Annotated in this window: 55 protein-coding genes, 1 tRNA gene and 1 pseudogene (2 of these 57 running past the window's edge); 35 read left to right on the plus strand and 22 right to left on the minus strand. The window is 58.7% G+C overall.

All coding sequences use genetic code 11. The features are described 5' to 3' along the window. The 6 genes and pseudogenes from H4I92_RS17215 to H4I92_RS02100 all read left to right on the plus strand — a co-directional run. Positions 1 to 725, plus strand: partial view of an ATP-binding cassette domain-containing protein gene (locus tag H4I92_RS17215; protein ID WP_077528985.1) — the 3' portion only. 640 nt of this gene lie to the left of the window's left edge; only the last 725 of its 1,365 coding nucleotides appear in the window; the start codon falls outside the window, past its left edge; its stop codon occupies positions 723 to 725. 339 nt (positions 726 to 1,064) lie between these two features. After that, complete coding sequence (gene tnpA, locus H4I92_RS02085; RefSeq protein ID WP_077528986.1) at positions 1,065 to 1,355, plus strand: IS66 family insertion sequence element accessory protein TnpA; 291 nt, start codon at positions 1,065 to 1,067, stop codon at positions 1,353 to 1,355. Beyond that, complete coding sequence (gene tnpB, locus H4I92_RS02090; RefSeq protein ID WP_077528987.1) at positions 1,352 to 1,696, plus strand: IS66 family insertion sequence element accessory protein TnpB; 345 nt, start codon at positions 1,352 to 1,354, stop codon at positions 1,694 to 1,696. The genes tnpA and tnpB overlap by 4 nt, the downstream gene beginning before the upstream one ends. A 121-nt stretch (positions 1,697 to 1,817) precedes the next feature. Next, positions 1,818 to 3,114 (plus strand): annotated as a pseudogene (gene tnpC / locus H4I92_RS02095) (IS66 family transposase); the annotation flags it as partial. Between the two features lie 39 nt (positions 3,115 to 3,153). Further along, positions 3,154 to 3,312: a hypothetical protein gene (locus tag H4I92_RS16790; RefSeq protein ID WP_245800836.1), complete on the plus strand. Its 159-nt coding sequence runs from the start codon at positions 3,154 to 3,156 to the stop codon at positions 3,310 to 3,312. Continuing rightward, complete coding sequence (locus H4I92_RS02100; protein ID WP_077528988.1) at positions 3,302 to 3,571, plus strand: hypothetical protein; 270 nt, start codon at positions 3,302 to 3,304, stop codon at positions 3,569 to 3,571. The genes H4I92_RS16790 and H4I92_RS02100 overlap by 11 nt, the downstream gene beginning before the upstream one ends. 43 nt (positions 3,572 to 3,614) lie before the next feature. On the opposite strand, the gene paaX is transcribed toward H4I92_RS02100, so the two are convergent. Together paaX and H4I92_RS02110 are read right to left on the minus strand one after the other, a co-directional pair. Next, entirely contained in the window at positions 3,615 to 4,580 is a 966-nt protein-coding gene (paaX, locus tag H4I92_RS02105; RefSeq protein WP_077528989.1) for a phenylacetic acid degradation operon negative regulatory protein PaaX, read from the minus strand. 377 nt (positions 4,581 to 4,957) lie between these two features. Then, positions 4,958 to 5,551, minus strand: coding sequence for a phenylacetic acid degradation protein PaaY (locus tag H4I92_RS02110; RefSeq protein ID WP_077528990.1), 594 nt, complete (start codon positions 5,549 to 5,551; stop codon positions 4,958 to 4,960). A gap of 360 nt (positions 5,552 to 5,911) precedes the next feature. On the opposite strand from H4I92_RS02110, the gene paaF reads away from it, so the two are divergent. The 8 genes from paaF (at position 5,912) to H4I92_RS02150 (ending at position 15,163) form a co-directional block, all read left to right on the plus strand. After that, on the plus strand, positions 5,912 to 6,685 hold the full coding sequence (gene paaF / locus H4I92_RS02115; RefSeq protein ID WP_077528991.1) for a 2,3-dehydroadipyl-CoA hydratase PaaF: 774 nt from the start codon (positions 5,912 to 5,914) through the stop codon (positions 6,683 to 6,685). A gap of 53 nt (positions 6,686 to 6,738) precedes the next feature. Beyond that, positions 6,739 to 7,530: a 2-(1,2-epoxy-1,2-dihydrophenyl)acetyl-CoA isomerase PaaG gene (paaG, locus tag H4I92_RS02120; protein ID WP_077528992.1), complete on the plus strand. Its 792-nt coding sequence runs from the start codon at positions 6,739 to 6,741 to the stop codon at positions 7,528 to 7,530. Positions 7,531 to 7,533: 3 nt separating this feature from the next. Then, on the plus strand, positions 7,534 to 9,054 hold the full coding sequence (gene paaH, locus H4I92_RS02125) for a 3-hydroxyacyl-CoA dehydrogenase PaaH (protein ID WP_077528993.1): 1,521 nt from the start codon (positions 7,534 to 7,536) through the stop codon (positions 9,052 to 9,054). Further along, on the plus strand, positions 9,051 to 9,497 hold the full coding sequence (gene paaI / locus H4I92_RS02130) for a hydroxyphenylacetyl-CoA thioesterase PaaI (protein ID WP_077528994.1): 447 nt from the start codon (positions 9,051 to 9,053) through the stop codon (positions 9,495 to 9,497). The genes paaH and paaI overlap by 4 nt, the downstream gene beginning before the upstream one ends. Then, on the plus strand, positions 9,494 to 10,738 hold the full coding sequence (gene pcaF / locus H4I92_RS02135; protein ID WP_077528995.1) for a 3-oxoadipyl-CoA thiolase: 1,245 nt from the start codon (positions 9,494 to 9,496) through the stop codon (positions 10,736 to 10,738). The genes paaI and pcaF overlap by 4 nt, the downstream gene beginning before the upstream one ends. A gap of 58 nt (positions 10,739 to 10,796) precedes the next feature. Then, positions 10,797 to 12,098 carry a phenylacetate--CoA ligase PaaK gene (gene paaK, locus H4I92_RS02140; RefSeq protein WP_077528996.1) on the plus strand — a complete coding sequence of 434 codons (1,302 nt, stop codon included), beginning with the start codon at positions 10,797 to 10,799 and terminating at the stop codon, positions 12,096 to 12,098. Between the two features lie 257 nt (positions 12,099 to 12,355). Then, on the plus strand, positions 12,356 to 13,579 hold the full coding sequence (locus H4I92_RS02145; RefSeq protein ID WP_077528997.1) for a DcaP family trimeric outer membrane transporter: 1,224 nt from the start codon (positions 12,356 to 12,358) through the stop codon (positions 13,577 to 13,579). A 534-nt stretch (positions 13,580 to 14,113) separates the two neighbouring features. Further along, on the plus strand, positions 14,114 to 15,163 hold the full coding sequence (locus H4I92_RS02150) for a hypothetical protein (protein WP_143512572.1): 1,050 nt from the start codon (positions 14,114 to 14,116) through the stop codon (positions 15,161 to 15,163). Positions 15,164 to 15,189: 26 nt separating this feature from the next. Here H4I92_RS02150 and H4I92_RS02155 read toward each other — a convergent pair whose 3' ends face one another. Genes H4I92_RS02155 through exaC form a run of 3 tightly spaced genes read right to left on the minus strand, consistent with a single transcriptional unit; the run spans position 15,190 to position 18,203 of the window. Then, positions 15,190 to 15,537: a DUF779 domain-containing protein gene (locus H4I92_RS02155; RefSeq protein WP_077528999.1), complete on the minus strand. Its 348-nt coding sequence runs from the start codon at positions 15,535 to 15,537 to the stop codon at positions 15,190 to 15,192. 56 nt (positions 15,538 to 15,593) lie between these two features. Further along, positions 15,594 to 16,622, minus strand: coding sequence for an alcohol dehydrogenase AdhP (gene adhP, locus H4I92_RS02160; RefSeq protein ID WP_077529000.1), 1,029 nt, complete (start codon positions 16,620 to 16,622; stop codon positions 15,594 to 15,596). Between the two features lie 60 nt (positions 16,623 to 16,682). After that, positions 16,683 to 18,203, minus strand: a complete 1,521-nt coding sequence (gene exaC, locus H4I92_RS02165) for an acetaldehyde dehydrogenase ExaC (protein WP_077529001.1) — start codon at positions 18,201 to 18,203, stop codon at positions 16,683 to 16,685. A 377-nt stretch (positions 18,204 to 18,580) separates the two neighbouring features. On the opposite strand from exaC, the gene H4I92_RS02170 reads away from it, so the two are divergent. Continuing rightward, entirely contained in the window at positions 18,581 to 20,302 is a 1,722-nt protein-coding gene (locus H4I92_RS02170; protein WP_179105594.1) for a sigma-54-dependent Fis family transcriptional regulator, read from the plus strand. An 86-nt stretch (positions 20,303 to 20,388) separates the two neighbouring features. On the opposite strand, the gene H4I92_RS02175 is transcribed toward H4I92_RS02170, so the two are convergent. Then, positions 20,389 to 20,928: a hypothetical protein gene (locus H4I92_RS02175; protein WP_077529003.1), complete on the minus strand. Its 540-nt coding sequence runs from the start codon at positions 20,926 to 20,928 to the stop codon at positions 20,389 to 20,391. A gap of 131 nt (positions 20,929 to 21,059) precedes the next feature. On the opposite strand from H4I92_RS02175, the gene H4I92_RS02180 reads away from it, so the two are divergent. Next, positions 21,060 to 21,884, plus strand: a complete 825-nt coding sequence (locus tag H4I92_RS02180) for a hypothetical protein (RefSeq protein WP_143512573.1) — start codon at positions 21,060 to 21,062, stop codon at positions 21,882 to 21,884. A 4-nt stretch (positions 21,885 to 21,888) separates the two neighbouring features. Next, complete coding sequence (locus H4I92_RS02185; RefSeq protein WP_077529005.1) at positions 21,889 to 22,992, plus strand: hypothetical protein; 1,104 nt, start codon at positions 21,889 to 21,891, stop codon at positions 22,990 to 22,992. A gap of 25 nt (positions 22,993 to 23,017) precedes the next feature. Here H4I92_RS02185 and H4I92_RS02190 read toward each other — a convergent pair whose 3' ends face one another. Then, on the minus strand, positions 23,018 to 24,217 hold the full coding sequence (locus H4I92_RS02190) for a DcaP family trimeric outer membrane transporter (RefSeq protein ID WP_077529006.1): 1,200 nt from the start codon (positions 24,215 to 24,217) through the stop codon (positions 23,018 to 23,020). 186 nt (positions 24,218 to 24,403) lie between these two features. Between H4I92_RS02190 and H4I92_RS02195 the strand changes: the two genes are divergently transcribed. Further along, positions 24,404 to 25,075 (plus strand): glutathione S-transferase, encoded by a 672-nt coding sequence (locus tag H4I92_RS02195; RefSeq protein WP_077529007.1) that lies wholly within the window; start codon positions 24,404 to 24,406, stop codon positions 25,073 to 25,075. Here the strand turns inward: H4I92_RS02195 and nudE are convergent. Then, positions 25,063 to 25,626, minus strand: coding sequence for an ADP compounds hydrolase NudE (gene nudE / locus H4I92_RS02200; protein WP_077529008.1), 564 nt, complete (start codon positions 25,624 to 25,626; stop codon positions 25,063 to 25,065). The two genes, H4I92_RS02195 and nudE, sit on opposite strands and share 13 nt — an antisense overlap. 74 nt (positions 25,627 to 25,700) lie before the next feature. Between nudE and H4I92_RS02205 the strand changes: the two genes are divergently transcribed. Together H4I92_RS02205 and eda are read left to right on the plus strand one after the other, a co-directional pair. Continuing rightward, positions 25,701 to 26,378, plus strand: coding sequence for a 6-phosphogluconolactonase (locus H4I92_RS02205; RefSeq protein WP_077529009.1), 678 nt, complete (start codon positions 25,701 to 25,703; stop codon positions 26,376 to 26,378). Between the two features lies 1 nt (position 26,379). Continuing rightward, entirely contained in the window at positions 26,380 to 27,033 is a 654-nt protein-coding gene (gene eda / locus H4I92_RS02210) for a bifunctional 4-hydroxy-2-oxoglutarate aldolase/2-dehydro-3-deoxy-phosphogluconate aldolase (RefSeq protein ID WP_077529010.1), read from the plus strand. On the opposite strand, the gene H4I92_RS02215 is transcribed toward eda, so the two are convergent. The 3 genes from H4I92_RS02215 to H4I92_RS02225 all read right to left on the minus strand — a co-directional run bounded on the left by H4I92_RS02215 (position 27,034) and on the right by H4I92_RS02225 (position 28,535). After that, on the minus strand, positions 27,034 to 27,474 hold the full coding sequence (locus tag H4I92_RS02215) for a VOC family protein (RefSeq protein ID WP_077529011.1): 441 nt from the start codon (positions 27,472 to 27,474) through the stop codon (positions 27,034 to 27,036). A 35-nt stretch (positions 27,475 to 27,509) separates the two neighbouring features. Further along, positions 27,510 to 27,860: a hypothetical protein gene (locus H4I92_RS02220; protein ID WP_218668109.1), complete on the minus strand. Its 351-nt coding sequence runs from the start codon at positions 27,858 to 27,860 to the stop codon at positions 27,510 to 27,512. 186 nt (positions 27,861 to 28,046) lie between these two features. Further along, entirely contained in the window at positions 28,047 to 28,535 is a 489-nt protein-coding gene (locus H4I92_RS02225) for a GNAT family N-acetyltransferase (protein ID WP_077529013.1), read from the minus strand. A gap of 277 nt (positions 28,536 to 28,812) precedes the next feature. Here H4I92_RS02225 and H4I92_RS02230 point away from each other — a divergent pair, with 277 nt between their 5' ends. Beyond that, positions 28,813 to 29,088, plus strand: a complete 276-nt coding sequence (locus H4I92_RS02230; protein ID WP_077529014.1) for a fibronectin type III domain-containing protein — start codon at positions 28,813 to 28,815, stop codon at positions 29,086 to 29,088. Between the two features lie 6 nt (positions 29,089 to 29,094). On the opposite strand, the gene H4I92_RS02235 is transcribed toward H4I92_RS02230, so the two are convergent. From H4I92_RS02235 to H4I92_RS02250, 4 genes are all read right to left on the minus strand, one after another. Next, positions 29,095 to 31,686 (minus strand): CHASE2 domain-containing protein, encoded by a 2,592-nt coding sequence (locus tag H4I92_RS02235; RefSeq protein WP_077529090.1) that lies wholly within the window; start codon positions 31,684 to 31,686, stop codon positions 29,095 to 29,097. A gap of 29 nt (positions 31,687 to 31,715) precedes the next feature. Further along, positions 31,716 to 33,314: a FecR domain-containing protein gene (locus tag H4I92_RS02240; protein ID WP_179105595.1), complete on the minus strand. Its 1,599-nt coding sequence runs from the start codon at positions 33,312 to 33,314 to the stop codon at positions 31,716 to 31,718. Between the two features lie 83 nt (positions 33,315 to 33,397). Beyond that, positions 33,398 to 34,099 (minus strand): response regulator transcription factor, encoded by a 702-nt coding sequence (locus tag H4I92_RS02245; protein ID WP_077529016.1) that lies wholly within the window; start codon positions 34,097 to 34,099, stop codon positions 33,398 to 33,400. A 133-nt stretch (positions 34,100 to 34,232) separates the two neighbouring features. Then, positions 34,233 to 36,422 (minus strand): DNA topoisomerase III, encoded by a 2,190-nt coding sequence (locus tag H4I92_RS02250; protein WP_077529017.1) that lies wholly within the window; start codon positions 36,420 to 36,422, stop codon positions 34,233 to 34,235. 71 nt (positions 36,423 to 36,493) lie between these two features. On the opposite strand from H4I92_RS02250, the gene H4I92_RS02255 reads away from it, so the two are divergent. Together H4I92_RS02255 and H4I92_RS02260 are read left to right on the plus strand one after the other, a co-directional pair. Beyond that, positions 36,494 to 36,811 carry a BolA family protein gene (locus H4I92_RS02255; protein WP_077529018.1) on the plus strand — a complete coding sequence of 106 codons (318 nt, stop codon included), beginning with the start codon at positions 36,494 to 36,496 and terminating at the stop codon, positions 36,809 to 36,811. Between the two features lie 10 nt (positions 36,812 to 36,821). Continuing rightward, a complete protein-coding gene (locus H4I92_RS02260; protein WP_077529019.1) occupies positions 36,822 to 37,448 on the plus strand; it encodes an L-threonylcarbamoyladenylate synthase in 627 nt (208 codons plus the stop codon). 6 nt (positions 37,449 to 37,454) lie between these two features. Here H4I92_RS02260 and H4I92_RS02265 read toward each other — a convergent pair whose 3' ends face one another. Next, positions 37,455 to 38,111 carry a hypothetical protein gene (locus tag H4I92_RS02265; RefSeq protein ID WP_077529020.1) on the minus strand — a complete coding sequence of 219 codons (657 nt, stop codon included), beginning with the start codon at positions 38,109 to 38,111 and terminating at the stop codon, positions 37,455 to 37,457. Positions 38,112 to 38,360: 249 nt separating this feature from the next. On the opposite strand from H4I92_RS02265, the gene H4I92_RS02270 reads away from it, so the two are divergent. From H4I92_RS02270 to H4I92_RS02280, 3 genes are read left to right on the plus strand one after another with little or no spacing between them, the layout of a single operon-like run. Beyond that, complete coding sequence (locus H4I92_RS02270) at positions 38,361 to 38,522, plus strand: hypothetical protein (protein WP_179105596.1); 162 nt, start codon at positions 38,361 to 38,363, stop codon at positions 38,520 to 38,522. A 31-nt stretch (positions 38,523 to 38,553) separates the two neighbouring features. Next, a complete protein-coding gene (locus H4I92_RS02275; RefSeq protein ID WP_077529022.1) occupies positions 38,554 to 38,736 on the plus strand; it encodes a hypothetical protein in 183 nt (60 codons plus the stop codon). Next, positions 38,733 to 38,879 (plus strand): hypothetical protein, encoded by a 147-nt coding sequence (locus tag H4I92_RS02280; protein ID WP_179105597.1) that lies wholly within the window; start codon positions 38,733 to 38,735, stop codon positions 38,877 to 38,879. Before H4I92_RS02275 ends, H4I92_RS02280 begins: the two co-directional genes overlap by 4 nt. 34 nt (positions 38,880 to 38,913) lie before the next feature. On the opposite strand, the gene H4I92_RS02285 is transcribed toward H4I92_RS02280, so the two are convergent. Next, a tRNA-Arg gene (locus H4I92_RS02285) sits at positions 38,914 to 38,990 on the minus strand. A 112-nt stretch (positions 38,991 to 39,102) separates the two neighbouring features. Here H4I92_RS02285 and H4I92_RS02290 point away from each other — a divergent pair. Together H4I92_RS02290 and H4I92_RS02295 are read left to right on the plus strand one after the other, a co-directional pair. After that, positions 39,103 to 39,777: a TIGR04283 family arsenosugar biosynthesis glycosyltransferase gene (locus tag H4I92_RS02290; RefSeq protein WP_245800831.1), complete on the plus strand. Its 675-nt coding sequence runs from the start codon at positions 39,103 to 39,105 to the stop codon at positions 39,775 to 39,777. 27 nt (positions 39,778 to 39,804) lie between these two features. Then, a complete protein-coding gene (locus H4I92_RS02295) occupies positions 39,805 to 40,425 on the plus strand; it encodes a TIGR04282 family arsenosugar biosynthesis glycosyltransferase (RefSeq protein ID WP_077529023.1) in 621 nt (206 codons plus the stop codon). Here H4I92_RS02295 and H4I92_RS02300 read toward each other — a convergent pair. Both H4I92_RS02300 and H4I92_RS02305 read right to left on the minus strand, forming a co-directional pair. Further along, entirely contained in the window at positions 40,410 to 42,413 is a 2,004-nt protein-coding gene (locus H4I92_RS02300; RefSeq protein WP_143512575.1) for a class I SAM-dependent methyltransferase, read from the minus strand. The two genes, H4I92_RS02295 and H4I92_RS02300, sit on opposite strands and share 16 nt — an antisense overlap. A gap of 36 nt (positions 42,414 to 42,449) precedes the next feature. Then, the gene (locus tag H4I92_RS02305) at positions 42,450 to 44,651 is read right to left on the minus strand and encodes a flagellin N-terminal helical domain-containing protein (RefSeq protein WP_077529025.1); all 2,202 of its coding nucleotides are present in this window, start codon (positions 44,649 to 44,651) and stop codon (positions 42,450 to 42,452) included. Between the two features lie 301 nt (positions 44,652 to 44,952). Here H4I92_RS02305 and H4I92_RS02310 point away from each other — a divergent pair, with 301 nt between their 5' ends. Further along, the gene (locus H4I92_RS02310) at positions 44,953 to 46,080 is read left to right on the plus strand and encodes an HD-GYP domain-containing protein (protein ID WP_179105598.1); all 1,128 of its coding nucleotides are present in this window, start codon (positions 44,953 to 44,955) and stop codon (positions 46,078 to 46,080) included. Positions 46,081 to 46,086: 6 nt separating this feature from the next. Here H4I92_RS02310 and H4I92_RS02315 read toward each other — a convergent pair whose 3' ends face one another. The 3 genes from H4I92_RS02315 to H4I92_RS02325 form a co-directional block, all read right to left on the minus strand. Continuing rightward, positions 46,087 to 46,995 (minus strand): methionyl-tRNA formyltransferase, encoded by a 909-nt coding sequence (locus H4I92_RS02315; protein ID WP_077529027.1) that lies wholly within the window; start codon positions 46,993 to 46,995, stop codon positions 46,087 to 46,089. Positions 46,996 to 47,437: 442 nt separating this feature from the next. Beyond that, positions 47,438 to 48,981, minus strand: a protein-coding gene (locus tag H4I92_RS02320) for an IS3 family transposase (protein WP_143512552.1) whose coding sequence is annotated in 2 segments (ribosomal slippage) — positions 47,438 to 48,510 and positions 48,510 to 48,981 — 1,545 coding nt in all. Because the reading frame shifts where the segments join, the coding sequence is not laid out codon by codon here. A 284-nt stretch (positions 48,982 to 49,265) separates the two neighbouring features. Then, entirely contained in the window at positions 49,266 to 49,709 is a 444-nt protein-coding gene (locus tag H4I92_RS02325; RefSeq protein ID WP_143512576.1) for a hypothetical protein, read from the minus strand. A gap of 186 nt (positions 49,710 to 49,895) precedes the next feature. On the opposite strand from H4I92_RS02325, the gene rfbB reads away from it, so the two are divergent. The 6 genes from rfbB to H4I92_RS02355 all read left to right on the plus strand — a co-directional run. Then, a complete protein-coding gene (gene rfbB / locus H4I92_RS02330; protein WP_077529029.1) occupies positions 49,896 to 50,954 on the plus strand; it encodes a dTDP-glucose 4,6-dehydratase in 1,059 nt (352 codons plus the stop codon). After that, positions 50,951 to 51,820, plus strand: a complete 870-nt coding sequence (gene rfbA / locus H4I92_RS02335; RefSeq protein ID WP_077529030.1) for a glucose-1-phosphate thymidylyltransferase RfbA — start codon at positions 50,951 to 50,953, stop codon at positions 51,818 to 51,820. The genes rfbB and rfbA overlap by 4 nt, the downstream gene beginning before the upstream one ends. Then, positions 51,817 to 52,890, plus strand: coding sequence for a DegT/DnrJ/EryC1/StrS family aminotransferase (locus tag H4I92_RS02340; RefSeq protein WP_077529031.1), 1,074 nt, complete (start codon positions 51,817 to 51,819; stop codon positions 52,888 to 52,890). The genes rfbA and H4I92_RS02340 overlap by 4 nt, the downstream gene beginning before the upstream one ends. 232 nt (positions 52,891 to 53,122) lie before the next feature. Next, complete coding sequence (locus tag H4I92_RS02345; RefSeq protein ID WP_179105599.1) at positions 53,123 to 54,058, plus strand: DegT/DnrJ/EryC1/StrS family aminotransferase; 936 nt, start codon at positions 53,123 to 53,125, stop codon at positions 54,056 to 54,058. After that, positions 54,055 to 55,023, plus strand: a complete 969-nt coding sequence (locus H4I92_RS02350; RefSeq protein WP_143512577.1) for a hypothetical protein — start codon at positions 54,055 to 54,057, stop codon at positions 55,021 to 55,023. Before H4I92_RS02345 ends, H4I92_RS02350 begins: the two co-directional genes overlap by 4 nt. Continuing rightward, positions 55,017 to 55,335: the beginning of a class I SAM-dependent methyltransferase gene (locus tag H4I92_RS02355; RefSeq protein WP_077529034.1), read on the plus strand. It continues 377 nt past the right edge of the window; 319 of the gene's 696 nt are visible here — the first part of the coding sequence; it begins with the start codon at positions 55,017 to 55,019; its stop codon lies beyond the right edge, outside the window. The genes H4I92_RS02350 and H4I92_RS02355 overlap by 7 nt, the downstream gene beginning before the upstream one ends.

Genomic DNA, 55,335 nt, shown 5'->3' on the forward strand with positions numbered 1-55,335 from the left:
CACCTGATGCCTCCCAAGAAATACTGTCCATCAAGGGTCTTGTTTCGTCCTATGGTCAGATTGAGGTTCTCCATGATCTGGATATTCGTGTCAATAGCGGTGAAATTGTCTCCCTCGTGGGAGCCAATGGTGCTGGCAAATCAACCCTGCTTATGACGATCTCCGGATTACAGCCGGCTGATAGGGGGGATATGACCTACCAGGGTAAGGATTTGCTCAAGGTGTCCGCTGACCAGCGTGTCGTCGACGGAATTGTGCAAGTGCCAGAAGGGCGTCAGGTCTTCAGCGATCTGAGCGTTTACGACAATCTGTTACTGGGGGCCTATACTCGTGGCCGTACCCCCGAAGTGATGGATGATCTGGAGCGTATGTTCACGAAGTTCCCGATTCTGAGTCAGAAACGCCACAACCTGGCGGGCGAGCTCTCTGGTGGCCAACAACAGATGCTGGCTATTGGTCGGGCGCTGATGGCCAAACCGCGACTGCTGCTTCTGGATGAGCCCAGTATGGGGCTTGCTCCGTTGGTCATCGAAGAAATCTTCAGCATCATAAAAGGTCTCAAGGATGAGGGCATAACCATTTTGCTGGTCGAACAGAATGCGTCCGACGCGCTGGCGTTGGCGGACCGTGGGTACGTGCTTGAAACCGGTAATGTGGTGGTAGAGGGGACTGGCGACGAATTGCTCAGCAATGAGAAGGTGCGTGAAGCGTACTTGGGCATGTGATCTGGCAGGCCCAGATATTCTAAATACCTAAGGGCTCCTCAAAATACTTTCTCTCGAAAATCATCGGCGATAGGTCATCATTGATGGCCTGTCGCCTGACGAGGTAATAGAACATCTCAGTGTAACCGAAGACGTCATATCGAGCCGTTTTCCGGGGGATTACCTAAACAGTGCTTGTTCTGTTCGTTTTTGAGCAGTGAGAACAGCTTGAGGACACTGCATTGTGGTGACCTTTGCCACAGCCTATTCCTGCTGTAAGCGTTCATTCTAAGACACCCTGCCACTCCAGCGAATAGCGCCCTAAAGTAGCCTCAGATTCTCCAATATGAGGTTACTCCCATGAGCAAACGCCGCACTCCTGAACAATGGCGGGATCTGGTTGATCAGCAGCGCGACAGCGGCCTGTCCGCTATGCAGTTCTGTAAGCAACAGGACATCGGTTATGCCAGCTTCTGCAACTGGCGCAAGCGTCTGTCCGAGGACCCGGTCTCTGACTCGACGGGTTCCGATGAGGCGGGTTTTGTGGATCTATCATCGCTGATGGGCACATCGTCATCTTCCGGATCGGGCTGGAACATCGTGCTGAGCCTGGGCAATGGCGTTGAACTGCGGCTGAGCCAGAACGGATGATCGGGCTCGATAGCCAAGCCCGGATCTGGCTGTGCACCGAGCCCACCGACATGCGCAAGTCCTTCCGGGGGCTGAGCGCGCTGGTGCGTAATCAACTCAACCACGATCCATTGAGCGGCCAGTACTTTGTCTTCATCAACCGGCGCAAGATCCAGATGAAGATGCTGTACTTCAGTCGCACCGGCTATTGCCTGTGGGCCAAGCGCCTGGAGCAGGGACAGTTCCGGGTGGCGTCTACCGCCTCAGGCCAGCGGTCTCTGACCCTGGCGGATCTGCAGCTGCTGATCGACGGCATCGAGGTGGAAAAAGCTCGTCGATTCAAGCGTTTTTCAGCAGCGTAAGCGGCCGGAGTTCGGTATAATTGCGCTCATGAAATCAACCGCTTGCACGCCTGACTCCAACCCGCTGTCTCACTCGGCCCAGGCCGAGGAGAACGCGCTGCTGCGCGAGCAGGTTCAGGGGATGCAGCGCCAGCTGGATTGGTTCAAGAAGCAGCTTTTCGGCCCCAAATCCGAGAAGCAGGTCTACGACCTTCCCGGGCAGGATAGCCTGTTCCAGCAGGAGGAGGCGCCCGTCCCCGAGAAGGGGCCGCAAGAGGACAAGCGAACGGTCCGGGCTTACCAACGCGGCACCGCCAAAAAGCAGCGCGACGATGACTGCCTCAACGACACCGGGCTGCGCTTTAGTGCCGATGTGCCGGTGGAAGTCGTTGAGCACCTGCCACCGGAGCTGACCGGCCCGGACGCCGTAAGACCACTTATCGGCTGGCCCAGCGATGTGGTGCTCAAGTGCGAACGCCCGGTGTTCCGTTGCAAAGGCACCGAGAAGCCGGTGACCGCCCCGGCGCCGCCCAACGTGCTCGATAACAGCCTGGCCGATGTCAGCCTGCTGGCCGGGCTGCTGGTGGACAAGTTCCAGTTCCACCTGCCGCTGTACCGCCGGCACCAGCGCATCCAGCAGGCCGGGGTCATCGTCAGCCGCAGCGCTGACCAACCTGGTCAAGCGCGCCATCGATCTGCTGCGCCCCATCGTGGATACCCAGACCGATAATGTGCTGCGCAGCCGGGTGCTGGCCATGGACGAGACGCCGATCAAGGCCGGCCACCAGGGCCGGGCTGGCTCGCAAAAAGGCAAAATGAAATCCGGCTGGTTCTGGCCGCTGTACGGCGATGCCGATGAGATGGTGTTCACCTACTCGAACAGTCGCGGGCGCGGCCACATCGAACAGGTGCTGACCGAGCAGTTCACCGGCACGCTGATCAGCGACGGTTACGCCGCCTACGCCCGCTACACCGCAGCACAGGAAGGCGTCACCCATGCCCAGTGCTGGGTACACGCCCGGCGTTACTTCATCGACGCCCGGAAAGAGCATCCGGAGAAGGCAACCGAGGCGCTGCAGCGGATCGCCCGACTGTATCACCACGAAGGCACGATCCGCGCTGAACAGTTCTCTGGCGAGAAGAAGCGCCAGTACCGACTGGCGCACTCAAAACCCGCAGTCCACGCGTTCTTCCAGTGGTGCCGGGACCAGCTGGAGCAAGGCGGCCTGTTACCGAGTGATGCGTTGACCAAAGCCGTGAACTACGTCATCAACCGCGAAGCAAGCCTCACCGTGTTCCTGGAAGATCCAGACGTACAACCGGACACCAACCACCTGGAGCGGGCGCTGCGTCCCATTCCCATGGGCAAGAAGAAATGGATGTTCTGCTGGACGGAACTCGGCGCCGAACACCTGGGGATCATCCAGAGCCTGATCAGCACCTGCAAGCTGCACGAGATCAATCCGTACACCTATCTGGTGGACGTGCTGCAGCGCATCAGCCAGCATCCGGCCCGTGAGGTGGCCGATCTGACGCCCCGCCTCTGGAAAGAGCGCTTCGCCGCGAACCCGCTACGCTCGCTGATCGACCCACGCCACCTGCACAGACAACCGGAGCCTGTCGCCGATGCGCATTGATGAGATGACCCTCGATCAGTTGCTGGAACTTAACGAGGCTATCTGCCAGCGTATCGATGAACTCAAAGAGCAGGAGAACCTGCAGGCGCTGAGTCAGCTGCGCGTCGGGCTCAAGGTGACCTTCGAGACTCGCGAGGGACCGGCGTTCGGCATCGTCACCAAGATCAACCGCAAGAGCGTGATCGTGCTCGCCGAAGACGGCACCAAACAGTACAAGGTCTCGCCGGAATTACTGAAGCCGCTTAATGAGGTGAAGTGATCAGCTTGCCTGGGAGGCGTCTACCACGTCTTGGAATGACCGCTTACTCTGTATCTGTCACGACAGCATTACTGAACGTGCCTGAATCCCTCAGTCCCCCAAACCGTTTGTAGAACTTTTCTTCGGGACCCGGTAGTGGTCCGGAGGCATTCTCCAGGGTTTCATCGAGCCACCGCTCGGCGCGTGCATAGATCTTACGGTAAAGGTTTCGGCAGAGCTGTTTTGCACTCCTGCCTTCCCAGTCTCCCGGTAGCAATTCTTCGGGGAGTAGCGGGTCCCGAAGGAGAATCTTACGATATTCGTGGATCATCAGGATCCGCAGTATTAAGCAGTCCTCGGGGCTGAGGGTATCTTCGGACTGTAGCTCCTGCCAGATGGGTCTGAACTGGTCCAGAAAACGACGGTACCTGCCGCCAAGTTCATCGAGATTCCAGCTCTCATGGACCTGTAGGCGTAGAGCCCTAGAGCTTTTCTGCTCCATGGGCATGGTCTGCATGACGATGGTGTCTTCCAATACACCCCATTCCTGAAGTAGAGGTTTGAGCTCTTCACGGGTAAAGCGGGGATGCTCCATCAATCCTGGAGCCATACTTCCGAAACTCAGCCACTTCAGCTCTTCTCTGACTCGTTGACGGGTCTCCGCAGGTAGTTGGTTCAGGTAGACGAGACACCAACTGCCGCTCCACTCTTCCGTCTCCAGGTTATACACGTGCTGAAAGGCATGCTTGAACCGTCGCAGGCCGGGCCCCGTAAGGCTGTAATAGCTGCAGCGACCGACTTTTTCTGCCTGTAGCCAAGACTCCTGTACCAGTCGGTACACGGAGGTGCGCACCAGCCGTTGGTTAATACCGATTGGAGTCAACAGTTTCATAAGGCTACCCAGCCAGACCTGGCCCCCGCGTGGGACGATGGCATCCCCGTAGGTCGTTATGATCAGCGACCCCGCACGCAGCGGTCGCTTGTTCTGGAAGTTATTGACGAGTTGATCGAGTTGGCTTTTTGCAGTCATAACCCTGAGGGCAGATTGAAAGTCATTGAAACGAATGGGCCAAACCCTTGGCGTGACAGCGTCAGCTTATACCTCGTCTTCTTAAGGATCTGACGGGGCGCTGGCGTATTCTTCTACATCGCCAATGCGAATGGTCCGTGGTCTGTGTCTGATTCTGTCGTTATGATACAGAAGATGTGATCAATGTCGCTATTAAGTATTGTATTTGTCCGTGACAGCAATCAGGCGTCGACGTACTTCTCGATGGTTATAGACAGGCAGGAGTAGGTGATCCACCCCGCATGCGTGACCCGGATGGGCTTCAGTCATGCTCCGTGCCTGGTGTGGCACAAGTCTCCAGGCTCTGGATCGCGTGCAGGGGTTACCAGTACGCGTGATCACGAGTCCCGCTTTGGCTGATAGTCACTACTGAGCAATCGTGGTCGTTGTGGATCGGCCTCGGCCAGAGGCAGACACTCTTGCATGCTGTTGAGACAGCGTACGGTAAGGTTCTGGTATTCTTCAGTCCCCTTGCGCTTCCACGCGATTTCTTCCTCATCCAAGGCTCTCACGATTTTGGCAGGCGCGCCAACAATCAGTGATCCGGGTTCACACGAGAATCCCGCTTTCACAAAGGCGCAGGCACCCAGGATCGATCGCGGAGCAACCATTGCATCATCCATGACCACCGCATTCATACCCACCATTGCGTCCTTGCCGACGGTACATCCATGGATGATGGCACCGTGACCGACATGGCCGTTCTCTTCCACGATTACATCCTTGCCGGGGAATGCGTGAGCGACACAGCTGTCCTGGACGTTGGAACCAGCTTTCAAAACGATACGCCCAAAGTCTCCACGCAATGACGCTGATGGCCCCACATAACAGCCTGGGCCAACCCAGACATCGCCGATCAGGGTGGCGGTGGGGTGGACGTATGCACTTGGGTCTACCACTGGTTTGACCCCATCGATGCTGTAACTGGGCATCTGGTTCTCCAGGTTGGGTCAGTTCAAAATCTGTTTGCCAATCATGATTCATGATTGTGCTTGGAAACAGAAATTACGATACATCATCACGCCTAAGTCAATCCAGAATACGTCCTTAAAATTGCATTTTGGGGCTAAGTTTTGTCATCAAGCCCCCAGAATTCGCCAAAAATGACGAATTAGCACCATCGTGAATAGGTCTTTTGATGTGACACAAAAACAGTCATTGTGATCCATTGACGAGTATCAATAGTTGGATATACTGAGTTGAGATCGGTTAAGTCAGTGCGGCCGCTTGGTCACCTGAACCCCGGTCGGCTCGTTTTCATTGCAAACAACACAAGACAAACCGAACTGCTTATGCCAAATAACCTGCTCATCGAGGGGCGCGACAGCGGGGTTCAGGTTCTGACACTGAACCGTCCTGAGGCACTGAACGCTTTGAACACAGAGCTTCTGGGGGAGTTGTCCGAGGCGCTGGACAATGCCGAGGCGGATCCAGAAATTCGGGCGATGGTGCTCACCGGGAGCCAAAAGGCGTTTGCGGCTGGTGCCGATGTGGATGAAATGGCTTCCAGAGATCTCGTCGGTATTCTCGAAGATCCGCGCGTTGCGCACTGGGAACGAATTGCTCGTTTTACGAAACCCATGATCGCTGCCATCAATGGGTTCGCGCTTGGTGGTGGCTGCGAATTGGCCATGCACGCTGACATCATGATTGCAGGCGAAAATGCCCGATTCGGCCAACCAGAGATCAACCTCGGCATCATGCCCGGAGCCGGCGGTACCCAGAGGCTGGTACGCAAAGTTGGTGAATCCCTTGCCATGCATATGGCTCTCACTGGCGAGCCCATTGATGCAAAACGCGCCCTTCAGGCTGGCCTGATCAGCGAAATCTGTCAGCCGGAGCTGACTCTCGAGAGAGCTATCCAGATTGGACACTCCATAGCCAGTAAGGCGCCTATCGCTGTGCGTCTGACCAAAGAATCGGTGCGCAAGGCGAATGATATGAGTCTTGCCGATGGTCAGCGATTTGAGCGACACGCCTTCACGATCCTTGCCGGCACGGCGGATCGTCAGGAGGGACTTGCGGCATTCCGGGAGAAACGCAAACCGCGATTCACGGGGCAATAGGCCTAGGCCAGCCGCCCGGAACTCATCCTTTATTTTATCGATAGGACAACGCCATGACTCAGCCGAGTATTCTTCTAGAAATCGATCAGGGCGTGGCTCTGCTTACCCTTAACCGCCCGGACAGTCTGAACAGCTTCAATACAGAGATGCACCAGCAGATGCGCGAGGCCATCAGCCAGGTGCGTAAAGACAGCAAAGTGCGTGTATTGGTTATCACTGGGGCGGGGCGCGGTTTCTGCGCTGGTCAGGACCTTGGTGACCGAGCTGTGGCACCCGGGCAGGAAACGCCTGATCTGGGGGAATCCCTGGAGAACAACTACAACCCGCTGGTACGCAGCCTGCGCGACCTTCCGATGCCAGTTGTGTGTGCGGTGAATGGCGTGGCCGCCGGGGCGGGAGCGAACATCGCGTTGGCCTGTGACATCACTCTGGCAGCGCGTTCAGCGAGCTTTGTGGAGGTATTTTGCAAGTTGGGCCTTGTTCCAGATTCCGGCGGTACCTGGACCTTACCCCGGGTTGTTGGGATGGCGCGCGCTAAAGGCATAGCTATGCTGGGCGACAAGATCAGCGCAAAGCAGGCTGAGGACTGGGGCATGATCTGGCGCTGTGTTGATGACGAAGCGCTGATGGATGAAACCCATGAAATGGCACGCCATTTCGCCAGCCAACCTACCAAGGGCCTCGCCCTGATCAAACGCGCCCTGCACGCCAGTGCCGACAATTCGTTTGAGCAGCACCTGAACCTCGAGCGTGACCTCCAGCGCATAGCGGGCCGTTCTGAGGACTACCAGGAGGGTGCTGCCGCCTTCATGGAAAAACGTACGCCTTCGTTCAAGGGGAAATAACCGATGCAGGCACTCGATACCCAAATTACGGTCGGTGTCATTGGTGCTGGTGCCATGGGTGCCGGCATCGCCCAGGTAGCGGCCCAAGCGGGCCATAGGGTCCACCTTCATGATCAGCGTGAAGGGGCTGCTGCTGCCGGGCGCGACGGCGTCGCGAAACAGCTCCAGCGGCGGGTGGATAAGGGCAAAATGGAGCAGCAGGCGGTTGACGCCATCGTTGATCGGATTCAGCCGGTTAGCACGCTTTCGCAACTGTCAAACAGCGGCATGGTCATTGAGGCCATTATTGAGGACCTTGAGATCAAGCACATGTTGCTGTGTGAACTGGAGCAGCTATGCGGCGACGACACCATTCTTGCTACCAACACCTCCTCTATCTCAGTGACCGCGCTGGGTTCGAAACTAGACCACCCTGAGCGGCTTGTTGGGATGCACTTCTTCAACCCTGCGCCTTTGATGGCATTGGTTGAGGTGGTTAAAGGCCTGGCGACGGATGATGGCGTGGCGGACACAGTGCATGCTACGGCGGCCAAATGGGGGAAGAAGCCTGTATTCGCGACATCCACACCGGGTTTCATTGTCAATCGGGTGGCGCGGCCGTTCTATGCCGAAAGCTTCCGTTTGCTTCAGGAGCAGGCCGCTGACCCGGCAACCCTTGATGCCATTATCCGGGAAGCGGGCGGCTTCCGTATGGGCCCGTTTGAACTGACGGACTTGATAGGGCACGACGTCAACTACGCGGTGACAACCTCGGTTTTTGACGCCTACTACCAGGATACCCGCTTTCTGCCTTCGCTGATTCAGAAAGAACTCGTTGAGGCAGGTCGTTTCGGGCGCAAAAGTGGTCTGGGATTCTACTGTTATGACGACAACAGCAAGCCTTCGGAACCCAACACCGAACCTGCCCACGAAAGCGATGAAACCCAGCTGATTGTTGAAGGTCTGCTGGGGCCGGCAGCCGCGTTGGTTGAGCGCCTTCGTGATGCCGGCGTTGACGTCATCGAGCGCGATGGGCCGGGTCAGCTTCGCTTTGGGGACGCGGTTCTGGCACTTACTGACGGGCGTATGGCAACAGAGCGCGCCAATTCTGAAGGCACTCCGAATCTGGTGCTGTTCGATCTGGCCTTCGATTTCACCAACACAACCAGACTCGCCGTGGGTATCGCCGATCAGGCCCACGATAAAGCGCGAACCGATGCCTGTGCATTGCTTCAGAAGGCGGGTATTGCGGTGAGTGTAATTGAGGATCGTCCTGGGCTTGTAGTTATGCGCACAGTCGCGATGCTGGCAAGCCAGGCTGCGGATGCGTCACTTCATGGCGTTGCGACCAAGGAAGACATCGATCTGGCAATGAAGGCGGGACTGAATTACCCGGACGGACCGCTGAGCTGGAGTGACCGTCTTGGCAACAGCTTGGTCTTTGAGGTGCTCACCAACGTCCAGAACAGTTACGGGGAAGATCGCTACCGACCAGCACTGTTCCTGCGACAAAACCATTACGCGGAAAAGGGCTTTTACACATGAGTGAAATCGACCCACAACAACTCGCTGAGCGCTGCGCGCAAGCGATGTTTGAGCAAGATCAAGCTAGCCAGAAGCTGGGCATGAAGATCGAATCTGTAGCGCCGGGTCGGGCGGAGCTAAGTATGACGGTTACCGAAGATATGATTCAAGGGCACGGCTCTTGTCACGGAGGCTACCTGTTCACTTTGGCCGACTCAGCGTTCGCTTTCAGTTGCAACACCTATGACAAGAGAACCGTCGCTTCTGGTTGCAGCATTGACTATGTGTATGGGGCCAGCCTCGGCGACAGGTTGATCGCGACAGCTGAGGAGCGATCGCGCGGCGGAAGAACCGGTGTCTATGACATCACTCTGACTAACCAGGATGGTGGAACGGTGGCCCTTTTCCGCGGCAAATCCTACCAGGTGCGTGGCTCAGTTATTGATTCGGAGGAACAGTCATGAGTGCGACTCTTCTCAAGGACGCTTATATCGTTGACGCCATCCGCACACCTGTTGGTCGTTATGGTGGTGCGCTTTCCGGCGTGCGTGCCGACGATCTGGCGGCTACCCCGATCAGGGTGTTGACCGAGCGCCACCCGGAACTGGATTGGTCTTCGATCGATGATGCGCTCTATGGCTGTGCCAACCAGGCAGGTGAAGACAATCGGAATGTTGCCCGAATGTCGTTGCTGCTGGCAGGGCTGCCGGCGGATGTTCCCGGGAGCACCATCAACCGCCTTTGCGGTTCCGGGATGGATGCTATTGGTAGCGCTGCACGAGCCATCCGCACTGGCGAGGCTCAGCTGATGATAGCCGGCGGTGTCGAGTCCATGTCACGGGCTCCGTTCGTTATGGGCAAGGCTGAGTCAGCGTTCAGTCGCAGTGCGGAGCTGTATGACACAACCATCGGCTGGCGTTTTGTAAATCCGGTCCTGAAAGAGCAGTACGGAATCGATTCGATGCCTGAGACGGCGGAGAATGTAGCCGCTGATTTTGGCATTTCCCGCGAGGATCAGGATGCTTTTGCGCTGCGCAGCCAGCAGCGTGCTGCTGCCGCCCAGAAAGACGGTCGGCTGGCCGCCGAAATCACACCGGTGAGCGTCCCCCGTCGTAAACAGGATCCACTGATCGTCGATTCTGACGAGCATCCCCGGGAAACCAGTCTTGAAAAGCTGGGGGCGCTGCCAACCCCTTTCCGGGAAAACGGGACTGTGACCGCAGGCAATGCCTCTGGCGTGAACGATGGTGCATGCGCACTCCTGATGGCTGGGGCTGATGCTCTAAGGCAACAGAACCTGACTCCCCGCGCCCGGGTTGTGGCAATGGCTACCGCCGGCGTTGAGCCGAGGATAATGGGCTTTGGACCTGCTCCAGCTACGCGCAAAGTGCTCGCGACCGCCGGACTTTCGTTAGCCGATATGGACGTCGTTGAACTGAATGAGGCGTTCGCTGCCCAGGCTCTAGCGGTAACCCGTGACCTTGGGTTGGCAGATGATGCTGAGCACGTAAACCCTAACGGTGGCGCGATTGCGTTCGGACACCCCTTGGGAATGAGCGGTGCTCGCCTGGTCACGACGGCTCTGTACGAACTGGAGCGTCGCCACAGAAGTGGGGTTAGCGCTCGTTATGCTCTATGCACCATGTGTATCGGCGTTGGTCAGGGTATCGCGATGATTATTGAACGTACAGACCCGGTAACCTGAGGTTGCCGCCAAGTCTGTAGACAAAACAACACAATACAAGAAAGCGCAGGACAGACTCATGAGCTTACCACTCAGCAAGATCGGCAAACTCGACCGGATGGAGACCGCTTCCATCGATGAGCTCCGGCATGAACAGATTCAACGCCTCCGTTGGAGTCTAATGCATGCCTATACCAACGTACCATTTTACCGCAAGGCCTTTGACGAAATCGGGCTTAAGCCGATGGATGTCAACTGTCTCGATGATCTGGCCAAGGTGCCTTTTACAACCAAATCGGACCTGCGGGATAACTACCCGTACGGCATGTTTGCAACGTCCATGTCTGACGTGGTGCGAATCCACGCCTCAAGTGGCACTACCGGCAAGCCGACAGTTGTTGGTTATACCCAAGGCGACATCAACATGTGGGCGGACGTTGTTGCACGTTCCATCCGTGCCGGAGGCGGCCACGCAGGCGATAAAGCTCATATATCCTATGGTTATGGGCTGTTCACAGGCGGTCTCGGTGCTCACTACGGCGCTGAACGTCTGGGGTGCACCGTCATTCCAATGTCCGGTGGCCAGACGGAAAGGCAGGTCCAGCTGATTCAGGATTTCGAACCCGACATCATCATGGTTACGCCTTCCTATATGCTGAACATTGCCGATGAGCTTGATCGTCAGGGCGTCGACCCACACAAGCTCCCGCTGCGTCTTGGCATCTTCGGAGCCGAGCCCTGGACAAATTCCATGCGTACCGAGATTGAAGAGCGCCTCGGCATCCAGGTTCTCGATATCTACGGTCTGTCTGAGGTTATGGGCCCAGGTGTCGGCATGGAGTGTATTGAAACGAAAGACGGTCCAACCATCTGGGAAGATCATTTTTATCCGGAAATCATCAATCCGGAAACTGGTGAAGTATTGCCCGATGGGGAATATGGCGAACTGGTGTTCACCTCGTTGACCAAGGTCGCACTGCCTGTTCTGCGGTACAGGACCCGTGATCTGACCCGTCTGCTGCCGGGTACAGCAAGGCCAATGCGTCGAATCGACAAGATTACGGGGCGTAGTGATGACATGTTGATTATCCGTGGAGTCAACGTTTTCCCTAGCCAGATCGAGGAGCAGGTGCTCAAGTGCGAGCCACTTGCCCCTCACTACGAAATTGAGGTCTACAAGGAAGGCAACCTCGATTGCGTTGATGTCCGCGCGGAACTCCGGTTCAACGCTTCGGGGGAAGATCTGCGAGATAACGCCGCCCGTGAGCTGGCCCATCACATCAAGTCCTATATCGGTATCAGCACTCGTGTCGAGGTGCAGGATGCCGGTTCCCTGGCCCGCTCTGAAGGTAAGGCGAAGCACGTGTTTGACCGCCGCTAGGAAACGAGGCACAACCGGCCATCTGTTGCGCGAGCCAAGGTGAGTTCAAGCGGTTGGATGAAAGGGCAAATGATAATGAACAACAAAATGTTCAACTGGGAAGGAGGCTTTTAAAAGTCGGCCGACGGCCGATTGCTTTCAAAGATATAAAAAAGATTCGGTGCTGTTTGGTTCAGTAACAAAGGCCACGTCTTGGAGCATATTCTTATGCTGTTCTTTGCGTGGCAGTTTCCAAATAATCGTAGAAGGAAAGAATCATGTATAAGAAAACAAAAATCTCCACGAGCATTTTCGCCATGACATTTGGTTTTGGCGCATTGCTGCCACTGCAAGCAGCTGGACAAGATGAAGGCTTTCAGGTTGGTAATACCAACTTTACCATCGGTGGCTACATAAAACTCGATACAATCGCTACCCGAACCAGTGATGGTAAACTAGCTGCTGATTCACTGCGTGATTTCTATGTGCCGTCCACAACCCCAGTGGGGGGCGGCGACAGTAACGAAAGCCTCACAATGCATGCCAGACAATCCCGATTCTCTATCAATACAGTGACTGACCTAGGAACGGGTACCGATCTTACTGGCTTTGTGGAGATGGATTTCGGTCCTGCAAGAGAACTCCTGAATGGGACGTCGACGACGAATCGCGCGGCGGTCAATCTTCGCCACGCTTATTTTGAGTATGGAAATTGGGGCTTTGGACAGACATGGAGTAATGCGCTATTTGGCCCGGCTATGCTTGAGACGCTGAACTTTTTCTCCGTCTCGGAGGGCGTTCCAACACCGAGGCAACCGCAGATTCGTTACGAGAATGGCCCCTGGGCGGTTAGTCTGGAGAATCCTACGACAACGGCTCAAGTAGAAGGGGCTAACACCTCGGTTATAAGCTCCAACGTAGAAGTAACCGACAGTATCCTGCCGGATGTGGTTGTACGCTATTCCATGATGGGACAGGATTCGCAACTCGCGCTGGTTGGTATTGTTCGTCAATTGAAAGTGGATGGAACGATTAACAACGAGCCGTTTACACAGAGCACGCCGACGTTGGATGAAACCGAGAGTGGGTATGGTCTGGGAGTCTCAGGCAATGTTCAGCTGAGCGAGGCAACGGATTTCAAGTTCATGGCATTGGGGGGCAGTGGTGTCGGGCGTTACAGCGGCTTGGCTTTTGCACCTGATGTGGTCGTTGCAAGTGACGGCTCTGGAATGGAGGCTGTTGATCATGTTGGCTTCAACCTCGGTATTGCGCATCGAATTAACAAGCATTGGCGCACCAATGTTGGGTTCGGCATGGAAGACGCTGACGTTGAGGGGCAGAAAATGTCTGAGACATCCTGGAGTGGTACCGCCAATATAATGTACTCGCCAGCTCCTGCTTTGACGTTTGGTGCCGAAGTTAAACATGGTGAGCGTACACTTGTTGATGACACCGATGGAAGTCAGTCTCGACTGCAATTCTCAGCCAAATACAGTTTCTGAGAAGTCTGAGGCGGTGGAGGTCTTACCGACCTCCACCCGCTCCGTTCCGGTTTATCGATCGATTTTGCTCACCTGCCAGACCCTCCTGGCATCTCAGTTGTTGCACGCCTAAAATGTCGCATTCTAAGGATAGAATGCCCGTGATATTTTAATGCATCGGCCGTCTTCCAGTAGTACGAGCACTTCTTGTATTCCCTACGACTCCCTCTTGCGACAACTCTCCTCCTGACCGCCTGCGTCTGTGCGCTTTTACGAGAAGCGGGAGCGAGCTTAGCCTGGAGCATTCTGTCCGCTTTCAGCCTGGTCGGTTTCGTGGGGCTGCAGTGGAGTGGCATCACTCGAGTCTATCGTGGGTTCTTTTTTCTTGCGTGTGGGCTGGGGGGCGGCCTCTGGGGCAGTGAGCGCCTGGCGGTTCCGGAGCTGGTCGAGGCCATTGATCGAGCAGCGTTTTTCGCTCTTTTCCTGACATCCCTGGCGGTCCTGCGTGAGTCCGCCAGCACCTCTCGTTTGGTGCGAGAGTGCGGGGAGGTGTTGGTGGATCAGCCGCCGGGCCGGCGGTACCTGCTTATGTCCGTTGGGGCGCAGCTGTTTGGTGTAATGTTGAACGTTGGTTCACTGAATGTGCTGGGTAACATGGTGCGTCGCGGTATTAAACCGGGGCTCACGGAAGAGGCGCAGCGAATAGCCGGCATCCGGCTCAAACGGATGCTGACCGCGACCCTCCGGGGGTTCAGCAGTGCCCTTATCTGGACCCCGACATCCGTCACTATGCTGCTGGTGCTCTCCGGGATTCCGGAGCTGACCTGGGAGGAATACGCGCCATTGGGACTGCTGTGGTCAGCGCTCTTTATCCTGCTGGGTGCGGTACTGGACAGGTTTTCATATCCGCGTCGCAACCTGGGCTACGGCCAGGGTGGGTCGCTCAGGCGTCTGATTCCACTGGTTGCCCTTGTCGCCCTGTTTCCGATCATTGCCTTCGTCGTTTCTAGGGGGACAGGGTTTGACCTGTTTGCGGCCCTTCTGATCTGCGCGCCTGTGATCGGAACAACTTGGATCGGTCTCCAGTATCGCCGGGCTGGCTTCTGGACCGCCTGCCGCCTTGTAGTGCGACGGCTGTTGAGGTCCTTTCCGCGTACGTTCACGGGGCAGCGCAATGAGGTGACCCTGTTTGCATCCTCGGGCTTTATTGGCGTAGTTCTGATCCCATTGATTGACCCGGAACATGTAAGCCAGTGGTTGAACATGCTGCATATTGGCGGGGCCGGACTGATGGTCCTGGTCTCGCTGCTCATCCTGGCTTTTTCATTCGTAGGCATCAGCGCGATCGTGACGGTGACCGTTCTGCTGGGGGTTATCCAGAACATGCCAGAGATCGCTATCCCACCCATGGTCCAGGCCTCCGTAATTGCCATCACCTGGTCTCTTTTTGCGGGCGTTTCGCCGTTCACCGCCTCTCTTCGCTTCATTTCAGGGTACGCAGGCACCGAGCCTTTACGGTTTGGGATCATCTGGAATGGTGTCTTTACGGTGCTTGTCCTGTCGGTGATGTACGCTGCGCTCTTTTTATATCTGGGAGCTGGCTAGGAAACGGCTCACGTCGGCGCCGGTAGTCAGTCTGGTGCTACATGCACCTCGGAGCGCGTGATAAAGCGCTTACCCTCTGGCGCCTCCAGTGAAAAACCGGCACCACGGCCTTCTACAACATCGATGATGAGGTTGGTGTGCGCCCACCGTTTGTACTGCTCACCGCCGATGTAGAAAGGCTCGCCAGCGATAGTGCCGAGGTAAACGTCGTGAACACCGACGCGGAACTCCTCATGCGGGTAGCACATCGGGGCGCTGCCGTCACAGCAACCGCCCGACTGGTGGAAGATAAGTGGACCGTGCCGGTTGTGCAGCTCATGGATAAGGGACTCAGCTTCAGGGGTAGCTGAGACCCTGATTGTGGCTTCCGTCATGACTGTTCTCCAATTGGTGGGCGGCCAGCGCAAGGCTGGCCGCAATGACTGCAGAGTCAGCACCCCATGTCGAGCACCATGCGCCCCTCGATCTGGCCCTGGCGCATCTCATCGAAGATTGTGTTGATTTCATCAATGCTGCGCTTGGTCACCGTAGGCATGACCAGACCTTCACCGGCAAACGCCAGTGACTCCTGGAGATCCAGCCTTGTTCCGACAATGGAGCCCCGTACGGTGATGCCGTTGAGCACCAGGTCGAAGATGGGCAGCGGAAAGTCCCCCGGAGGCAGGCCGTTGAGCGCCACCGTGCCGCCCCGCCGGACCATGCCCAGAGCCTGGCTGAACGCCGCATTCGAGACGGCGGTGACCAGTACGCCGTGAGCACCTCCTATTTCCGACTTGAGGCGCTGCCCTGGATCCTCTTCTTTTGCATTGATTGTGATCTCGGCGCCAAGCTGGCGGGCGAGCTCCAGCTTCTCGGGTGCTATATCGACTGCCGCAACGTGCATTCCCATAGCTTTTGCATACTGCACCGCAACGTGGCCTAGACCACCGATACCCGAAATGGCAACCCATTGCCCGGGCCGGGTATCGGTCACCTTTAGGCCCTTATAGGTGGTAACCCCTGCGCACAGGATGGGCGCCGCCTCAAGGAAGCCGAGCTTGTCCGGCAGGTGGCCCACGTACTCGGCATCGGCAATTACATAGTCAGCGTAGCCGCCCTGAACCGAGTAGCCGGTATTGTTCTGTGACTCACACAGAGTTTCCCAGCCTCCGAGACAGTGCTCGCAGTGACCGCAGGCATCGTAAAGCCAAGGTACGCCGACCCGATCACCTTCACGCACATGATTGACACCGCCGCCAATCGCGGCGACATGGCCGACGGCCTCATGGCCTGGAATCAGCGGCAGTATCGGTTTCACGGGCCAGTCGCCTTCAGCGGCATGCAGGTCAGTGTGGCAGACACCGGAGGCGGCCACCTTCACCAGCACTTCACCTTGCCCGGGGCGTGGTACAGGCGTTTCGTCAATCACGAGGGGCTGACCGAAATCGCGTACGAGTGCGGCCTTCATCATCTCTGTCATTGTTCTCTCCTCATTTCGTATGGGACGTGTAAGGCGACACGAACGCCGCCTGGAGTGAGATCAGAATAAGCCCATGGGAGTTTGGCTGTAGCTCACGAGCAGGTTCTTCGTCTGCTGGTAATGTGCCAGCATCATCTGATGGTTCTCGCGACCGATGCCCGATTGCTTGTAGCCACCGAAGGCCGCATGCGCGGGGTACAGATGGTAGCAGTTGGTCCAGACTCGGCCCGCCTGGATGCCGCGTCCCATCCGGTAGGTGGTATGGGCACTGCGTGACCAGACGCCAGCGCCCAAGCCGTAAAGCGTGTCATTGGCAATATCGAGAGCGTTATCCATGTCGGTGAAATCTGTGACCGAAACGACGGGGCCAAAGATCTCTTCCTGGAATATCCGCATGCTGTTTCTGCCTTCAAACACTGTTGGCTGGATATAGAAGCCGCCGGCAAGGTCGCCTTCTGGCTGCAGCTGTTCACCACCAGTAAGTACTTTGGCACCCTCTTGGCGACCAATATCAAGGTAGGCGAGGATTTTTTCGAGCTGATCGCGCGAGGCCTGAGCACCGACCATGGTTTCGGTGTCGAGTGGATTGCCGGTTTTTATCCGTCCGACTCGGTCCAGGGCAGCATCCATAAAGTCGCCATAGAACGACTTCTGGACAAGCGCACGTGACGGGCAGGTGCAGACCTCGCCCTGGTTGAGGGCGAACATGGAGAAGCCCTCAAGAGATTTCTCGCGGAATCCATCGTCCTCGGCAAAGCAGTCCTCGAAAAAGACATTGGGAGACTTGCCGCCCAGCTCCAGAGTAACCGGGATGATATTCTCCGAGGCGTACTGCATGATCAGCCGCCCTGTCGTCGTTTCACCCGTGAAGGCGATCTTGGCGATACGAGGGTTGGACGCAAGAGCCTTGCCGGCCTCTGCGCCAAAGCCGTTGACCACGTTGAGAACGCCGGCCGGCAGCAGATCCGCGATCATCTCGAGCAATACCAAAATGCTCGCCGGTGTCTGCTCTGCAGGCTTGAGCACGATGCAGTTACCCGCTGCAAGTGCCGGCGCGATCTTCCAAGTGGCCATTAAGATCGGGAAATTCCAAGGAATAATCTGACCAACGACTCCAAGAGGTTCGTGAAAGTGGTAGGCCACCGTGTCGTTGTCGAGCTCACCGATGGTCCCTTCCTGCGCACGGATGACTCCAGCGAAGTAGCGGAAATGATCAATCGCCAGCGGGATATCTGCGGCCAGCGTCTCTCGTACTGGTTTGCCGTTGTCCCAGCTTTCCGCAACGGCGATCTTTTCTAGGTTTTGCTCCATGCAATCGGCAATGCGGTTGAGTATTACGGCGCGCTCAGCGACTGGCCTTGAGCCCCAGGTTTCCTTGGCGGCATGGGCCGCGTCCAGAGCCAGCTCGATATCGGCTGCTTTGGAGCGTGGAACGCGACAGAACGTCTGTCCAGTGACGGGCGTAGGGTTATCGAAATACTCGCCATCGACGGGAGCCTTCCAGTCGCCCCCAATGAAGTTTTCGTACTGATCTTGATAATTGATGATTGCATCGGAGCTGCCAGGTGCGGCATAGATCATGATCTGTCCTCCTGCCTTTTTGTTGGTGTCATGCAGTACCTCGTACTGCACAACAGTCGTGGCAAGAATCGGACCAGAGTCCTTCTTTATGGTTAGATTTCTGATTTCAGGGCTTTTATAGGGAAGGAGATTTTGACGGCGAAAAGTCGCATTGGGTGGTTGCAACGTGGCAAACTGCAACAGTACGCTGCAAGGTGCAACACAGGAAGAGTGCGATGGGTCGCCGTCGTTATATGGACCAGTGGAGCTCCGATCAGTTGCGAACCCGTTTGCTTGAGGGTGCTGATCCGCCGGCCGGTGTCGCCGACGGCGTGGGGCGCTCATGGCAGCGCTGTCGTGCGCTCGGGTTGAGGCCCGGGCGCTCTGGTACAGATGCGATGCTTGAGCAATCTGCGCTTGAGCGCATCCGGCAGCGCAACGAGCGGCTGATCGCCTTCGCGCAGCCAGAACTTGCTAACCTGCACCAGCAGATTGCCGGTACCAACAGTGCCGTTCTGCTCACCGATGCCGAGGGGATCATCCTGCAACGCCAAGGTGATCCGGCCTTCAACCGACGTAGCCAGCGCGTTGCTCTGCAACCGGGCGCCTGCTGGGGCGAGGCCGCGCGTGGGACCAACGCCATCGGTGTCGCGCTTGCCGAAGGCCATGCCAGCTCTGTTCACGGGGCTGAGCATTTTCTCGAAAGCAACACCTTCCTCACCTGTGCGGCAACGCCGATTCGCGATGCGGCAGGCAGGATCATTGGGTTACTCGACGTCTCGGGTGATCAGCCCGCGCGTCAGCTCCATGGACTGGGGCTGGTTCGGATGGGCGCGCGGATGATCGAGAACCGGATTCTTGAGGCTGAATACCCGGAAGCGGTATACCTCCATTTCCATGCGCGGCCCGAGTTGATCGGCACCCTGGGTGAGGCCATCCTTGTGCTTGATGAGAATGGCCGGGCACTCGCTGCGAACGAGGTCGCAAAAGCTCATTTTCCCCAGCTAGTACCCGGTGATGCCTTTGAGTCGCTCTTTGATGCAACATTGGATCGCATCACCACGTTCAACAATGACAGAGTCGTACTGCACACCTTCCAGGGCATCAATGTCACCGCCATCATCCGCTGGCCTGGGCCTACGACCCGAGTATCCCGGAGTGTTGCGACGCAGGCCAGCAACCCGCCCTCGGATGACCCGTGCCCAACCCTGCATGCAGGGGATCCGGATTTTGTTGCTCGCATGCAGCGGGCGAGCCGTGTCTTTAACAGTGGGATCCCGGTGCTGCTCAAAGGTGAAACCGGCACGGGCAAAGAGCAGGTGGCACGGATGCTTCACGAACGCAGCGACCGTGGCGATGGACCTCTGGTGAGCGTCAACTGTGCTGCCATTCCCGAATCACTGGCGGAAGCGGAGTTGTTTGGCTACCGGCCGGGAGCATTCACCGGGGCCAGTCCAGAAGGGGCTTCGGGCTATGTGCTGAACGCCGATGGCGGTACGCTCTTTCTCGACGAAATCGGCGACATGCCGATCGCTCTGCAGAGTCGGCTGCTGCGTGTGCTCCAGGATCGTTGTGTCGTTCCCGTGGGCAGTACCAGGCCCATCCCGGTGGACTTTGCGTTGGTGAGCGCCACTCACCAGGATCTACGGGGCGAGATGGCGGAGGGGCTGTTCCGGGCTGATCTTTACTATCGCCTATGCGGTCTGGAGGTGGTACTGCCGGCGCTTCGCGAACGCGCCGACCTTGACGGGCTTATTGATCGTTTCATTACTGGCACAGATCCAACAGCGGCTCTCTCGCCGACCGCCAGGGAATGCCTGCTTGCCCATGACTGGCCTGGCAATCTTCGTGAACTGCATAATGTGTTGCGCACAGCCATAGCGCTGCGCGAGCCAGGTAGGCCAATCAATGCAGGCGATCTTCCGCCAAGCCTGCATTCTGAGGCCAATACGAATCCCGAAACGCAGAACTCAGCGAAAGGTGAGCTGCGCGAAACGGAAGAGCGCTGCATGATCGAGGCTATTGAGGCCCACCAGGGCAACTACGCCGCCGCAGCCCGGGCTCTTGGAATCAGTCGCAGCACGCTCTATCGGCGCCTTAATAAGCGCTGCCGGGGCTGATTCGAGCGATTGTCCCGTTGTCGCGGTCAATAGTGATTGAAATGCCCCGGCATACGCGACCCTTCCTGAATCGTTTCATCCCTTAGTCAGAACAGATGGGGTTTCCCATCTTCTTCCACGAATGGATTGTTGAAGGACGATGTCTCTCTCTGGAGACGTGCTTCCGGATGCCTCTGGGCCATGAGTTCCTTCATGCGCTGCTCATCCTTTTTCCGGACATCGACCATGACCAGGTGTTCGCCATTCTCGATGGCATCGTGAAACCGGCGGATCCGGTAATTCTCCGCGCCGATTCCGCCGAAACCCGCGAGAAAGGCGCCTGCGGCCACCATGAAAAGGAACAAGGCAATCCAGGCGGCAGTGGGCATGGCGAATGCCTGGGTCCACTGTGCGGTTGTAATGAAAGCCAGGGCAAACAGGCCGCCGGCTATGGCGCCACGTTCGGTATAACGGGGCAGATCGGTACGGTCAAAGAGGCTTGCGCTGTGCAGCTTCCGGGTGAACAGACCCGCCTCATCACGGCTCAGGATATGGAATCGCCAGTCCGTGATGCCCTCCTGGTGCAGGTCCTCGGATATGGCTTCCACGCTGTCCATCCGGTCGACGAGATAGAATAGACGTTTCATAGGTCACCTCCTGCTCATTCAGGGTTGAACAGGCTCCGAGACCGCTGTGCTTCGGGGTCTGTTATTACAATGTACGACCTGATCAGAAAGTGTTCAAGCAGTATGTCTGGATGCTGTGCCAGAATAACCCCATGACAATGACCTCACCCGTACGCCTGCACACGCCGCCCGAGCAGCACCGCATCGCCAGGCATGCGGCTCTTCTGCTGATCTGTGTTGCCGCGCTCTGGTTGTTCATGTTGCAGGGGCGGGTGCTGGCAGCCGGTTGGGTGGTGCTGATCTGGATGGTTGTGACACTGGTTATGCTCCGGGGGCTGTTCCTGCGGGCGCGCATCAGGCGCAGGGCGTGGCGGAGCGCCTACCTCTACCCGGAGAGCCCATGGAACCGGCGTCTGCGTGGCGGTTTGTGCCTGTTCATCGTCCAGCTGATCAAGGCGGGTGTGCTGGCGGCGGTTCTGCTGCTGACAGTGGTCCGGATCGGGGCGGCACCCGGAGTCTGGCGGTTGATGCTGGTGGCGGTGTTGCTGTTTGTTCTGGCACGCGCCAGGGCGGATCGTGTGTTCTGGCGTGATGCCTCGCCGGCTTATCGGCCGGAGCTGGTTGCACGGGTAGGGCAGTGGGGCGCGGGCGTGGTTCTGGTGTTTTGTCTGTTGCTGTGGGCCCTGGTGCAGCCCCAGCCGGATTTCCGGGAGGCGACCCTGGAGCAGGTGCTCTGGCACGTTACCGACCGGGAGAGGGCGGTCAGCGTGGCTGTGGAGAAAGGCACACAGTGGCTTGCGGCCTGGCAAGGCCTGGAACAGTGGGTGGTGCAGCAGATCACGGCTGCGGATCAGCCGTACTGGGTCAGGGCTGGCGTCTGGGTTTCCGTGCTGGTGCGCCAGAGCCTGTTCGTGGTTTCGCTGCTGGTGCTGTTCAACGGTGTCCTGGCCGGGAGGCTGCACGATGGCAGGAGGTGAGGGTATGCGGCATGGTCTGGGTGCGGTTGTGATCTGCGCGCTGCTGGCGGCCGGCTGGCACGGCGCCGGGGCCTTCCAGCAGCGTGAAGCGCCCAGGGAGGCGCGGCTTCACCTGGTGTTTGATGGCACCCACTACCGCGTGCCGCAGTCCCGCCTTCCGGAACTGCAGGCGCGTTCAGGCATCTGGTTCCGGCAGGGGGCTACATTGGGGCAGGAGGGGCTGGAGGCGCGTCTTGAGCGGGGCATGGTCAGGCTTTTCGAGCCCGTTGAGAATCAGCTGCCCACGTTTCTGGACTGGTACTACAGTCTTGGGGGCGAGTACACGCGCCTGAGTGGCTGGGCGCTGGAGACGCTGGGTTTTGAGGGCCGGGCGCTGGTGGTCGGCAGAACCGAGGAACTGCTGTTTGAGGAGACGGATTTCCAGGCACGTCTCGCGGCGCTCGAGCGTGGACTTGCAACGGATGCGGGCCGCTATGCGCAACGCACTCTGAAGGGCTGGCGTCGTATGATGCGGGCCGCGCTGGCGGACTATGAGGTGCCTCCGCCCCTCAACCACTCACGGGAGAATAATTCCCGGGCCCTTGACCTGGATGTGCTGTCATCAGGGGTGATGGCGGGCGAGCGTGGCAGGCTGGAGAACCGGCTGGCACTGAGTGGCGCGGGAGGGATTGCAACAGGAGCACTGGTCTGGCGGGCGGCCACCCGCGCCGCGGTGGCTTCCGGAGGCCGTGCTGCAGCAGCTCGTGGTGCGGGAAGGGTGGCCTCAAGGGCCGGTTCCGCGGCACTGGCAGGGCTGGGGGTTTGCGGTGCAACCGGACCGCTGGCGATAGGCTGCGGCCTTGTTGCCGGTACCGCGGCTTGGGTCAGCATTGACTGGGCGATGATCGAGGCGGACGAGTGGGCCAATAGAGACAAGCTCGAAAGGCGCCTGAGGGAAGGACTGGATGATGTGCGTCATGACCTGAAGAGCCAGTTCTCGCGGGCGCTGAAGCAACGTCTGGAAAAGCTGAATGGCCGCCAGAGGGCCCGTATCCGCAATACGCTGACCCCATTGGAAACCATAAAAAAGGCCGCCACACAGGGTGGCGGCCAAATGGAGCACGGATGATGATCCTCAGGATAACGGGTCCGGATCAGAACCCGAGCTTGGCGGTGAACTGCAGCCTGTGCAGCTCGCCGTTTCTGCCATTTTCCAGCTCTTTATCCCCCCAGATTACTTCGCCGCCGAGGTCCAGATTGGAGATTGGCGAGTAGATCAGGTTGGCGTGAGTGCTGGTGTAGCTCTTCGCAGCCGTGCCGAGTGTGGCGTCAGGGTTATCGGCACTTGCGTGAGAGAGTGTAAGGTTGGAACGCCACTGAGGGCTCCAGATGTGGCGGTAAGACACATGTCCGCTGACCTGATCGACCAACTCAACGTCGCCGTCGGCTTCGATTTGTGCCGCCTGGAACCCATTGAGGGCGATGTAGCGGCCAAGCGCGTTACCGGCATTGAGTTGCGCGCGGATATCGCTGCCGTTATCTCCAACGGGGAACTTACCTGCGAGGGATACCGCGTAGCCGTAAGCGCTTTCACGGCTGTCATCACCGTTGTTCAGTGATGCATCACGGTAAGCTATTTCCCTACCCATGACAGCGACACTTGCGCTTCCGTTGTCGATGGGAGCGTTGTAACGGGCTACCAGATCAGGCATTCGGTTCTGATCAAATTCTGACTCGCTAGCGGTGCTTACCGGGGCCGTTGTTGATTGCGGGTTCTCGATTGCGAAATCCCAGTTGCCGGGGCTATAGCGAATCTGTGTTTGGCGAACAAATACAGTGCCGACTGGGCCGACGAAGTCAAGGTTCTCAGGCAGTGAACTCACATTGAAAAACGTCGACCAGGTTTGACCGATGGTGAAGTCCTGAAAGGTCATGAAGGCATGACGCAGACGGGGGCTGTAGCTGCTGGAGACATCCTCGTCGATGTCAGAGCCGAGAAAGTCGATTTCAACATAAGTGCCAACATTGCCAATATCAGTCTCAGTGTCGGTACTGAAAAAGATCCGGCTCTGCCGGGCGTTCATGTTGTAGTTGTAGCTGCTGTTCGTTGCGTTATCTGTGGGGATTGCGCCGGGAACAAGGAAATTCTCAAATCCATATTCACCCGATGCGCTGTCAGTGGCTCGTGTGACGTGGGAATCCATTTTTACAAACCCACCCACATCAAAGTTCGTATTCGCTAGAGGCGTATTCTCCAGTGCGGAAACCCGCTCCTCGAGATCCTGGGCCTGGACGCCGCTGCTGGCAGCGCCAATGGCAATCGCGAGGGCAGTCACTGAGAGTTTTTTGTTCATTGTGATTTCTCCTTTTAGACAGAGCTTGAGCACGGCTCATTCCGGAACGACTGCTGTCTTCCGTTAGGAATGAGCCTGCGTGGCGTACGGGATTGCCGCAATTAGACGTTGGTCGAAATCGATTGATCCCTGGCCCCATGCACTGCGTAGTGAACCGGTACACCCGTCTGAACGCAGGAAGCACCCATGATCACACTGCATCACCTCAACAACTCGAGGTCCCAGCGCATTCTCTGGATGCTGGAGGAGCTGGGGATGGACTACCGCATCCAGCATCACCAGCGGGATCCGAAATCCAGCCTGGCGCCGGAGAGCCTCAAGCGGGTCCATTCCCTTGGAAAATCGCCCGTCATCGAGGACGAAGGGCGGGTGATTGCCGAGTCCGGAGCCATCGTGGATTACCTCGCCCGAAAGGATCCGCAACGGCGTCTTCTGGTGGAAGAAGGGGGTGAGGGGTTTCTGGACTGGACCTTCTGGATGCATTATGCGGAAGGGTCGCTCATGCCGCCGCTGGTCATGCGGCTGGTGTTCGAGAAAGTGCGCACTGGCCCCATGCCGTTCTTTGCGCGCCCTGTCGCCAAAGGCATTGCCGACAAGACCCACAAAATGTTTCTGGGACCGCTGATCGCCTCCCACCTGGATTTTGTGGAGGATCACCTGGCGCGCCATGAGTGGTTTGTGAACGATAATCTGACGGCGGCCGACATCCAGATGAGTTTCCCCCTGGAAGCGGTGGTGGCCTCCGGTCTGGCGCGGCGGCGTTACCCCAACATTGCCCGTTACGTGCAGAACTACCAGCAGCGGCCCGCCTACAGGCGCGCGCTGGAGGCGGGTGGCGAGTACGCCTACGCCTCCTGAACCGGCTTGCCGCCCTGTTTCAGGTCCCTGACCATGTAAAGGGCGGCGATCACACGGGCCTCGTTCATATCCTCCCGGGCCACCAGTTCGTCCAGCCGCGAGAGCTTCCACGTGAAGACCTCCAGCGGCTCGGGCTCATCGCCTGGAAGGTGCGACTCGGACAACCCCTCGGCCAGGATGACCCGGATGTGGTGCCCCATGTAGCCCGGTGACAGGGTCATGTCCTTCATCCAGGCAAGGTGTTCCGCCCGGTAGCCGGCCTCCTCCTGGAGCTCGCGGTTGGCGGTCTCACGCCAGTCCTCGCCATGTTCGGTACCGCCCTTGGGCAGGGTGATATGGTATTCCTCGGTTCCCACCCCGTATTCACGGATCAGCACCACGGTGTCGTCGTCCAGAAGCGGTACGCACATGATGCCGGCGATCGGCGGTGTGCGCAGGCGCTCGAACTCGCATTCGGTGCCGTTGGTGAAGCGCAGGTGCACTTCCTCGATGCCGAACAGTCGGCTGCTGGCCACCAGTCGTGTGTCCAGTATCTCGGGCTTGTTTTCCATGGTTTCAGGGCCTGTTCTGTGAGACGGTAAGGCCGACAGTCTGGCTGGAATGGCAGCAGGGCGCAAAACCATGCATGGCACCCCGTACCCCCGATTGGTACCTCTTCAGCAACAGGGCAGCCCAGGCCCAGGCGCTGGCGGATCATGTGGCCGATGCTCTGCGCCGGGCGCTGGCCCGGACCGGAGCGGTCACCCTCCTGGTTTCCGGAGGAGGCTCACCGGCCCATTTCTTCGAATGCCTGGCCAGCTTTGCCCTGGATTGGGAGCGGGTATGGGTGATGCCCGTGGATGAACGGGCCAGTCCACCGGAGCTGGAATGCCGCAATGAATGGCTGATCCGCCGGACAATCCTGACCGGCCAGGCCGCCGTTGCACGCTTTGTGTCCCTGGATCAGCCCATGGAGGCACGGGCCCTGAGGGAGTGTGCGCCATGGCCGCCAGTTCTGGCGGTTCTGGGCATGGGGGAGGATGGGCACAGTGCTTCCTGGTTCCCGGGTGATGCAGCGTCGCTGGAAGCCCTCCAGAACACCGCTGGACCGGCGGTGGTGGCTACCCGTGCCAGCGCTGAGCCGGTTGAGCGCCTGACCCTGAACTGGTCGGCCCTGGCGCAGACGACGGAGCGGGTTCTGCTGATATCCGGGGATGCCAAGCGAACACTGCTGGAACGGATTGCGGCGGAGGGCCTCAGCTGGCAAAAATACCCGGTGGCCCGTCTGCTGTCGGCCCCCTTGAGAGTGTTCTGGAGCCCCTGATATGCATAGCGATTACGGCAACCATCACCAGCATGACCTTGAGCACTGGCTGCGTCGCGCCCGTGTGGTCCCGATTCTGACCCTGGATGATGAAGCGGACGCGGAGCCGGTGGCCGATGCCCTGGTCAGTGGTGGCATCAGTGTCCTGGAAGTCACACTCCGGACGTCCTCTGGGCTGCCGGCGCTGCGGCGCCTGCGCAGGCGGTTCCCGCAACTGGTGCTGGCCGCCGGTACGGTGCGTTCCATTGAGGATTTTCACAGCGCGATTGATGCCGGGGTTGACTTCGCCGTCTCCCCCGGAGCCTCGCATACGCTCCTACAATACGGCGTTACAGCCAGTATTCCTCTGCTCCCTGGGGTGGCTACACCCACTGAGCTGCTTAAGGGCTTCGAATTCGGTTATCGCGGGTTCAAGTTCTTCCCGGCTGCAGCCAGCGGTGGTCTGCCGATGGTGCGGTCACTGCTGGGGCCTTTTGCCGAGGCCTGGCTGGTGCCAACCGGCGGTATCACCGGGGAGGATGCTGCCACTTGGCTGCGGGAGTCCAATGTGGCAGCGGTCGGAGGTACCTGGCTGGTCCCGGAGGATCGGATCAGGGCCCAGGACTGGCCCGGGCTTGAACAGCTTGCGGCGGCTACCCTCAGGCATCTGGATTGATCACCATGTGCCGGTGTTCTCCATGGAGGCCCAGGGTTCGCTGGGTTCCAGCGCCTCGCCTTTCTGGAGCAGTTCAATGGAAATGCCGTCCGGCGAACGCACAAACGCCATGTGGCCATCCCGTGGTGGGCGGTTGATGGTTACGCCGTTGTCCTGCAGGTGCTGGCAAAGCTCGTAGATGTTCTCCACGCGATAGGCCAGATGCCCGAAATTCCGCCCGCCGGTATATTCCTCCGGGTCCCAGTTCCAGGTGAGCTCCAGCATGGGCGATTTGTTGGTGTGTGCGGATTCTCGGTCTCCCGGCGCGCACAGGAACACCAGTGTGAACCGGCCCTTCTCGCTTTCGCGGCGGCTGACTTCTTCCATGCCCAGCAGGTTGCAGTAGAAGTGCAGGGATTGTTCAAGATCACTGACGCGGACCATGGTGTGCAGGTATTCCATGGAGTGCCTCCTGTTGTGGAACGTGACAGGCGGGGTCAGTCGGAACCGTCCCCGTTGTGGTTGGGATTGTGGATGTAATGCGAGGCGTCGACAATGCCGCCGCTGCGCAGATACTCCTGAACGGCAGGGGAGCAGTTGAGGTAGAACAGCAGCAGCTCCCGCTGGATGTCCTGATCTTGGACCCGGGAGGCGAAATGGATCATGTCCCGGATGCTGTCGTCACTGTCCCAGGGGAATTTGCGCTGGTAACGCAGCTCCAGCAGCTTGCTCAGGCGCTCAAGGTGGTAGTCGCCGGTGTAGGTCAGATGATCGCGCAGCCGGAACCCTTTGTCGCCGGACTTTCCCGATTGCTGTCTGCTTCGTCGCCAGAGAGATTTGAGCAGCAAGCTGTATCGCCTCCCTTTGCCTGCCAGCCTATCCGGTCAGGATAATTCGACATTATGCCTTTGCGGCCGTAGCGTCCAATACATTCTGTAACGTCTGTTTACAAACTCTAGTCCATTTCTGTCTGGCATGTGAGGGGGCGCACGCATTCGGTCCGGTAGGACTGTGCGCTGTATCATGCTCTCTGGTTACGGTGCGCGGTGCAGTGGCTTATGCATCAGGGTGCGCGTCAGGGTGACGCCGTCGCCCGCTCGAATCTGTTCGCGATGCACCGGCTCGAAGCCGAGACAGAGGAAAAGTGGAAGGGATACGTCGCTTGCCCGCGTCGTCAGGGTAGCTATACCACTCTGGTGTGCAACCGTCTCGAGTTGGGTGACAAGATTCCTTCCTATTCCCAGCCTCTGCCAGCTTTCATCCACATACAGCATGTTCACCAGGTGTGCCGGGCAGAGCTGGGCAAATCCCACGGTACTGCCGTCGGCAAGCGCCATTACTGTCAGCCCCTGCCGCAACTGTGCATCGGCGCTGGTCGCGTCTGCTGCCCACTGGGCCCAGGCACGGCGCTGGGCCGCTGAGTAGACACCTTCATCCACCGAGCCGATACTGCGTCGATAGAGTCTCAGTAGTGGGGCAGTATCTGCCCATGGAAGCAGACGCTGGTAGTGGATTGCGGTCATGGGGAGAACCTCAGGACTGTCTCCGAAACGTATCAAAAAGCATCTGGATTAAATACACTTTTACAGAATTGGCCGTTACGATTGGTGCTAATATGTCAGCAAGCTGGTTCCAAAAATGCCATATCCGGCCAGATCATTGAGCATCCGTGTGGTCGGTAGTCTGATTATGAGTCTGGCTCTGGTCGGCTGTCGGGGAGGAGGCGGTTCTGACTCTGGCTCAGGGAGTAGTGGGGCCGCTCACGAGCAAAGCCGGGATGGCAAGCAAAAAAATGCCAGTGTGGTATCGGGCAGTGCGGTACTGAGCTGGGATGCACCCGCATACCGGGTTAATGGCGATGGTCTTCCGGACGGCCATATTTCCCATTATGTGGTGCTTTGGGGGCAGGACCCGGAGCAGCTCAGCAACAGCACGGAAGTGACCTGTCAGGATTGTCAGGATATGGAGTACACCGTGGAAGACCTGAGCGAAGGCAAATGGTACTTTTCGGTGAAAACCGTCGATTCTGAGGGCCGTGAGAGCGCACGGGCTGAGCCGGCCAGCAAGACCATCTGATCCATTTCAGTCTGTCAGCGGCAGGTACAGACGGAAAGTGGAACCACGCCCAAGCGTGCTGACCAGATCCACGGTGCCACCATGGCGCTCGGCCACTGTTTGCACAAACGCAAGACCCAGGCCCGCCCCGTGCGGGCCGCCCATCTCCTGGTCCTGCTGCCGGCGGAAACGCTGGAACACCATGGGCTGATCCTCGGGAGCAATGCCGGGCCCCTGGTCGGCCACTGCCACGATGCCGTAGCCTCCAGCCTTTTCCACCGTGACGGTCACTTCCGTGGACCCAGGGCTGTACTGCAGGGCGTTGCTCAGAAGATTGATGACGGCCCGTTCCAGCAGCTCCGCATTGCTCCGCAGCCACAGATCCTCTTCGCCATCCAGCAGGATCCGGATCGCCCGGCTTCTGGCCTGCTGCTCCACGGCATCCACCGCGTTTTCGGCGATGGTCAGGAGCTCGCACTCATAGAAGCGTTTCTCCGTGAGGTCTTCGGCCCGGGCCAGCTGGACGAATTCTTCCGCCAACTCGTAGCTGCGCCGGGCCAGTCGCGCGATCTGGCCCAGTGTCTCCGGGTCGGCATTACGGTTCTCGCGCTGCAGCTGGTCGAGCAGGGCCAGTTGCGAGACCAGGGGAGAGCGCATGTCATGGGATATGAAATCAATGGCCTCGCGGTACTGGCGCTGGCGTTCGCGCAGGTCGGTGATATCCGAGAAGTTGGCGATCAGGCCTGGCTGGCGCCATTGGCTCTGGCGGAAGGGGGTCAGGTGAAACAGCAGGGTGCGCTGCCCAAGCGGGAGTTCCGCTGTCAGGGGGGTGCCTTCAGTGAGTACCGACAGAATGCCGTCGCGCCAGCTCCTTTTTCCGGTTGGTGGATTCATGTCGGGTACAGCGCCTGCCAGAAGCCGGGCCAGCGGCATGCCCACAAGGCTTTCCCTGGGAGTATCAAACCAGGCAGCGATGCGCCCGTTGACGAATTCGATCACGCCCAGGGCATCCGTCACGATCACGCCATCCGGCATGCGCTCGAATCCCGTACCGATGAAACGGCGCATGCCCGCAAGGTTGAGCGCGGCGGAATGAACGCGCTGGATACGGCGCGACAGCCGTTCACGGCTGGTTTCAATGGTGGCACCTCCGGTACCGGTATGCAGGGGCAGTCGGTTCAGGTAGGCGCGCCGCGCATCGTCCGTGCCGCTGGCGGGCCAGACCAGGCCCAGTTCATGCCAGGCCCCGTTACGGTAAAAGCGGACACGGCTGGTGGTGGCCTCGTGCTGCCACTTGCCGGGTTGCTGGAGCTGCTGGGTGGTAACCGGCGGCTGACCGCGTACCGGCTGCCCTTCAGTGACCAGCCAGCCATCCCGGGCGCCCAACAGCTCCTTCAGGTGTTCCAGAAGGCGTGTCGGCGCTGTATCCGCAAGTTCGCTGGTGGGCACATCGCGCTCATGGCCGAGTGCGTCCAGCTGGCGGTTGAGGAAATGAGTGAGCAGCGCCAGACGCTCCGCCGTCCAGAGAGGGAAAGCCAGCGCCGCTACCAGCGCCGGTGCCGAGGGCGGCATCCAGAGCTGGAGCCAACGCATGGCGAGGGCGCTGAGCAGCAGGGGCAGAGCGGTCAGGCCGAGGCTGAGCAGCAGTGTGCGGGCCGGCCGCATGCGCGGGAACGCCAGTGTGATCAGAAGGATGATGCCGATGCCGGCACCGGCCACAGGCCACAGTGAGCCCGGATGGACCAGCCGGTCCCGGACCATGGCTGCATAGGTGTTGGCGTGGAACTCCACACCGGTAAGTGGGTTGCCGCGGCCGGAGATGGGCGTGGGCAGTACATCTCCAAAGCCGGCGGCGGTATGGCCCACAAAGAGCGTGCGCCCGGCAAGCTGGGAATTCGGAACGCGGCCTTCCAGCACATCGATATAGGAAAAGCGTGGGATCGCGCCGGGCCGGGTGAAGGGAACATGGACGCGGTGGCTGCGCACATTCACATAGGGCGCAGCCAGCTCCCCGGCTTCCGGGACCTGCGCTCCGATTCCGGCCTGTATGGCCACGGCATCGGCCAGGCTGGGCCAGGTAGCTTCGCCCAGCCCCTGGCGCCGGAACAGCGTACGGGCAATGCCATCGTCGTCCAGCTCCGCGTGCACATGGCCCAGGGCTGCTGCTGTCCGGGTCAGTCGGGCGGTTGGCAGGAATTCCCGCAGGGGCCTTTCACTGTCGCCCGGGAAGATATGCAGCGGCAGGATGACGTTGCCATGACGCTCCATGGCCTCCGCCAGGCGCCGGTCGTCGTGTCCGTTATCCGAGGGTTCGGTAAAGAGGATATCCAGCGCGATGGGCCCGGCATCCGCGTCATCCAGCCGATCGATCAGGCTGGCATGGCGGTGGCGCGGCCAGGGCCAGCGCCCAAGGGCTTCGAGGCTTTTCTCATCAATGGCGACAATGGCCAGATCGTCCGGCGGCGTGACCGGCATCAGGCGGATAAAGGTGTCGTGCAGCCAGAAATCGAGCTGCTGGGTGGCGGAGGTGCTGAGCAGCAGAACCAGCACGGCGAGCAGGGGCAGGGCGAGATGCCAGCGCGCCAGACGTCGGGAGGGCAGCAGCTCGGCGGTTTCCATAATACGGAAAATCCCTTCCGGTTCGGGGTTCATTCCACGGCGATTTCGCGAACCTCTCCCCAGTCACTGCGCATGGGTTCCGGAGCAAGGCCTTTCACGCGCACATGATAGCGCTCTCCCGGGTCCAGGCGCATCCGGATTTCCGTATCATTGACCTCACGGTCCTGCACGATCCGCTCAAAATCACTGTCTTCGGCGAGCTGTAGACGGTAGCCGTCGGCATTGTCGACACTCTGCCAGTACAGGTTCACCCGGTCGTCGATGGTGTTGGCACTGATGATACGGGTGGTTTCCAGGCTGCCGGCGAGCTGGAAACAGTTCACCGGGCTGGTCGCGGTGCTGTCGCCACCGGTGCGTGTAACGACTCGCCAGCAGTACTCGCCCGCCTCCAGTGGTTCACTCAGGCGTGCGCTCTCACCGGTTTTCCAGGCACTGGTGGCAATGGTCTCCTCGAATCCGGAGGAGCGTGCTACTTCCACGCGGGCCTGTTCGGAGTCCCCCTGGAGTGACCACTGGAATTCAGGCTGGTCCTGCTCCAGGGTGGCGTCCCGGGCGGGTGTCCGGAGCGTGGCCGGTCGCGCCTGCAGGCCGATCCTGAATTCCAGGGTGTCTGTTCCGCCCTTACGGTTATCGCTCAGGCTGGCGAGCTGCAGCTGGTAATCGCCGTTGGCGAGGCCAGCCAACGAGTCGCTGTTGCCGGTAACGGTCTCGCTTTTTACCCAGTCGCCGTTGTTCCGGAAAAGATCAAGCTGGAAGTGCTTTACGCCCTCCGGCGCCTGCCAGGCGATTTGAACAGGCAGTTGTTGCGCCGCGTTCGCCCCTGAGGTTATCCGTGGGGCAGGGGGGAGTGGCCGGATGACCGGGTCGGAGCCGGGATCCGGGGAAAGGTAGGCGGAATAGCCCTCGCGGATGGGCTGCGTGTCCTGCCGGGTTCCGAACCAGACCTCGCCCTCGCGAACTTCCAGAAGGGTACCGTCCTCACGGGTTTCAAGGCCAAAACGGGTGCCCCGGACGGCGGCCACGGCGGATGGCGTGTGGATCTCGAACCTTGAGCCGTCCTCCTCCGTGGGTTCCACGTGCGTTTCAATGCGGCCCTGTTCCAGGTTCATGCGGGTATCGGCCATGGCGCCACGGCCGTACTGCGTCAGGCGGTTGAACTGCAGGCGGGAGTCCGGCTCGATGGACAGGGTGGAGCCATCCGCCAGCCTGATGCGGGCATAGCCATTACTGGCGGTACGCACGCCATCACCGACGTTCAGCTGATCCCCTTCGTTCAGTAGGCTCCGGGTGCCTTCTGGATGCGTGGTCCGCCAGGCCTGGCCCCGCACGGCAACCGCCTCGGCCGGCCTGGGGCGGCGTTCCAGCCACGGTACCGGGACCTGGAGTGTGTTGCCGGGCTCCAGTGCCGCGTCCCGAGTCCGGCCGTTGTAACCCATGAGCTGGCTGGCGCTGCGATTGTCAGAGAGGAGGCGTTCGGCAATGGTGGCGGGGGTGTCATCCGGTTTTATGGTGTAGGTCCAGTCGCCATCGGAGTCCGCGGGGGCCGGTGCCAGTGTCAGCTCTGCGTTACCGGAGCCGCGCGCGACATCGGCGCTGGCGGGCATGGTGCAGAGCATGACTGCAGCCATCACGCACGACCATAGACCCGTTGGGACGCGTGGTACTGATAGGGTTGCGACTGCCTGCTGCACCATGGAACTCCAACCTGCTTTCAGGCGCTCTCGGCCTCCTGGTCCACCGCTTCCAGCCGGTAACCGCGCTGGTAGATCGTCTTGATGCGGTAGCCGTTTTCCGGCTTGATGCCCAGCCGCCGTCTCAGGCGGCTCATGTGTGTGTCCACGGTCCGTGTGTTGATGTCACTGGATACGCCCCAGACCCGCTCAAGGAGCATTTCCCGGGTGAGCAACCGGCCCTGGTTCTGGAACAGGAACAGGGTCAGGTCGAAATCCTTGTCCGTCAGCTCGATCAGTTCATCGTGGCAGTGGATGGTGCGCCTGGTGGTGTTGATCACGAAGGGCCCGAACACCAGCTCTTCCTTCTCCACGTCCGGATGAACCCGGCGCAGCAGCGCCCGCACCCGTGCCAGCAGCTCCCCAGGGCGCAGCGGCTTGGCCAGATAGTCATCGGCGCCGGCGTCCAGGGCCTGGATGATGTCCTGCTCGCTGTCGCGCTGGGTCACGAACAGTACCGGTATGGGCCAGTCCAGGTTGAGCCGGACCTGGCGCAGGACCTCGATCCCGTCGATGTCCGGGATCTGCCAGTCGAGGATCAGCAGATCGTAGCTCTTGTGGGTGACGGCACTGAGAAACGCCTGCCCGGTCGGGAAGCAGTCGCACTGTTTCCCGTCTTTTTCAAGCAGCTCCGCGATACGGTCCGCCTGTTCCTGCTCATCCTCCAGAAGTGCAATGCGCATTGGGCCCTCCGGGTTCCTTCAGTCAGCATTCCACAGGCCAACCCTGTGGTGCAGTTGTTGAATTGTTGTAAAGGGTAACATGGATCAGCGCCACTGCTTTCTCAAGGTGTTGGCGCGATTTCCTGAAATCGTGTCAAAAAGCCCCTGTGTCGGGCTTTCCATCACGGTCGGGTACCGTGGTGCGGCACCCCGGGTAGCGGCTGCACCCCCAGAAGGGGCCGTTGCGCCCGTTGCGGCGTACCAGTGGCGCATAGCAGTAGGGGCAGGGCACCGGTGCCTGATCCATGCCATCCGCAGTACCCTCGGCCTGTGCCTGTGCCTGTGCCTGTGGTTCGGGGCGGGGTTCCGGGTCTTCCATGATGCGGCGTGTGCCCTTGCATTCAGGAAAGCGCGAACAGGACCAGAATTCACCATAGGGGCCGCTGCGCCGGCGCATGGGCGCCCGGCAGCGCGGGCAGTGAACACCGGTCTGCTCCGGTTCTGGTGGAGCGAAGGCGCTGCGGGCCGGTTCGATCAGGGTGCGGATATCGCTGGCGAGCTGGGCCAGGAAGGCTTCCGTGTCCGCCTCGCCCTGGCGGATCGCCTCCAGCCGGGATTCCCAGATGGCAGTGCGGTCCGGGGTGGTGGCGTCCTCCGGCAGGCCGTCGATCAGGTCACGGCCCTTGCCCGTGGCGTGGATGGAGCGGCCCTCGCGGTAGAGGAAATCCCGGTTGAACAGGGTCTGGATGATGGCCGCGCGGGTGGCTTCCGTGCCCAGACCGTCGGTCTCGCGCAGGGTGCGGCGCAGGGCCTCGTCCCGCACGAAGCGGGCGATGCCGGTCATGGCCGAGAGCAGTGAGGCGTCCGTGAAAGGCAGTGGCGCCCTGGTGGTTTTCTCCAGGCAGCGGGCCTCGTGGCAATGGACTCGTGTGCCGGGCTCAAGCCGGGGCAGGGGGGCTTTGGGTTGCTCCTCCTCCTGGCGGCGGCGCACGGGCTCCAAGCGTTTCCAGCCAGAGCGCAGCAGCCCGGTCTCCCGCGCCCGGAAATGCTCGCCGGCGATGGTTGCGCTCAGGTGCCCCTCGCGGTGGATGGCGTCGTTCTCGAACTGCATCAGGTAGAAGCGGGCCACAAGATCGTAAACGGCCCTTTCGTTGGTGCTCAGCTTCTGCAGGTCCATCACCCGGCGGGTGGGGACGATGGCGTGGTGCGCGCCCACCTTGCCGTCGTCCCAGGCTCGGCTGCGGCGGCTGGGGTCTTCCGGCACGCCCGCAGGCGCCAGCTCGGGGAGGTTGCGCTGGATCGCCTCCAGCAGTTCGTGGCGGTCCTCCCAGTGGGCCTCCGGAAGGTAGCGGCAGTCCGAGCGCGGGTAGGTGATCAGCCGGTGCTTCTCGTAGAGGGACTGCGCGGCGGTGAGCACCTGCTCGGCACCCAGTCCGTAGCGCTTGGCCGCCGTGATCTGGAGCACCGAGAGCGAGAGCGGCAGTGGTGGCGCCTCGTTGCGTTCGCGGAAGCGGGCGTCGGTGATCTCGCCGTCCTGCCCGGTGACCTTCGCTTTCACTTCCTCGGCGGGCTTGCGCCTGAGAAGGCGGCCTTCCTCGTCAATATGGGCGGAATGCGCCTCACCGGGTTGCCAGCGGGCCCGGAAGAGGGCATCCGGCGTGTCCGGTGGGGCCAAGGCGGCATCCAGCTGGAACCAGGGCGTGGGATCGAAGTTCTCGATGGCCCGGTCCCGGGCGACCACCAGCCCGAGAACTGGGGTCTGGACCCGCCCCACGGAAAAGACCCCTTCCTTGCCCTGCTGCTGGTGATGAAGGGTGTAGGCGCGGCTCAGGTTGATGCCGTAGAGCCAGTCCGCGCGCTGGCGCGCTTCCGCCGAGGCCTTGAGCGGGGCAAAGCGCTGGTTGCTGCTTTCCGCTTCCAGGGCGCTGCGAACGGCGGGCGGGTTGAGATCGTTGATCAGAACACGCCGGACTGGGCCGGAAACGCCACACCATTCCAGCACCTCATCCACCAGGAGTTGCCCTTCCCGGTCCGGGTCGCCGGCGTGGATGACCTCGTGCGCTTCAGCGGTCAGCCGTTCAAGCACCGTCAACTGGTCGCGGACGTCCTCTTTGGGCCGGCGCTGCCAGTCCTCCGGGATCATGGGCAGCAGGTCCATGCGCCAGCGCCGCCACTCCGGGCGGTAGTCTCCGGGTTCAATGGGTTCCAGGAGGTGGCCAACGCACCAGCTCACGCACACACCGCCGCCACATTCCAGGTAACCCTTCCGGCGGTGGGGGTTGTTGGTAATGGCGGTGGCAATGGCGCGGGCCAGTGAGGGCTTTTCCGCAATGTAGAGGCGCATTCGGGCTCCTGCCGGACGCTGTGCTAGACTCGACGGCGCATTGTAACGAATCTGCGGACGCCGGAGGTGGCATGTCGCTGCATTCCCAGATCGAGTCCCTCCTTACGGAGCATTTCAGTCCCGAAGTGCTCTCTGTGGAGAATGAAAGCCACCAGCACGCGGTGCCGCCCAACTCCGAGACCCATTTCAAGGTGGTGATGGTGGCGCATGCGTTTGAGGGCAAGCGCCGTGTAGGGCGCCATCAGGCGGTCTATGGCGCGCTGGATGAGCCGCTGAAGCAGGGTGTTCACGCGCTCACGCTGCATCTCTACACTCCGGACGAATGGCAGTCCCGCGAGAGTGGGGCGCCTGACTCCCCGCCCTGCATGGGCGGATCCAGGGCCGGCTGAGGAGGCGGATATGAGCCAGTTCTTCGAGATCCACCCGGAAACCCCGCAGCCCCGGCTGGTGCGCCAGGCCGTGGAGATCCTGAAAAAGGGCGGCGTCATCGCCTACCCCACGGATTCCGCCTACGCCTTCGGCTGTGCGCTGGACAAGAAGAAGGCGGCGGAGCGCATCAAGTGGCTGCGCAATCTGGACGACAAGCACAACTTCACGCTGGTCTGTAAGGACCTCTCGGACATCGGCCCCTACGCCAAGGTGGACAACGTCCAGTTCCGGCTCCTCAAGTCCCATACACCCGGGCCCTACACCTGGATCATGGACGCCACCAGCGAGGTGCCGCGCCGGCTGCTGCATCCCAAGCGCCGCCAGATCGGCATCCGTGTGCCGGATAACCGCATTGTGGAGGCCCTGGTGGCGGAGATGGGCGAACCCATCATGAGTTCAACGCTGCTGATGCCGGGCGACGAGTGGCCCATGAATGATGCCGAGGAGATCCGTGACCGGCTGGAGCACCATGTGGACCTGGTGATCGAGGGCGGCTACTGTGGGCGTGAGCCGACCACGGTGGTGGATCTTTGCGGCGAAGTGCCCCACATCCTGCGGGAAGGCAAGGGTGACCCCACGCCGTTCCAGCAGGGGTAAGCGGGTTCAGGCTGGCTGGTTGAAGCGGATCTCGAAGCTGGCCGCCGGGTCCTGACTCGCGCCGGACTCGTCGCTGGTTACCTGTTTGCGCAGCTCCTGATAACGGTGGGCGATGTCCTGAAGGCGGTTGTTCTCAGGGCTCTCGCTCACCAGACTTTCCAGCATGGAATTGCCCTCGCCGTAGGCCTGGGAGATGCGTGAGACGTTCTCCAGGTATTCCACCGTGGGCTGGTTGGTGCTCAGGCGATTGAAGGCGGCCTTGAAGGCCCGGTTCTGGTTGAGGTCGTTCTCGATGCGGTTCTTGGTATCCGGCGCGATCTGGGCGTCCATCTCTATGTCCCCCAGGCTGTTGCGCCGCACTGCCATGCGGGTGCCCAGGTCCACCTCCAGCTCCTGCAGCTTGGTGCCGATGGTTTCCTTCACGAAACCGCTGTCGCGCGCCACGGCATTCTTGAAGTCCTGCATGGGCAGGTCCGCCAGGCTGACATTGCTGCCGCCCTGTTTTTCCAGAGTGACGCGCTCGTCGGCAATGGAGGTGGCCGTTTTGCGGGGCGTGGCTTCGCTCCCGGGGGCCTGCTGCGGTGCCTTCTGCTGGGCACCACTGGTCTCGGTGCCCTGAAGGGCCCGGGCTCCAAAGTTCAGTGCCGCATCCAGAATACCCATGATCGGTTCACTCCTGGCAGAGGTTTGCCGGTTTTCCGTCGTTCACGGGGCAGGGTATGCAGGAATCGGGCCATCAAAGGGCAGTCTGTATAACGCCAAATGCGATTACGCCCAGCAATCCAGACTCTCCTCTCAAGCGTACAAACCGTCCAGTAGTCAAACGGGCTGCCAACATTTCGTCTAACCGGATCAGTGATTGTGCCTAGACGCGTTTTCAGGTTTCTCAGTCGACTAGGGATTGTTGTCACCTTGCTCGGTATGACCGGGTTGTTGCTGGGGTTTCTGGGCGTGCTCCAGTTCGATGATTACGCGGTTGGGCTGTCTGCCGGTGTTCGGATGCTGGGATCTGTTGCAATAGCGGGATGCCTGATCAGTGCCATTGGCTTTCTGGGGCTGGAGTACGGCCCGTGATCATCAAAAAAGCTGGAACCGGAGTAACTCTATGTTTCAAAAATCGGACTTTTTCATCATTCTCGCGGTGGCTATTTCATTCGTGATATCGGCCTATCTCTGGTTTGTGATGCATGATCGTGAGCAGGCGATTTTCACGGCGATCTGGATTCCCTCGATCTTCACCTTTGGGATCTACTTCAAGCTCTGCGCGCTGATGGGGAGAAAAAAATGAGCCTGGATCTCATCTACCCCGCAGGGATTGTTTTTGGCCTGATGCTCATCGGCGTTGTCCTGACGGTTTTGGAGTTCAAACGCCAGGAAGGTAGCGACGGGAAAGATAAGGATGAGGAGCGCGTGGATCTGCGCAAGAAATAGCGGCGGTCTGCCTGTAGGAGTCTGGTTTTAAGGGTGGTGCCCCCGGCAGGATTCGAACCTGCGACCTACGCCTTAGGAGGGCGTCGCTCTATCCTGCTGAGCTACAGGGGCGGAGAGGTGCGTATGGTAGCGGGCTCTGCATCCGGCATCAAATCATGTTGTTGCCGTTGGTGAGCGGGCCAGCCTAGACTGCCCCTCTTTCCATCCGTCTCCGGGGGAGCTCTTGCGGATTTCCATCATCATACCGGTGCTCAACGAAGCTGGAGGGATCGGTGCCACCCTGGCCGCACTGCAGCCACTCCGGGGCGTCGGATGTGAGTTGATCCTGGCGGATGGAGGCAGTGACGATGGCACTCGTGAAGCTGCTGGTCATCTCTGTGATCTGTGGATTGAGGCCCCCCAGGGGCGTGCGAATCAGATGAACGCCGGTGCGGCGGCGGCTAGCGGTGAGCTGTTGCTGTTCCTGCATGCGGACACCCGGCTCCCTGTCGATGCGCTGGCGTGGCTGGAGCGGTTCGCGGCCAGTGATCGGCTCTGGGGGCGCTTTGATGTGCGCCTTTCCGGCAACCGCCCGCTGTTCCGGGTAATCGCCTGGTTCATGAACCAGCGCTCGCGGCTGACCGGCGTTGCGACCGGAGACCAGGCCATTGTCGTGCGCCGCACCGTGTTCGAACGGGTGGGCGGGTACGAGTCCATTCCGCTGATGGAGGACGTGGCGCTGAGCAAAACACTGCGACGTCATTCCCGCCCCTACTGCATTTGGGCTTCGGTAATCACGGACAGCCGTCGCTGGGAGGTGAACGGTGCCTGGCGTACCATCGTACTCATGTGGCGGTTGCGCTGGGCCTATTGGCGGGGAACCGACCCGGAGACACTGGCCCGACGCTACCGTGGCTGACATGGAGCGGAACAGGGAACAACAATAATGCAGTACCAACCTGCGTTGATGCAGTTCGCCAAATGGCCCCAGAAGGGCCAGGTCAAAACCCGCCTAGCGGCCGAGTTGGGAGAGCGCAAAGCACTGGAAGCCCACATTGTTCTGACTGATACGGTTCTTAAGAGTCTCATGGATAGCGGCTATCCGCTGACGTTCTGGTGGGACCGGGAACTGACGGAGACCCCCATTGAGGCGGAAGGCATTCTCCTGCGCCTGCGCAAGGGCGGTATTCCGCAGCGGGTCCAGCAGGGCACGGACCTCGGGGAGCGCATGGCGAACGCCCTGGACGAGGCCATTGCCCATGCTGGCTCCGGCATGATCGTGGGCAGCGACTGCCCGGCGGTGACGCCGGATTACGTCAGAAGGGCGGCCCAGGCGCTGGAAACGGCGGATGTGGTGATTGGCCCCTCGAACGACGGGGGCTTTGTCCTTATTGGCGCAAAACGCTCAGTGCCGGGCATGCTGGAAGGGCCGGCCTGGGGTAGTGAGCAGGCGCTGGCGCAGACCCAGGCGGCACTCCACGAAAAAGGGCTCCAGGTGGAGTGCCTGGAGCCCCTCTGGGACGTTGACGAACCCGAGGACTGGGCGCGCTTTCAGCGCCTGCGCTGAAAGTACAGGCTCAGTCCCTGGCCCACCAGGCTCTGGGTGCCCGTGCCGAACGCCTGGGCCTGGAGCTGTTTCACCACCGGGGCCGTGGCCAGGTTGGCACCGTCCGTATCCCGGGCGCGCAGCAGCTTCCAGTCCACCTCGCTGCTGAGGTTCTCCATCAGCGCGTGCAGCTGGTTGCCGTCTTCCGGGAAGAACCAGCGCTTGCGGCAGCCTGCCGTGGCGTAGAAGTCCGGCTCACTGAGCAGTTCCTGATAGGCCTCATGCTGCGGGTTGTTCAGAATCATCCGGCGCAGCCGCCGCAGGGTTTCCGTGGTCGGCTGCAGCTTGTGGCGTTCCATCATGCGGCGCAGGGCCACGTCCACACGGCTGGCACCATGTTCGCCGGTATGGATGTGCAGCAGCCCACCGCTGCCCAGGGCCTGCTGGGCGAGGGTCTTGATGGGCGTGCCTCCGTGGGTCTCCGAGGGCAGCTGGCGAATCTCCACCATCTGCACCCTGTTGCCGTCCTGGATGAAGCGCGTGGCCAGTGAGTAAGGCCAGAACACAATGTTCTGCAGGCCTTTCTCCTGTGCCAGACGGTTGCCGTGGGCGAGCCCCGCCAGATTCTCGTCCACCGCGACCACCTCCACGTCCGTGAAGTAGTTTGCCAGCTCCATGGCGTGCTGGCCGGAGCCGGCGCCGATCACCAGAATGCGCACGGTCTCGGGCCAGGCACTGGTGTCGATGCCCAGGCTCTGTTCCAGTTCCTGCTTGAGCGGCTGCTCATGGTGGATGCGCAGGTTATGCCAGCAGGGCCAGGCGTGGGGCAGGTCCGCGCGGGCCAGGGCCAACTCGTCCTGCTTCTCCTGGAACTGCTGCTTGTAGGCTTCTTCATCGGCCTTGTGGTAATAGGTCTCCGCCATCAGTGGCTGCATGCCTTCCGGCCAGTCCTCAAGCGCAAGACGGCCGATGTGCTGGGCGTAGCTCTGGTGGAAGAGGGCGCCGTAGAGGCTGCGCATGATGAGCCCGGCGGCGACTTCCTCCGGCTGGAACCCGTCACGCAGTTCCACCTTGAGGTTGGCGTCCAGCTCCCGGATGAAGGCGTCTTCCTCCTCCGAAACCACCTGGGCAAAGCCGGTGCGCGTGGCATAACGGCTCAGGGCCATGGCCAGGCGCTGGCGGGACTCATAGAGTTCGCCGGTGTCGCGGACCTCCAGCAGGAGGGTACGGCGGGCGTGGGTGATCAGCTTTTCCAGCTCGGCGTCCGCCAGCAGTGTGGTTTCCAGGGCCAGAAGCAGGAGTTCGTCCGCGCAGACCGCATCCAGCAACCAGTCGCCCGGCGCCATTTCCTGCGCGTACTGCTGGCGCAGCAGGCGGGTGACGAAGCGGCTCAGCTCCTGGTGGGGCAGGCCAGGGTGGGAAAGGAGGCGGATGGCATCCTGTGCAAGGGCGCTGTCGGCCTGGTGAACCTCCAGGTGACGTGCGCATTCGAGCATGCCGGCGTAGACGGAATCCCAGGCCGAGCCGTAGTCGAGCAGAGTGCGGTAGTGCAGGTATGCCTGATCAAAGCGCTGCTGCTGGCGCAGGGCATGGGCCTTGCCGGCGAAGGAGGGGGCGGACTGGTGGTCTTTCGTCAGCGCCTCGTCAAAGAGTGCCTCAGCCTGTTCCGGCTCTTCCCGCATCAGGGCCAGATAGCCCAGGTTCGCCAGCACCTGGCCGGAATCCGGGGCGGCAACACGGGCCCGTTCCAGCACTTCACCGGCTTCCGCAAGCTGGCCCTCATCCATGGCAACACGGCCCAACAGGTTCAGTGCCTCCGGGTGTTCCGGTTGGGCGCCCAGCACCACGTCCAGTGCCTCACGCACCTGGTGGCGGGCGTGCCCGCGCATGGCCGGTTTCGTATCCGGGCTGTTGGCGTAACGGTAAAGCTCGTTCGCCTGCAGCAGGCGGCGGGCCATGGCCGCTTCCTGTTCGCGGGTTACCTGTTCCAGCTGGGTCTGCGCCTGCATGATCATCCCCTTTTTATTCGTTCAGTCGTCTTGCGGTTAGCCCTGGAGCAGCTGCAGAACCTGCTGCGGCCGCTGGTTGGCCTGGCTCAGGATCGAGATACCTGCCTGCTGGAGCGTCTGCGTGCGGGCCAGCTCGGCGCTTTCTTCGGCGAAGTCCGCATCGCGGATCCGGGAGTTGGCCGCCTGAAGATTTTCAGAAGCAACCTGTTGGTTTTCTATCGTGGATTCGAAACGATTCTGGATTGAGCCAAGATTAGCGCGTTGACTGTTAACTTGGTCCAGTGCGTTGTCTATCGAAGTTATGGCATCGTTAGCCCCTTCGACCGTGGAAATATCCACGTCACGAAGCAGTTGGCCGGATTCGTTGGATCCATAGGTGCCGACTTCAAAGCCGGCAGTTTCAATATCGCCATCAACTGACCCAATTTCGATTTTACCTGCGGATTCCAGACTGATTGAGCCCCGTTTTACGAAGGGGGCCTCGCCAGCATCTGAATCCGCATCAGAATTAGTGGGAAGACCAAAATCAGCCAGTGAATCTCCCGTTGAGGATGTGAAGTCACTGATTTGGATATTAATTCCATCCTCTGCTTTGAGTCGGAATGAATCCTCGAAAACTTCGGCCTCGACCTTGGTCTGTCCCGCCTTTTTGTTGATTTCCGTTGCTATAGCTTGCTGTCGTTCAGCCACAGTGTCGCCAGCGTTAAATGTGACGCTGACTGGTCGTTCGTTGATCTCAAAGGTGGCGCTTAACGTGGAGTCTCCGCCAGTCGGTGCAGTTGCAGGTATTGCGGAGCCGACAAAGGTCGTCTCGTTGGCTTTGGCTGTTACGCCAGTTGCATCTGATGATTCATTGATCGCCGCAGCCTTAGCGACTGCGCTGCTGGCTCGACCACTTAATTCCGGCGAACTGGTGTCTGAGGAAGCACTGCTTGCGGCGATCGGCACGTCGTTGATAACAATGTCGCCGCTGCCCATGGCATCAGCGCTGACTTCTTGGCCGACGGCGCCACTGTTGCTCCCGCTGAAAGTGCCAACCTGTAAGCCGGCATTTTGAATCCCCCCAGACGTGGTCTCGAGGTTGATATCGCTGCCATCCTCAGAAATGAGCGTATATGTGCCAGTGAAGGTTCTCTGGGTCTCACCTGCACCGGCATCAGTGTCAGGCAAGCCGAAAGCGGCTGCCAATTCTGAATCATTGGCAACATTTCCGATCTCAGTCGACTGGTCTACAGGTCCAGATCCATAATCAACCTGTGGAACATTGAGAGTAATGTTGCGTCCATCATCCGCTTGGAGAGTTATACCTTTATCGGGATTCCCTTCGAAAACGGCCTCAACCCCGCTAGCTCCAGAGACTTCATTGATGCTTTCTTTTACGGCTCTTAGGAATCCTTCTTTGGAATTGAATCCATCACTTGGTGGAAGGGTCAATCGCTCGTCATTAATTTCAATGACGAGCTCCTCATCCTGGGGAAGGTCATCGAAATCTGCTGCGGGAGTTGAGCCGCTCACAGATGTTTCATTAACCACCGCCTTTACACCAGAGCTATCGGAGACTTGGTTTATGGCGGTAGCTTTTGCTATGGCACTCGCATCGTTCTGAGTAAATGATGTTTGATCAGCATCAGATTTTGAGGAGGGGACCGCAAAGCCGTTGATTACAAGATCGCCACTCTCGATTCTTTCATTAGAGGGAGAAGCCGTAATACCGTCTGTTGCACTACTTCCCAACTGACCAGGTGTGGCACCAGCAATGTTAACCCCTACGGTTTCACCCCTATTCGCGCCTATCTGGAACGTAGCCCCGTCGAAAGAGCCATCCAACAATTTGGTGCCATTGAAGTTAGTCTGTTCGGAGACTCGCCCGATCTCAGCTTTGAGCTCCTGAACTTCCTGGTTAAGGGATTCACGATCCTGCGGGCTATTGGTGGCATTAGCCGACTGTAGTGCGAGCTCCCTGATCCGCTGCAGGTTGTCCGTCATTGAGCCGAGTGCACCCTCGGCAGTCTGCGCGAGCGAGACCCCGTCATTGGCGTTTCGGATGCCGACTTCGAGTCCTTGGGTTTGGGATTCGAATCGGGTCGAAATGGCCAAACCGGCTGCGTCATCTGCCGCGCTGTTAATGCGGAGACCGGAGGAAAGACGCTCCAGAGCGGTATCCCCCTGGTCCTGGCTCCGCTCCAGGTTACGCTGAGCGTTGATAGACGCGATGTTGGTATTGATGATCTGAGGCATGGCTTTTTCCTCCGCCTTCTCGCTGCCGGCCGGGCATTGCCGGTGCCGGCACTGGTTCGATCAAAGATTGTTCTGCTGAGGTCGGTTAAGCGAAGGGTGTGCCAATTTTGGCTTTTCGGTTTCATATTTCTGTTTATAAAATAAAAAATGGATTTCCACTGAGGCGTATAGGGATGGTTTTTCGGCAGAAGTGCCGACTTTCTGGCAGGCTTTTGCCGCTTTTCCGGGGTCGCTGTGTGGAGCATTTATGCGCTAGACTCCACGCCATTATCCGGGAATAATGAACAAGGATTCAGTTGTGATGAGCCAGCCCGTCCAGGTTGCGCCAGATCTGCTTGAGGTAGGGCGGCCGCTGCTGTGGCCGCTTTACAACGCCTCTCATTGGCAGCTTGCGCCCCAGGGGCATGTAATCCAGACCCAAGGCGAATGCGAGCGGCTCCGGGCACAGGGGTATTACCATCCGCCCGAGCGGCTGGAGGAGGTGCTGGTCTCCGAGGCTGCGGCTGTGGACTCCCTCAACCCTATCAATCCCTTCACTGAGTATGGATTCCTGCTGGTGGCCCTGGAGCGGGCGCTGGATGCGCTAGCGCGTGGCCAGAAGGATGCTCGGCAGCGGCTGATGGATCTGGTTCAGCGGGTACGCCTGGCCGGCATGAGCAACCCGGAGGCCTGCTTGGCGTTGATCCATGTGTACGCCGCCAGGCCCAGTGTCCATGAGCAGACGCTGTTCTACGCATTCCTGTGCTGGTTTGTGGGGAATGAGCTCGGTTATGAGGAGGAGGCTCTGCAGCAGCTGGTGGCTGCGGCGCTGAGCGCCAATATCGCGTTGATGCCATTCCAGGATCGCTTGAACGCCTCGCGCAACACACTCTCAGATCAGCAGCGGGCCATTATCCGGCGGCATCCGGAGCGTAGCGCGGAGGTTCTGACGGCGGCTGGGGTGGCCGATGAGCCGATCATAACGGCCATTCGCCAGCATCACGAAGAGTGGGATGGTTCCGGTTACCCTAACGGGTTGCGGGCAAAGGCCATCAGCCAGCCGGCGCGGATTCTGGCCATGGCGGAACGCTATGTGGCGCTCATTACCCGCAGGGCCTATCGTGAACGCTATCGCACGGATGAGGCCCTGAGTTACCTCTTGGATGTCGCTCGGGACGACCCGAATAAGGCCCATTACCGGGCGCTTTATAATACGCTGACCATTCATCCGCCCGGCGCACTCGTCCAGCTCAAGAACGGTGAGATGGCAGTGGTGGCCAAACGCGCCCTGGGCGAACGTCCGCTGGAGATGCTTTGTGTGGCCAATCCACAGGGGCACTTCTACCTGGATCCCATCCTGCGGCGCGATGACGGCACGCATTCCCTGGTAGAACAGACCGTGGTGACGGAGCCACGGCCGTCGTTAGATTTGGCTCGGCTGCTTGGCTGAGCTTGGCTATTCGGTCGCGCTCAGCGACTCGCCGCTTTCCACGTCGAACAGCTCGGCGAAACGTTCACCACTGAAGACCCCTGCGCCGGGAACGGCCAGAACGGTGACCGGCAACAGGGCATCGCCGCAGGTCAGCCAGAGCCCGTTATCCACCACCAGTTCTCCTGGTGAGCTGTCTGAGGGCAGTGGGCCGGGTATGAAACCTACTTCATGAATAGCAATGGTCCGCCCACGGAAGCGCGCCTGGGCCGGATGGTAGGGCGTGCAGGCGTGCACGTGGTTGCGGATGGATTCCGCAGGCTCATTGAAATCAATCCAGAGATCCACTTCCCGGAGCGAGGGGTAGGTGGTGCCCTCACTCTGCTGCTCGCCTTCTGGAATTGGGCCGGTGGTCAGAACATTGTGAAGCTGTTTCATGATCTTTGGAGCCAGATCAACGAGCCGCCGGGTGAGGGTGCCCTGGGTTTCCGTATCACGGAGGCGGAATGGAAAGCGCAGCACCACAGGGCCATGATCCATTGTAGAGGTGAGGTAGTGGATGCATACCTCCGACTGTGTCAGCCCCAGCCGCAAAGGCCAGTACCAGACCGCTGCCGTTCGTATGTCTGGCAGTGGGGCAGGGTGAACGTTGAGTGCGGCAACGCGGGCCTTGCGGGTAACGGATTCAGGCAGGCGGTGGTTGAAGATAATGGAGAGGATCAGCTCTGGCTCAACGTTATCCAGCACGCCCAACAACGCTGGGTCCGCCATGTCCTCAAACCAGTGAACGGGTAGATCAAGTCCGGTGAGCCCATAACGGGCCAGTAACGGCTCATCCTCTATTGGGCAGAAAAGTTCTACACTGTGCCCCAACTGCTGCAGGGCCAGCATGCAGTGGCGAGTGAAATGGGAGTAGCCGAAGAGGGCAATGCGCATTGTCAGAGCGACTTGCCAGCAGGCCTATTCAAAAGTGGTGGCCATTCCGTTTCTGAGGCCATTCTGCTCTCCTTTGGCTAGCGCTGTTCATATCTTATGCGTTTATTATCTGTCAGCTCGGCATAGCTTGTCGATAAAGTAAGTGCTGCTCACCATTCCCCTTACCCGGCTGATACCGTTTTGAGGGGCGCTTCAATTGCTTTGCGCTGATAAAGGTTCTGCTAAGCTTGAATTGAAAACGTTGACGAGCACATTCCGATACGTGTGGCAACAAAAATTACGTAAAGCATAACCCAGGGGTCAGAATGGGGATTTGGGAGGCAGCCATTGCTGTGGCAAGTGCTCTGCTGGGGTGGGGCCTGAAGTACTACTGGGATCAAAAACATTATAGACGAGCCCCGGTGTCTGTCAACGTAGATGTCGCGTTTAAGTCATCAGCTCTTTAACAATTGACCGCCGTTTCCGGATTCAGAGTCACTGATTCCGGCAAGCTGAGTTTTCGAATATCACCGGACCAGCGGCGCGGGTTTTCAGCTTTCGCAGCCTCGATAACCCGTTGACGCTGGAACAGGATCTGGTCAGCTTCGCCGTTATGGCGCTGCTGTGGTGTCACGTAATTCAGGGCGCTGTGGCGATGCTCGGTGTTGTACCAACGCACGAACGCCAACACCCAGTCCCGGGCCTGTTCGATTGTTGTGAAGCCGTTTGTCGGAAACCCCGGGCGGAACTTCAGCGTTTTGAACAGCGACTCCGAGTAGGCATTGTCATTGCTCACTCTGGGGCGGCTTTTCGAGGGCGTAATGCCCAAGTCGTACAGTTTCTCCAGGAAGGTCGACGCCTTCATGGGGCTGCCATTGTCCGAGTGCAGCACCAGTGGTTTGTCCTTCGTTGCCAGATGCTCACGCCAGTACGCCTTTTCGATGAACTCACTGGCCAGCTCTCCGGTTTCGCTGTCGTAGACCTCATGGCCAACGATCTTGCGGCTGTACACATCCAGCATCAGGTACAGGTAGAACCAGGTGCCTCTGGCCGGGCCCGGTAACCATGAGATATCCCACGACCACAGTTGGTTTGGTTGTGTCGCCTTGTGTGTGGTCGCTTGGCGCCTGCTCTCAGGTGCTTTCTGTCGGCCTCTGGGGTGCACCTGATCGTACTCACGCAGAACCCGATAGAACGTTGACTCCGAGGCCAGGTAGCGTCCCTGATCCAGCTGATCGGCCACGATAAACGCCGGCGGGCAGCTTCGATATTCTTTCTGATTGCACAGCGATACCACGGCCTGGCGCTCCTGGTTCGTCAGTTTATTGCTCGGCGCCGCTCTGGGCACCAATGGCCTCTGGTCCGCTTTGACACCCTTGTCAGTCGTCCAGCGCTGATAAGTGCGTACAGTCAGGTTCAGCAAGGCACAAGCCTTCTCCAGCCGGGCTCCGCTACTCTGCGCTTGTTCAATCAGAGTAATGGCCTGCTGGCGATCCGGGAGGCTGGTCATTCGTCCTCGTCTTTGGGGCCCCAGATCGCCTCGGCTTTTTTTGACAGCGTCAGCAGAGCCGCCGTTTCCGCAAGCGCCTTGTCCTTGCGTCGCAATTCCGACTCAAGTTTTTTGGTTCGTTTCTTCTCGGCTTTGGTCGCTTGCCGGTTCCTTTTGGCCTGCTCATCAGACTGGGCATTAGCCCCCGCACAGGCGGCTTTCCAGGCCTCGATCTGCTCCGGGTACAGACCGTGTTTGCGGCAATATTCACCGAGCTCCGCCTCCGTCATTGGGGCGGTCTCCAGCACAATGCGGAACTTCTCTTCGCTACTCCACTTCTCGGGGGTGGCTGAGTTCGATGGCAAAACGGCACCTTGCTCTCTGGCGGCTTTACGCCAATTGTACAAGGTTACCGTACTGATGCCTTCCTGGCTGGCCAACTCGGCCACAGTCAAGCTGCGCGGTGGCGCCATCTTCTGGAGGATGGCTTCCTTACGTTCCGGTGAATAATGGGGCATGGTTGTCCTCTGAAATCATCAGGCGACAACTACCTTGACGCATAGGGGCCCTGCGCCAGGATGTCGAGAACTGGGCTGAGCGGGTGCAGGTCTGGAGTGAAGCCGTGATCGATTGCATGAACCGCATCCACCACGAGTTGGACCGAAGCGATGAGGGCATGGACGTATTGGGTAATGTGCAAAACCGTGAAGATCTGGCGTTGGAGCTATCCACTCTTGTGGAGAAAGGCCGCCTTTACTTTCCCAACGAAAATCGGTCCGCCTATGGTCAAAGTAGGCAATCTTCACGGCGTGGATATCGAAGCGCCATCCTTGACCCACTGCTCGCTACGGTTGTCATTCTGCGAGCAGAAGACAGCCCGAAGTTCGATTTTGAGGATAAAAGAGGCAAATTTGGAAAAAACCGGTACTCCAAAGCTGTCCGACTCTATTGCAACGCCTTCTTGTCTTTCACTGAGGTAGTCCTCGCTGTGCGTGAGGGAAACCGGCGGCGTATAAATTCTCTTCGAAAAGCCGGTGACCCTCGCGAAGCGGGTCGAATGGAGCGGCTGTTGCGGCCAAGTGATGATGCGCCACCACCAAGCCATCGATATTGGCTTGGAAATGATATTGGACCTCGGATTCCTCGGGAAGAGGATGTGCTTGGTGGGGATTGGCAGTAGGTATCTTACTGTTCGCTCGTCAAATGGTATGCGGTTTGCTTCTGTTATAGATACAAGTATAGACATGGCGAGAAATTGCCGCACATAAATCAGTTCCTCGGCTATAACGGCAGGAAGATACTTTCAGCAGTACTCCAGAGATAAAATGAAAACTATTTTTGACTGAAAAGAGGCCAATTCTTTGGAATTGTGGGGGAATATTAAAGTGCTTTTGGGTACAAGCCGAGCTCTTTTCGAGGAGAGCGGAATCTGATGCGAGTCCTCGTAACCGGCGGTGCTGGATTTATTGGATCACACGTTGTCGAGCTGCTGCTCAAGTTCAGCGATTACGAGGTGTTGGTTCTGGATAAGCTCACCTATGCTGGAAGCCTTCGGAATCTTGAGGGTGTTAAAGGCAATCCACGCTTTCGCTTTATCAAGGGGGATATTTGCGATCCATTGATGGTTAACAGGGTTTTCCAAGAGTTCGCGCCTCAAGCTGTTCTCAATCTGGCGGCAGAGTCTCACGTGGATCGTTCCATTGATGGGCCCGAACCCGCTGTAGAGACGAATGTTAAAGGAACCACAGTACTTCTGGAGGCAAGCCGTCATTGGCTGGCCGGGCTTAGCGAGGGTGATAAAGCCGGGTTTCGTTTCTTGCAGGTGAGTACGGATGAGGTGTTTGGTGATCTTGCCAGTGACGCACCTCCCTTCTCGCGTGATACGCCTTATGCTCCAAGTTCCCCCTATTCAGCCAGTAAGGCGAGTGCGGACCATCTGGTAAGCGCTTGGGGCCGAACCTATGGTATCCCGGTACTGACCACCCATTGCTCAAACAATTATGGTCCGCGACAGCATCCGGAGAAACTGATTCCGCATATGATTTTCCGTGCTCTGAGCGGCAAGATACTTCCGGTCTACGGAGACGGAAGTCAGGTGCGTGACTGGCTGCATGTTAAGGATCACGCGCATGGCCTACTCGAAGTGCTTCGAAATGGGACGCCCGGCAGGCACTATCTGCTGGGAAATCGGGATGAGCATACGAACCGTGAGATCGTAGAGAGCTTGTGTGATCTGCTCATGAATAAGGGAATGGTTGCGGGAGTTGACTTGCGGTCACTGATCTGCATGGTTCCAGACCGTCCGGGGCATGATCGGCGTTATGCGATTGATCCGGCTGACACGGAACGGGAGCTTGGTTGGAGCCCGGGTATTGGCTTCGAGCAAGGTCTGGCGAACACGGTGGACTGGTATCTTGAGCACCTGGAATGGGTTAATCAATCCGATACTGATTTGGAACGCCGGGGGTTGAACGCGATGGGGGCTTCATGAAAGGTATAGTGCTGGCGGGCGGAAGCGGTACCCGACTTCATCCCATCACCAAAGGTGTTTCCAAACAATTGTTGCCGATTTACGACAAACCGATGATCTACTATCCCCTATCGGTATTGATGCTTGCCGGCATTCGCGACGTTTTAGTGATAACGGCTCCTCAGGATCAGGCAGGATTTCAGCACCTGCTTGGCGACGGCAGGGATTTCGGCATTCGGATCACCTATGCCGAACAACCCAGTCCACAGGGTCTGGCACAGGCATTCACCATTGGCGAGTCCTTTATTGGAACGGATTCCGTCTGCCTTGTGCTGGGCGATAACATTTTTTACGGGCACGGCTTCACCCCGAAATTACGGGAAGCGGCTTGCCGTGAAAAGGGCGCCACCATTTTCGGGTATCAGGTCAAGGACCCGGAACGCTTCGGCGTTGTTGCCTTCGACAGCAACCGCAAGGCCACCTCGATTGAGGAAAAGCCTTCGCAGCCGAGCTCCCAGTACGCGGTAACCGGGCTCTATTTTTACGATAACGACGTTATTGACATTGCCCGCAATGTTAAGCCCTCCGAGCGCGGCGAACTTGAAATCACCTCGGTCAACGAGGCGTACCTGCGGCGTGGTGACCTGCACGTGGAGATTCTTGGCCGGGGCTTTGCCTGGCTGGACACGGGAACTCATGAAAGCCTTCTGGAAGCCGCCCAGTTCGTGGAGACCATTGAAAAACGCCAGGGCTATAAGATTGCCTGCCTGGAGGAGATCGCGTTTAAGAAACGCTGGATATCCAGGGAAGAGCTGTTGCGCTCCTCCCGCGCGCTGGATAAAACCCAATACGGCGCTTATCTGAAGGAAATTGCAGAAACATCATGATTCCCGCAACCCGCCCCTCCATTCCGAACCGTAAAACGCTTGAGCGCTACCTGGACGGTGTTTTTGAACGCGCCTGGCTGACGAATGACGGCCCTCTGGTCAGGGAACTGACGGAGCGTCTTGAAGATTATCTTGGGGTTGAAAACCTGCTCTTGGTCGCCAATGGCACCCTTGCCTTGCAGGTGGCCTATAAAGCGCTCAACATTGAACGCGAGGCCGTTACAACACCCTTCACCTTTATCGCCACTGCCAGCGCCATGCAGTGGCAGGGCATCGAGCCGAATTTTGCGGACGTCGACCCCGGCTCGATGAACCTGAGTCCCGAAAGGGCGGAGCAAGCGATTACGGAAACTACTGACGGCATCGTTCCGGTCCACGTTTATGGCCACGCCTGCGACGTGGAGGCGTTTGACAACTTGTCGGCGCGCAACAACCTCAGTCTTGTCTACGACGCTTCTCATTGTTTCGGCGTCAATTACCAGGGACAGAGCCTGCTTAACTGGGGGGATGCGGCGACGCTCAGCTTTCATGCAACCAAGCTTTATCACACGGTTGAGGGAGGTGGTATTGTTTTCCGGGACCGAAACGTTCTGGAAAAAGCCAAGCGCATGATCAATTTTGGTCAATCATCCGAAACGTCTGATATAGAGGTTGGCGGCATCAACGCCAAAATGAGCGAGGTGCATGCGGCGGTGGGATTGGCGAATCTCGATTCAATTGATGAGGTTATTGAAAAACGGTTAGCTCTTGTTGGGGAATATCGGCAGTGTCTTGGCGGCGCTGTGATCATTCCCGAGGGCAAGGGCTCCAACAACGGTGCATACCTCCCCGTTTTGTGCGCTTCATCGGGACAAGCCGAGGTTGTTGATCGTCATCTGAGGGACTCTGGCGTCAGCGCGCGCCGTTATTTCAGGCCTGCCCTTAATCGCGCGGCGGTCTTTCGCTCCACCGCGACTTGCCCGGTCGCTGAGGACGTTTCTGCTCGAGTTATATGTGTCCCTCTTTCGTCGGCAATGACCGTCGATCAGGTTCGGTGGATTTCGCGGCTTATCAAGGAAGTGATGTCATGAAAGTTAATTGGTTTGAAAACGGCCGACGCTATTGTCAGCTCGACGTGAACGGATCTCATGAAAGCGGGACCCAGGCTCGATACGGGGTCACCCATGGCGGATCGTCTCCTGGTGTTGGAGTCCTTATCAAGCTCTTTGATCCGCTGAGAATCAGGCGGGCCCGTCTTCTTATTTTTCAACTTTTGCCGGTGAAAAAGGCGGGTTGATGCGATACCAACGGTGTTCCGGGAACATGATCCCTAAGGCCGCTTACGATCCTGAGAACGGCTCGCGCAAGGCCCGCTTTTTCCCTTCGGCTCGCCGTGCCTGGCTTGCTTGCTTACAGGGGTTATCTCCCCGGCGTATTTTATTACCTGCTTATATAGGTTATACCGACAAAGAAGGTTCGGGCGTTCTGGATCCGATCGATGAACTAAAGACCCCATTCTCATTTTATCCGGTTGGTACTGATTTGCTTGCAAATTCGGATACCATAATGCATTGCCTTGTCCGTGAGCCGGATATAGACGTGGTGCTACTCATCCACTATTTCGGCTGGCCAGGAGGGGATGTATCCACTATCCGCTCTATATGTGACCAAATGGGTGTTGTACTGGTGGAGGATTGTGCTCATGCATTTCACTGGGGGCAACCCGATCCTTCCCTAGGGATAAGAGGGGATTTTGCTCTCTACTCTATTCACAAATATTTGGCGACTGCAACTGGTGGCCTGCTCCATGCTGTTCATCAAAAAGAATATCCGAAAGCCATGGTGCCCGAAGAGCAAAATATTGATCCAGCAGTTCTCGATGTGCTCGCGCGGGCAGATCTGGATGCCATTGCTGGTAAACGCAGAGAAAATTTAGCTCGAGTTCTCGACGAGTTAGACGATATGGATGGGTTGATACCGTTACGTACTGAAATACCGCTGGTACCTCAGTCTATGCCGGTGTGGGTTGAAGGGCATAAGATGCGGGAAAAACTCTATTTTCGTATGATGGAGCGGGGTGTTCCAGCAACAGCTCTTTACCACCGACTACACCATTCGCTGGAGCGCACCCTTTTTCCACAATCATTCGAGGTGTCCGAGCACGTCCTGAATTTACCGATTCATCAGGATATGTCCGCGGATATGATTAAATACATGTTTCAGGAAATTCGTGCTTCACTCAGGGAACTCCGTAAATGAAATCGATTGGAGGATTCTTTGACCTTGAGCTGCCACCAGCAGGTCCCGGCCCCCATCCGGGAGCGGTCGCATTGTCAACGGGAAGAGCCTGCATGGGATTGTGGATACAGGATGCCCAGCCAGAGCGTTGCTATGTACCTTTCTATTGCTGCGACGCCTTGATTCAGCCGCTTCAGGAGGCAGGTATTCCCTTCGAGTTTTACTCTATAGATGAGCAATTGTGCCCGAAGGAGCTACCGGAAGAGCCGGGCAATGATGAGTGGTTAGTCTGGACTAATTTTTTTGGCTTACTGGGAAACCGACTTGAGCCTCTTTCTAAAGCTTGGGGTGGACGGATTCTCGTTGATAACACGCACGCCTTTTTTGAAGCTTTTGAGCCTAAGTTATGGTCTTTCACATCTGCCCGAAAATATTTTGGAGTTCCGGATGGTGCATATTGCTATCGCCCGGACGGGGACGCGACTGAACCGGATGTCGAGCGTTTCGTGCCAGACAGTGCATGCCATCTTGTTGCACGGTATACAAGAAAGTCAGGCGAGGCTTTCAGCATGTACCAAGAGGCCGAAGAAGCTCTTGATTGCTCATTAAAGCGCATCTCTAAGCTTTCCGAAAAATTGATGTCTGGAGTTGATATTGAATCAGCCCGGATGGCTCGGCACCGTAACTACGAAATACTTGTTGAGCATCTTTCTAAATATAACACATTTAGTCTTGCCAACTGCGCTCCGGTTAAAACGCCATTTTGCTATCCCTTTCTGCCGGCAAAGCCGATTGCGCGACATAACCTTTATAAAAAAAATATATTCGTGCCTACCCTATGGTCGGACGTTGAGAATCGTGAGGTTGATGATTTCGAACTCGAGCGAAGAATAAGCAGAGACCTTCTGCCGTTACCAATTGACCATCGTTATAAACCAAATGATATGTTGCGCTTAGCCTCAATTGTTTTGGATAATATATGGTAAATAAAGACTATTGGGCAACGTTCTGGCGCGATCATGGTGTTAAAAGCAGCGACTCGGATGCTCAGAGTCAAGTTTTACGTACTCATAATAAACAACCGATCGATGAGAAAAGGTGGATTTCCACCCTGAACACCGTGCGGAAACATCTGCAGATGACCGGGGGCCACCGGATGTTGGACCTTTGCAGTGGCAACGGATTGTTTGCGCGCCATTTTGCTCCTGATTGCGATTGGTTGTTAGCAGTTGATATCTCGCCGGACCTTCTGCGTAGTCTCGACCAGTTGGATATCAGCAATGTTGAGACTATAGAGT

Origin of the sequence: Vreelandella halophila, from assembly GCF_019903425.1 — a bacterium.
In the GTDB taxonomy this organism is placed as follows: domain Bacteria; phylum Pseudomonadota; class Gammaproteobacteria; order Pseudomonadales; family Oleiphilaceae; genus Halospina; species Halospina halophila.

What these genes read in the sequence shown, in the direction of transcription:
- H4I92_RS02325 (WP_143512576.1), bottom strand. Translation starts at nt 49,709, where the DNA reads ATGTCTATACTTGTATCTATAACAGAAGCAAACCGCATACCATTTGAC.
- paaH (WP_077528993.1), top strand. Translation starts at nt 7,534, where the DNA reads ATGCAGGCACTCGATACCCAAATTACGGTCGGTGTCATTGGTGCTGGT.
- H4I92_RS02145 (WP_077528997.1), top strand. Translation starts at nt 12,356, where the DNA reads ATGTATAAGAAAACAAAAATCTCCACGAGCATTTTCGCCATGACATTT.
- H4I92_RS02235 (WP_077529090.1), bottom strand. Translation starts at nt 31,686, where the DNA reads ATGGAAACCGCCGAGCTGCTGCCCTCCCGACGTCTGGCGCGCTGGCAT.
- H4I92_RS02305 (WP_077529025.1), bottom strand. Translation starts at nt 44,651, where the DNA reads ATGCCTCAGATCATCAATACCAACATCGCGTCTATCAACGCTCAGCGT.
- exaC (WP_077529001.1), bottom strand. Translation starts at nt 18,203, where the DNA reads ATGATCTATGCCGCACCTGGCAGCTCCGATGCAATCATCAATTATCAA.
- H4I92_RS02205 (WP_077529009.1), top strand. Translation starts at nt 25,701, where the DNA reads ATGGCACCCCGTACCCCCGATTGGTACCTCTTCAGCAACAGGGCAGCC.
- eda (WP_077529010.1), top strand. Translation starts at nt 26,380, where the DNA reads ATGCATAGCGATTACGGCAACCATCACCAGCATGACCTTGAGCACTGG.
- H4I92_RS02175 (WP_077529003.1), bottom strand. Translation starts at nt 20,928, where the DNA reads ATGAAACGTCTATTCTATCTCGTCGACCGGATGGACAGCGTGGAAGCC.
- H4I92_RS02185 (WP_077529005.1), top strand. Translation starts at nt 21,889, where the DNA reads ATGCGGCATGGTCTGGGTGCGGTTGTGATCTGCGCGCTGCTGGCGGCC.
- H4I92_RS02180 (WP_143512573.1), top strand. Translation starts at nt 21,060, where the DNA reads ATGACAATGACCTCACCCGTACGCCTGCACACGCCGCCCGAGCAGCAC.
- paaG (WP_077528992.1), top strand. Translation starts at nt 6,739, where the DNA reads ATGACTCAGCCGAGTATTCTTCTAGAAATCGATCAGGGCGTGGCTCTG.
- paaX (WP_077528989.1), bottom strand. Translation starts at nt 4,580, where the DNA reads ATGACTGCAAAAAGCCAACTCGATCAACTCGTCAATAACTTCCAGAAC.
- H4I92_RS02195 (WP_077529007.1), top strand. Translation starts at nt 24,404, where the DNA reads ATGATCACACTGCATCACCTCAACAACTCGAGGTCCCAGCGCATTCTC.
- rfbB (WP_077529029.1), top strand. Translation starts at nt 49,896, where the DNA reads ATGCGAGTCCTCGTAACCGGCGGTGCTGGATTTATTGGATCACACGTT.
- paaI (WP_077528994.1), top strand. Translation starts at nt 9,051, where the DNA reads ATGAGTGAAATCGACCCACAACAACTCGCTGAGCGCTGCGCGCAAGCG.
- H4I92_RS02240 (WP_179105595.1), bottom strand. Translation starts at nt 33,314, where the DNA reads ATGGCTGCAGTCATGCTCTGCACCATGCCCGCCAGCGCCGATGTCGCG.
- H4I92_RS02155 (WP_077528999.1), bottom strand. Translation starts at nt 15,537, where the DNA reads ATGACGGAAGCCACAATCAGGGTCTCAGCTACCCCTGAAGCTGAGTCC.
- H4I92_RS02260 (WP_077529019.1), top strand. Translation starts at nt 36,822, where the DNA reads ATGAGCCAGTTCTTCGAGATCCACCCGGAAACCCCGCAGCCCCGGCTG.
- H4I92_RS02350 (WP_143512577.1), top strand. Translation starts at nt 54,055, where the DNA reads ATGAAATCGATTGGAGGATTCTTTGACCTTGAGCTGCCACCAGCAGGT.
- nudE (WP_077529008.1), bottom strand. Translation starts at nt 25,626, where the DNA reads ATGGAAAACAAGCCCGAGATACTGGACACACGACTGGTGGCCAGCAGC.
- H4I92_RS02250 (WP_077529017.1), bottom strand. Translation starts at nt 36,422, where the DNA reads ATGCGCCTCTACATTGCGGAAAAGCCCTCACTGGCCCGCGCCATTGCC.
- tnpB (WP_077528987.1), top strand. Translation starts at nt 1,352, where the DNA reads ATGATCGGGCTCGATAGCCAAGCCCGGATCTGGCTGTGCACCGAGCCC.
- H4I92_RS02310 (WP_179105598.1), top strand. Translation starts at nt 44,953, where the DNA reads ATGAGCCAGCCCGTCCAGGTTGCGCCAGATCTGCTTGAGGTAGGGCGG.
- H4I92_RS02315 (WP_077529027.1), bottom strand. Translation starts at nt 46,995, where the DNA reads ATGCGCATTGCCCTCTTCGGCTACTCCCATTTCACTCGCCACTGCATG.
- H4I92_RS02225 (WP_077529013.1), bottom strand. Translation starts at nt 28,535, where the DNA reads ATGACCGCAATCCACTACCAGCGTCTGCTTCCATGGGCAGATACTGCC.
- H4I92_RS02215 (WP_077529011.1), bottom strand. Translation starts at nt 27,474, where the DNA reads ATGGAATACCTGCACACCATGGTCCGCGTCAGTGATCTTGAACAATCC.
- H4I92_RS02275 (WP_077529022.1), top strand. Translation starts at nt 38,554, where the DNA reads ATGTTTCAAAAATCGGACTTTTTCATCATTCTCGCGGTGGCTATTTCA.
- paaK (WP_077528996.1), top strand. Translation starts at nt 10,797, where the DNA reads ATGAGCTTACCACTCAGCAAGATCGGCAAACTCGACCGGATGGAGACC.
- pcaF (WP_077528995.1), top strand. Translation starts at nt 9,494, where the DNA reads ATGAGTGCGACTCTTCTCAAGGACGCTTATATCGTTGACGCCATCCGC.
- H4I92_RS02345 (WP_179105599.1), top strand. Translation starts at nt 53,123, where the DNA reads ATGATCCCTAAGGCCGCTTACGATCCTGAGAACGGCTCGCGCAAGGCC.
- H4I92_RS02295 (WP_077529023.1), top strand. Translation starts at nt 39,805, where the DNA reads ATGCAGTACCAACCTGCGTTGATGCAGTTCGCCAAATGGCCCCAGAAG.
- H4I92_RS02300 (WP_143512575.1), bottom strand. Translation starts at nt 42,413, where the DNA reads ATGCAGGCGCAGACCCAGCTGGAACAGGTAACCCGCGAACAGGAAGCG.
- tnpA (WP_077528986.1), top strand. Translation starts at nt 1,065, where the DNA reads ATGAGCAAACGCCGCACTCCTGAACAATGGCGGGATCTGGTTGATCAG.
- H4I92_RS02190 (WP_077529006.1), bottom strand. Translation starts at nt 24,217, where the DNA reads ATGAACAAAAAACTCTCAGTGACTGCCCTCGCGATTGCCATTGGCGCT.
- paaF (WP_077528991.1), top strand. Translation starts at nt 5,912, where the DNA reads ATGCCAAATAACCTGCTCATCGAGGGGCGCGACAGCGGGGTTCAGGTT.
- H4I92_RS02255 (WP_077529018.1), top strand. Translation starts at nt 36,494, where the DNA reads ATGTCGCTGCATTCCCAGATCGAGTCCCTCCTTACGGAGCATTTCAGT.
- H4I92_RS02265 (WP_077529020.1), bottom strand. Translation starts at nt 38,111, where the DNA reads ATGGGTATTCTGGATGCGGCACTGAACTTTGGAGCCCGGGCCCTTCAG.
- H4I92_RS02170 (WP_179105594.1), top strand. Translation starts at nt 18,581, where the DNA reads ATGCTTGAGCAATCTGCGCTTGAGCGCATCCGGCAGCGCAACGAGCGG.
- H4I92_RS02100 (WP_077528988.1), top strand. Translation starts at nt 3,302, where the DNA reads ATGCGCATTGATGAGATGACCCTCGATCAGTTGCTGGAACTTAACGAG.
- rfbA (WP_077529030.1), top strand. Translation starts at nt 50,951, where the DNA reads ATGAAAGGTATAGTGCTGGCGGGCGGAAGCGGTACCCGACTTCATCCC.
- adhP (WP_077529000.1), bottom strand. Translation starts at nt 16,622, where the DNA reads ATGACAGAGATGATGAAGGCCGCACTCGTACGCGATTTCGGTCAGCCC.
- H4I92_RS02245 (WP_077529016.1), bottom strand. Translation starts at nt 34,099, where the DNA reads ATGCGCATTGCACTTCTGGAGGATGAGCAGGAACAGGCGGACCGTATC.
- H4I92_RS02110 (WP_077528990.1), bottom strand. Translation starts at nt 5,551, where the DNA reads ATGCCCAGTTACAGCATCGATGGGGTCAAACCAGTGGTAGACCCAAGT.
- H4I92_RS02280 (WP_179105597.1), top strand. Translation starts at nt 38,733, where the DNA reads ATGAGCCTGGATCTCATCTACCCCGCAGGGATTGTTTTTGGCCTGATG.
- H4I92_RS02340 (WP_077529031.1), top strand. Translation starts at nt 51,817, where the DNA reads ATGATTCCCGCAACCCGCCCCTCCATTCCGAACCGTAAAACGCTTGAG.